The following is a 47795-nucleotide window of genomic DNA, read 5'->3' as shown; positions in this document are numbered from 1 at the left end:
CCCCCCCCCCCCCCCCCCCCCCCCCCCCCCCCCCCCCCCCCCCCCCCCCTTTTTTTTTTCAAGCAGAAGCCGGCATACGCGATACTGATCGGTCTCGTGGGCTCGGAGATGTGTATAAGAGACAGCCTGGCGCCCCAGCCTCCTGGTGCCCCGAAAAGCCCTCAGCGTCCCAACAACCTTCCGTCGACCTCCCTCGGTACCGTGGATCGGTGACCGACACCCCGTATCTCGCCGTCGACCTCGCCCGCCTCGATCGCAACTTGCAGGCGGTCGCCGAGCTCGCGCGGGACGCTCACGTCGATCTGCGGCCACACGCCAAGACGCACAAGACCGTAGAGCTGGCTCGACGCCAGATCGACAGCGGCGCTGTGGGACTCACGGTGGCGACGATCGGTGAAGCAGAGGCGTTCGCCGAAGCGGGTGTCTCCGACCTGTTCCTCGCGTATCCGCTGTGGGTGAGCGCGCACAAGGGTTCTCGACTGCGCACGCTCGCCGATCGGGTTGCACTCCGTCTGACCGTCGACTCCGTCGCGGGGGCCACGCGCCTTGCCGCCGAACTGCCCGGCGCCGAAGTTCTCGTCGAGGTCGACTCCGGACAACACCGGACAGGCGTGGCACCTGAGTCCGTCGGCGAGGTCGCAGTAGCCGCGCAGTCGGCTGGGCTCGACGTGGTCGGGGTCTTCACGTTTCCCGGCCACGGATACGGCCCAGGACATGCACGCAGTGACGCAGCTGCACAGGAGATAACTGCACTCGCAACGGCGGCAGAGCGGTTGCGCGACAAAGGAATCGAGCCACGCGTGCGGAGTGGCGGCTCGACGCCGACGATCGAGTTCGCGGCTTCGGGCGTGCTGACCGAGATCCGACCAGGCGTCTACCCGTTCTACGACGCCCAGCAGGTGGAGCTCGGCGTCTGCGGATTCGACGATGTGTCACTGACCGCCGTCAGCACCGTCGTCCACCGTGACGGACGTCGTGTGGTTCTCGACGCGGGCAGCAAGATCATCGGGGCCGACCGGCCCGCGTGGGCCAGCGGGCACGGTCGGATACTCGACGAGCCGGACGCACGCATCGTCGCGCTCTCCGAACACCACGCGGTCGTCGAGTACCCGGACGAGCAGCTCCCCGAACTCGGCTCGACCGTCCGCGTCGTGCCCAACCACGTCTGCACCGCGGTAAACCTCGTCGACGAGCTGGTCGTCGGCGATGGCGCTGGTGAGGGTGGTGCTGGTGAGGTTCCGACGTGGCGCGTGGTCGCCCGCGGCGCGAACAGCTGACCGCGGACTCCGCGCGCGTGTCCAGCCTCGACCGCGCACTGCCGCGAACGCGCCAGAAGTGACCCCCACGCACCACGCCGGCTCGCGCCTTCGCGCTCACACCACCGCACGCGGATGCCCGCAGGAGCGCCGCTACTCGTACACGCCCTCGACCATCCACTCGCCCGCGCGGTAGTAGAGCAGCAGCGCGCGTGAATCCTCCAGGAGCACTTGGGCTCTGGCGACGATGCCGGTGTCGTCCATGCCCGCGGGCCAGGGGCCGGCCCACCAGCTCAGCGCCCACGTGTCGCGGGTGGCGTCGCGGCCGGGACGTGCCATGCGTACGACGGCGGGCTCGTCGGAGAACGCTCCCCGACCGGTGACGGTCACTGGTTGCCCCGCCGCGTCGGTCAACGACACCGGGGCGCGGGACATGACGGCGGGTGCGGGCTGGGGCACACGGCCCGGCCACGGCGCCCGTGGGTCGCGTTCGGGGATCTTCTCGTCGCCGAGTGGGATCATCGTGATCTGCTCCGACGGCCCGCGACCACCGCTGCGCACCGGCACCTGCACGGCGTCGCCACCGAGCAGACCCTGCACACGCTCCAGCGACCGGCGTGCGCGCTCGGAGACCTCCGACTCGCCCGGCAGCCCAGCACCGGTCAGTGCGTAGCGCAACTCGCCGGCGTCGACCGTTTCCACCGGTTCGAGTCGCAGCATCGCGATCGGCGAGTCTGGTCGGGTGTCGCCGCGACTCCTCCCCCTGCCCGCTCCGGTCAGCCAGCCCTCCAACTGCCACCGGATGCGGTCGGCTGTCGCGTCGGGTGTGAGCGGTTGTGCAGACCGCCAGATCCGTGAATGTCGTTGTCCGCGTTCGGTAACAGCCTCGACCTTGAGCTTGGTACACGCCGCGGGTACGTCGGCGAGTCGACGATGCAGCATGTCGGCGAGGCGTCGGCCCGCGAACGCCGCGGCGTCGATCCGGTCAATCGGCGGCTCGCAGGCATACTCGATCACCAACTCCGGCGCGACAGCACTGCCCGACGGCCGACGATCGGTCAGCGCATTGGCCAACCGGTGGGCGACGGTGGCGTCGGCGGAGAACCTGGTTGCGACATCGCGTGCCGACATCGCGGCGAAATCGCCGATGGTGACGAGCCCGAGTCGACGTAACAGATCAACCAGCTCTGCTCGTTCTGGCACAGACAAACTCGGCTCGACGTTGAGTTCTGCCACACGAAGATCGGCCAGATAGGCGCGGCTTCCGCCCGATTCGACGTGATGGCCCCGACGTGCAGCGATCACGGCGGTGAACAACTCATCAGCAACCCCGACCTGCGATTCGACTCCGCACACCGAGATCTGGTCGACGAGTTGTTCGGCCAACGACTCTTCTCCGCCGTGATGACGCGCGGCGCCGTCGGCAGGCATCACCACCAGCCCCGGCCGCAGCACCTCGACCACGGCGACCACCTCGGCCACCGCAGCCACCACCGGCTCGAAGAATCGTGCGTCACGATCGACGTCCGCGGTGAACACCCGCATCTCCGGACACACCGCCTGCGCCTGTCGTTTTCTCATGCCGCGTCGGACCCCCGCCGCTCGGGCGGTCGCCGATGTCGCGGTCACCCGATTGGCCGACAACACCGCAACCGGTTGTGCCGGAGGCAGATCCTCGTCGGCTGCCGCCGCCATCGCAGGCCAATCGGGGCACCACACGGCCATGACCCGACCCATCAGTTCACCACCGCTGTGAGCATCTGCTCGTCTGCGTTGAGCTGATCATCCGGTCTACCCACCGGATCTTCCGAGCGTGTCAGCCCCACGAGCCCGGGTTGACCGTGCGCACTCAACGAGCTCAGATCGACGTCGGCGCTACGTCGCCTGCGGTCCCGCCCGGTTGCGGTGACCTGCAGCCGCAGTCCCCCGATCCGGCCGTGTCCACGTCGTGCGGCGGAGAGGTCGGTGCCCGACGTACCCGGGACGTGCCGGTAGGTGAGCACGCTCGCCTCCATTCGCACCTGCGCGCCAGGCCAATGACCGTCGACTACCAACAGCGCCGACGACTGCTGCCGCACCCGGCCGCTGACCACCCGGCACCGCGCGGGCGCGACGTCGACTCCACGAAGGCCGAGCACCACCAGATCCATGCCGTCGAGCAACACCGAGGCGATCTCGATCGGATCGACTCCCGGATCCGGCACGATGGCGATACGGGCGAGATCGGCACCCATCTCTGCGACCGACAACACGCTCAACCACGGCAAGCCGACGATTCCCACCTGACCACCACTGCGACTCACCGCGGCGATCATCGCGACCACCAACGACCGCGCTCCGGAACAGTCGATCACACTCCCTCGGGCGATTCCCCCGCGGCGAGCACCATGGTGTTGAGAGTTGCTGTGCGGCAACAGATCTGCGAGCGCATCCGGCAGCGGAAGCCGGTCGGAGATCTCGTCAACAGGATCGACGGACAACCTGTCTGGCATGCCGGACATCACCGCCATTCGCTTGCGGAGTTGCGCCAGCGTGTCGGCCCGCGCCCCATCCGGCAGACCGGCCCCACCGGGCAGATCACCACCATCCGGCAGATCGCAGTCCTGCAGACCACCCTCCTGCAGACCACCATCGAGAGCATCGGCATCCGACTGCGATGCGTTCGGATGAGCCAACGGCAAAACACTCATGAAGACCTCCTGGCCAGCGTTGTGATGCATGGCGAGCCGGGAAGTTGCTGCGCCGTCGGTCGCTCGGATCACCGAGTTTGATCGAACGTTTTTTCGATATTCAGATCGTACGACGCCCCTCTGACACTCCGCAACAGCCCAGGTGGCGAACGGCCGAGCAGCCGCCCACGATCGACGATCAAGACGTCAATACGCAGGCTGACCTGGCCTTTTCGACCACGCAACAACGCCGCCCAAGAACACCTGGGCGGCGTGGCCAGAAGTGCGTGGCTCAAAACCAGGATGGCTTAGAACCGCGTGGCTCAGAACAACGTCAGCGCCTCGGCCATCTCGGGCGGCGCGACCAGGTCGCGCCCGTTCGAATCCGCAGGCTCTGTCCGGCCGTGATCGCGGCCGGACAATCCGTGCCGGGCCACCAACGGCTGCAATCGATCTCGCAGCCATGACGAATACTCGGCGGTGACATACGCACCCCGCCCGTACAACCCGTTGTATTTGCGCACCAACGCGGGATGATTGGCGGCAAGCCAATTCATGAACCACGGTTTGGTCGAACTGCGCAGGTGCATCGGGAACGCGGTGACACCGGCCGCCCCGGCGTCGGCGAGCGCGCCGAGCAACGCATCGAGGTGCGCGGTGGAATCGCTCAGATACGGGATGACCGGCGCGACCATCACGTGTGGCGCAAATCCTGCCTCGGCGATCGCGCGAATGAGCTCCAACCGCGCACGCGACGACGGCGTTCCCGGTTCGATCTGCTTCTGCAGGTCGTCGTCGAAGATGGCCAGCGACACTCCGATACTCACCGGGATCTGGGCCGACGCCTGACGCAACAGCGGTAGATCCCGACGCAGCAGTGTGCCCTTGGTGAGGATCGACAACGGCGTCCCCGATTCGGCGAGCGCGGTGATCACGCCGGGCATCAACCGATACCGACCCTCAGCGCGCTGGTACGGATCGGTGTTGGTGCCCAACGCGACGGTCTCGCGTTGCCACGAGCGTCGTCGGAGTTCTTTGCGCAGCACCGCGGCGACGTTGAGCTTGACCACCACCTGCGAGTCGAAGTCGCGCCCGGCGTCGAGGTCGAGGTACTCGTGTGTCGGCCGCGCGAAGCAGTAGCGGCACGCGTGCGAACATCCACGAAATGTGTTGACCGTGAACCGGAACGGCAACCCCGATCCCTCCGGCATGGCGTTGAGCGCACTCTTGGCGAGCACCTCGTGAAAGGTGATGCCCTCGAACTCCGGAGTCTGCACCGACCGCACGAGTCCGGCACGCGCGAAGCCGGGCAGCGCGCCGTCGTCGACTTCGACCACCTGTTCGGACCACCTCATGGTGATGAGTCGAACATACGTACTAGGCACTGTCAACCCACCAGCCCACGAGCACCATCCCCCGACCACCGAACCGCAACAGGCTCTCCACGGCAACGTCCCCGGGCTCCCCACGCGGCTATCATTTGCGTATGTCACTCGCCGAGAGCTACCGCACACCGGGTCCCCAGTACCTGGTGGCCGGCCGTTATCGGCTGAAATCCCGGATCGGTGGCGGCGGCATGGGCACCGTCTGGCTCGCCCGTGACCAACTGCTCGACCGCGACGTCGCGGTCAAACAGGTCCTCTCCACCGAGGGCCTCTCCGACGATTCCGCCGACAACGCCCGTAAGCGCGCGATGCGCGAGGGCAGAATTGCCGCGAAACTCGGCCACCGCAACGCGATTGCCATGCACGACGTTGCGCTCGACCGCGGTGAACCGTGGCTGGTGATGGAGTACCTTCCGTCACGGAGTATCGCCCAGATCCTTTACTCGGCAGGCACACTCGACGTGACCGAATCGGCCAAGATCGGCGCGCAGGTCGCCGACGCCATGACCGAGGCCCACGCCGCGGGCATCGTGCATCGCGACATCAAGCCGGGCAACATCCTCATCTCCGAATCCGGACGCAACGTGGGTCTGGTCAAACTCACCGACTTCGGCATCTCCCGCGCCAAGGACGACATCACGTTGACGCAGACCGGCGTGATCACCGGCACCCCAGCGTATTTCGCTCCCGAAGTCGCTCGCGGCGCCGAACCATCCGAGGCATCTGATGTGTACTCGCTCGGTGCGACGGTCTACACCATGGTCGAGGGCGAACCCCCATTCGGAGTCGACGACAACTCACTTGTCATGTTGCACAAGGTGGCTCGTGCGCAGATCAACCCGATGAAGCGGGCGGGTGCCCTCGAACCAGTGCTTTTGCACATGCTCGAACCCAGTCCGACGAAGCGGATCACGATGGCACAGGCCCGCGACGAACTCATCGCAGTCGCGTCCGGCGGCCGCGCCTCCGCCGACCAGGTACTCACGAGCTTGATTCCCCGCGCATCCGGCGTGACGACGCTTCCCCCGCAGACGCCGCACGGCGCGGGACCCGGCCAGTCGTCGCAACCGGATTCGGCCCGCCCCGGCGGTTTTCCCTCGGCCCGCCCGGCGTCAGATCGACGAAACCCTGGCACGTCGGTTGCCGCCGGATGGCAGACCCCGGCGTCGCCGCATCGACACCACACTCTGGTCTCGTCGACACCACCGTTCCAAAGCGGGCAATACCCCAGTGGTCAATACCCGAGTGGTCAGTATCAGGGCGAGCATTATCCGATCGACCCCTATGCGAGTCTTCCACCCTCCCAACGGGCTTCGGGCACATCTCCGACGACGCTCGCGCTCGCTGTACTCGGCTTCTTCGTGGTGCTGGCCGTCGTGATCGTCCTCGCGATCGTCTTGATGCGCTGAGTCACACGGGAACTGCGCTCGACCTCAACCGATGTGGCGGGTGGCGGCCCACCGGGTCAACGCATTTCGGTTGGACTGCTGGGTCTTCCGCAGCACGTTCGACGCGTGGGTCTCGACGGTTTTGATCGAGATGAACAGTTCTTCGGCGATCTCGCGGTAGGTGTATCCGCGCGCCAATAAACGCAACACCTCGAGCTCTCGTCGTGTGAGAGAGTCGAGTTCGGGATCGAGGGCGGGCTCGGGCACTGACGATTTCCCCGTGAACGAATCGAGCACGAATCCGGCGAGGCGCGGACTGAATACCGCGTCTCCGTCTGCCACGCGCCGAACCGCGTCGGCGAGTTCCCGACCGTCGATCGTCTTGGTCACGTATCCGCGGGCTCCCGCCCTGATCGTGGCGATCACATCCTCGGCGGCGTCGGACACGCTGAGTGCGAGGAAAACCGGCGCATCGTCGCCCAAAGTCTCTGTGACACCGCGCAATACGGAAACGCCGCCACCGGCGGGCATGTGGACGTCGAGGAGCACGACGTCTGGCCGGAGTCGCGTGATGGCAGTGATCGAATCGGCGACGGTGCCCGCCTCACCGACCACGTGCAGTCCCGGTTCGTTGGCGAGTTCGGCGCGTACACCCGAGCGGAACACCGCGTGGTCGTCGACGAGAAACACACGGCACAGCACGCTCTGTGCATCCGGCCCGGCGGTCGCGTTCTCGTTCATCGTGCCTTCCCGTGGTCGATCGCCTCGTCGGTGTGCGTGGCTTCGTGCGTGACATCCTGCGGGTCGTCGTGGCCGTCGGTATCCGCGTCGGTGTGCGTCGTGGGGCGCGGCATGATCAGTCGGATGTTCGTTCCGCGTCCCGGCGTCGAATCGATACGAGCCTGTCCGCCAGCACGTTCCACCCGAGACTTGATGGAGCGGGCAAGCCCCTGCCTGTCCGGGTCGACGCCGTCACGATCGAATCCGACGCCCCGGTCGCGCACGAACACCTCGACCTCCTCGTCGCCCACCTCCATGTAGACGTCGACGCTACGCTCGCCGGAGTGCTTGGCCGCGTTGACGAGCGCCTCGCGCGTCGCTCCGATCAGAGCGGGCCACCGTCGTATCTCGCTCCCTGGTCCGTGGCGGGCTCCCTCGTCGGGACGCAGGTCGCCGACGGTGATCACCTCGACCTCGATCCCGTACGTGTCCTCCACCTCTGCGCCGACCTCACGGATCGACGCACTCAACGAGGTACCGCGCTGAGCGACGTCGCCGAAGAGCCAGCCGCGCAACTCGCGCTCCTGGCTGCGGGCCAACCGCGCGACCTCCTCGGGTTTGCCCGCCTGCTTCTGGATGAGCGCGAGTGTCTGGAGCACCGAGTCGTGGAGGTGGGATGCGATCTCCTCGCGCTCGGCGTTTCGGATTCGGGCCGCTCGCTCCTCGTTCAGCGCGCGCCACAGTCGCATCCACAGGGGCACGGTCAGCAGCACGACACCGATCAAGGTGGCTGCGACGGCGAGCAACGTGGTGCTCAGGCCGCCGTAATTGCGCCGGCCCGCCACGACGATCACCGCAAGGCCACCGACGACGAGGACTGCGCCGCCCGCCAACCGCGTCCAGGTGAGCGCGGTGCTGTGGGGCGCGGTTTTCGACGTGTCGAACTCGCGCCACACCAGGCCCGCACCGACCATCACGAACACGAACGGCACGAGATAGGCGGCGGGCGTTCCCGACGCCGCGAACCCGACGACGGTCATCGCCACCAGCGCGAGCACCGCGAGACCCAACGCTTGTCGACGCTCCCCCGGCGCGGGCGATTCGGTGTCGTTGCCCTGCGGGCAGAAGAACCACAGCAGTCCGTAGGCCAGCACACCTGCACCGGCCAACGCTGCCAACACCACGAACACCACGCGGACGCGGAACGCGTCGACGCCGAGATGATCGGCAACGCCGCCGGCGACGCCACCGATGACCCGGCCGGCGTCACGTCGCACCAGCCGAGGGATCGGTGGCACATCGGGGGCAGCGGGGGTACTCACACTTCGATACTGCCCCACACACCCCGGTCGCCACATCAGGGTCGTTCCCCGATTTCCGGGGGAACGTCAGGGTATGTCCCCGATGCCCACGTCAAGCAGGGCCGCGAGGATAGGACTCATGGATGCCACACAAGTCCGCGCACAGCTCGAGCAGCTCTGGCACACGCGTCCCGTTCGTCCGGCGAGTCCGCGCACGGTCGCAGGTGTCTGCAGCGGCATCGCGTTCCGCTACCGCGTCGATCCGACGCTGGTGAAGGTCGCTTTCGTCGTCTCGACGCTGTTCGGTGGCGGCGGCCTGCTCCTCTACGTCATCGGATGGATCGCCTTCCCCTCGAGCAGACTCTCGGCCGCCGACCCCGCCAACGATCGCAGTGGGCACAGCCACGGCCGCCACCACAACCCGAAGTTCGTGATCGTCGCGGTCGTCGCGGTCGTCTTGGTGATGTCGTTCGGTCCGCACGGCACGTGGAGTTCGAGTGCCGGTCTCGGCACCGTCCTCATGTTGCTCGGCTGGTGGCTTCTGTTCCGTCGAACACCGACACCGCTGCCCGGAACGAGCGCCGACACGCTCACCGCGGCGCCGTCGGCCACTGCGGATCAGTTCCAGCGCTGGACTCCGCGCGCGCTGCGCACCGGGGCGGCGCCGAGCTTCGAGGGCGCGACGGGAGTGCAGGTCACCGTCCCGAGCCCCACAGCTCTCGACGTTCCGACCACGCCTCGCGGCGACAGCTCCGACGCCGCCACGTCGGTGTTCACCCTCGCCGACCGCCAGCCACCGTCGTGGGACCCGCTCGGCGCCGCACGATTCGCCTGGGATCTACCTGAACCCGCGACCCCGACGCCGCCCGCGGTACCGGAGAACCGACACTCCTCCACCCGAGCATCGCTCATCGTCGTCGGAGCGGCCCTTCTCGTGGCGATGAGCGGGGTGGCCGCACACCAGGCGGGTGTCGAGTGGTTCACCCCGACGCGCATTCTCTCCATGGCCCTCGCGGTCGTCGGCGTTGGTCTGCTCACGCTCGCAGCGTTGAAGCGATCCGCTGGGCGACGGCAGGTCGGACTCGTCCCGCTGGCGGTCGCGTTGGGCGCGGCGGTCATCGTCACCGGCGCAACGACGACATGGGTCGGACAGTCCGACGAGAGTGTCATACCGTCCGGCGGTGTGGGTCAGCGCATGTATAAGCCACTGTCCGAGAACGACATTCGCGACAGGTACTCGGTCACCATGGGCGCGCTCGAACTCGATTTCCGCGACATCACGCTCACTTCCGACCGCACCGTCGACCTTCGTGCCGGCCTCGGCGAGGTGACCGTGCGGGTCCCGAAGGACATGAATGTGCGGGCGAACTGCACGTTGAATGTCGGTGATCCGCAGTGCCCTGAAGGGCTATCCGTCGGCACTGCCGGCGCCGACAAGCCAGTATTGACGATCAATGCGCACGCCAACGTGGGCAGCGTGGAGGTGACCCGATGAACGACTGGCGTCCAGAAACGGCCAACGGAACGACAGAAGGCAACGAGTCAGGCAGCAGCGAGCAGGTGGGCAATGCCGTGGGGCACCGCGCCCCCGGGCTCGCGCTCCTCGGCATCGCCGCAATCGCGGTGGCGATCTGGGGCCTGGCCGACACCCCCGATCTCCCGTCGGCGTCGGTCCTCGGCTGGGGCGTCGTCGGGATAGGGCTGATCGTCGGCCTGGTGCTGCTGGTCAGCGGGGCGCGACGCAGTTAGCGCTCGCCACCTACTCCCGCTCGGCTGCTACTCCCACTCGATGGTGCCCGGCGGCTTGCTCGTGACGTCGAGGACGACGCGGTTCACGTCGGGCACCTCGTTGGTGATGCGTGTGGAGATCGTCTCGAGTACCTCGTACGGCACGCGCGTCCAGTCGGCCGTCATAGCGTCCTCGCTCGACACCGGCCGCAGGACGATCGGATGCCCGTAGGTGCGGCCGTCGCCCTGCACGCCGACGCTGCGCACGTCGGCGAGCAACACCACCGGGCACTGCCAGATCTGGTGATCGAGACCCGCGGCCGTCAGCTCCTCTCGGGCGATCAGGTCGGCCTTGCGCAGCATCGAGAGACGGTCGGCGGTCACGTCGCCGACGATGCGGATGGCGAGACCGGGTCCGGGGAACGGCTGACGACCCACGATCTCCTCAGGCAGACCGAGTTCACGTCCGACCGCCCGCACCTCGTCCTTGAACAACAACCGCAGAGGCTCGACGAGACTGAACTCCAGATCGTCTGGCAACCCGCCGACATTGTGGTGGCTCTTGATGTTCGCGGTGCCGCTACCGCCGCCGGATTCGACCACGTCGGGGTACAGCGTTCCCTGGACCAGGAAGTCGACCTTGTCTCCGTCGGCCGCGCGGTCGCCCAGTACGTCACTGACAGCGCCCTCGAACGACCGAATGAACTCGCGTCCGATGATCTTGCGCTTGGTCTCGGGGTCGCTGACGCCGGACAGTTCGGCGAGGAACTTGTCGGCGGCGTCGACCGTCACCAGTCGCGCACCGGTGGCGGCGACGAAGTCGTGCTCGACCTGCTCACGCTCACCGGCACGTAGCAACCCGTGGTCGACGAAGACACACGTCAGCCGATCGCCGATGGCCCGCTGAACCAGCGCTGCCGCAACCGCCGAATCGACGCCACCCGATAGACCGCAGATCGCGAGGCCATCGCCGATCTGGTCGGAGACCTGGTCGATCAGTGCGTCGGCGATGTTCGCGGGCGTCCAGTCGGCCTCGAGGCCCGCGATCTCGTAGAGGAACCTGGTGAGCACCTGCTGGCCGTGCGGCGTGTGCAGCACCTCGGGGTGGTACTGCACGCCCGCCATCTTCGCCTCGACGGACTCGAACGCCGCGACGGGCGCACCGGGCGTCGACCCTGTGACGACGAAGCCCTCGGGCGCCACCTGCACGGCGTCGTTGTGGCTCATCCACACGGGCTGGTTGCGGTCGAGACCGCGATGCAGCACGCCGTCGTCGGTGGCGGTGAACGTCGTGCGTCCGAACTCGCGCCCACCGGTGTTGGCCACCTCGCCGCCGAGCGCGGCAGCCATCGTCTGGAAGCCGTAGCAGATCCCGAATACGGGGATGCCCAGCTCGAGGATTGCGGGGTCGAGGCTCGGCGCGTCGTCGGCGTACACCGACGCCGGCCCACCGGACAGGATGATCGCGGCAGGATCCTTGGCCTTGAACTCTTCGATCGTGGCGTCGTGGGCGATGACCTCGGAGTAGATACGCGCCTCACGGACACGTCGAGCGATCAATTGCGCGTACTGCGCACCGAAGTCGACGACGAGGACCGGTCGCGGACCCTCGACGAGCGCGCTCTCGGCGGAGGATCGGTCGGCAGACGAGGTGTCGGCGGAAGAGTCTGTCACCACCCCATTCTATGCGTGCGTACCGATGCGACCGCCGCGCAGGCGGCACCCGCCACCGCCGTGCAGGCGGCGACGACGGAGCTCAGGCAGCACCGTGGGATACTCCATGTCGATATGAGCACCTCAGACGAGCGAGAAAAGGCCAGGTCATCTGTCGAGAAGCCAGGTCGGCGATGGCTGTCCCTGTCGATCTCCGACATCACCCAGGCTGCTGTGTTCGCCGCACTGATCGCGGCACTCGGCTTGCCGGGACAGATCAGCGTCGGCAGCGCGGGCGTACCGATCACCTTCCAAACCCTCGGCGTGATGCTGACCGGCGCCATCCTCGGCCCCAAGAAGGGCACGCTGGCGGTGGTCATCTTCATCGCCCTCGCGATCGCGGGACTGCCGATCCTCTCGGGTGGTCGCAATGGCCTGACCGCACTGTCGTCGCCGACGGCCGGGTTCTTCGTCGGCTTTCTGCCCGGCGTGTTCGTGATCGGGTTGCTGACCGCCTTCATGATGCCGCGGTACCGAATCCTGCTGGGCATCGTGGCGAATCTGGTCGGCGGAGTGTTGGTGATCTACATCTGCGGCACCATCGGTTTGATGATCCGCGCCGACCTCACGCTGTGGGCGGCGATCGCGGCCAACGGCTGGTTCATCGCGGGCGATGCCGTCAAGGCGGTGATCGCGGCGCTTGTCGCCAGCCAGGTGCACCGAGGGTGGCCGGGCCTCATCACCCCTCTGCGCGTCCGACGTGGACGCGTCGTCGCACTCACCGCATGACAACTCACCGCATGGACCCCGCGTGATCGAATTCCGCGATGTCTCACACTCATTCGACGGTCGTCGGGTGTTGAGCGACGTCTCGGTCGACCTTCCCGAACGACGCATCGGCATCGTGGGCGCCAACGGCAGCGGAAAATCGACGCTGGCGCGGATGATCAACGCGCTCGTCATCCCCGACACCGGGACCGTCGTCGTCGATGGTCTCGACGCAGCGAAGGAAAAGCGTCGTGTTCGGCGCCGCGTCGGATTCATCTTCTCCGACCCCGACCGACAGATCATCATGCCGACGGTGCGTGAGGACATCGAACTCTCGCTGACCAGAACCGATCTGAACAAAGCCGAACGTCGGGACCGCGCGGTGAGCGTGCTCGATCGATTCGGCCTCGCCGACCACGCCGACCAACCCGCGAGCAGACTGTCCGGCGGGCAGAAACAACTCCTCGCTCTCGCAGCGGTATTCGTCACCGAACCGGCGATCATCGTCGCCGACGAACCGACAACGCTCCTCGACCTGCGCAACAGCCGCATGCTGCGTCGCGTGTTCGCCGACCTCGACGTCCAACTCGTCGTGGTCACCCACGACCTCGACCTTGTCGACGACTTCGAGCGCGTACTCGTCATCGACGACGGGGTCATCACCGTCGACGATGTGCCCGGCGTCGCGCTGCCCGCCTATCGCGAGGCGATGGCATGAATCCGCTCGGCACCTACCGGCCCGGAAACTCGCTGCTGCACAGGGCCTCCCCCGGCGTGAAGCTGCTCGGCCTCGCCGCGGGCATTCTCGCCATCACCCTGTGTGTCAGATCCCTTCCGGCCCTCGGGATCGCCGCGGCCGCGGTCGTCGCGGTCTACGCCCTTGCCGGGATCGGTCCGGCCACGGCGTGGCGCCAGTTCCGCCCGACGCTGTGGATTCTGGTGTTCGTCTTCGTCTTTCAGGTCATCTTCACCGACTGGCGTCGAGCGGTTCTGGTGTGCGGCATCCTCGCGCTCTCGGTACTGCTGGCCGCCGTGGTCAGCCTGACCACCCGCACCACCGACATGCTCGACTCGCTGACGCGCGCCATGTCGCCGCTGAGCAAACTCGGCGTGCGCACCGACCTCATCGCGATCTCGCTCGCCCTCACGATCCGGACGATTCCGCTGATCGTCGAGATCGCTGGCCAGGTCGACGAGGCGCGCCGCGCACGCGGACTACGGCCAGGCGCGCGAATCCTGGTTGCGCCCATCGTGATCGCCGCGCTGCGGACCGCCGACGGGTTCGCCGAGAGCCTCAGCGCTCGCGGATTGGATTGACCTCACAGCAGTGCTCGGGTCCCGAGCCGCGCAGAAAGTTACGCCTCGTGGGTCGCTCGCATGTACCGGTACAGGCGGAGGACCCGAGGGGCGTGGTTTTCTGCGCGCGCCACCCCTGCTGCCGGGCGTGCGGTCAGGGAGCCACAGCCGTCGAGAACACCGGCGTGATCGGCAGCCGCAGCGCACCAGGAGCGTCGGCGGGCACCACAGGGTGTGCGGGTGCGACCGGCGCGAGCCGTCGGTAACCACTTCCCTGCTCGGGACGCTGGTCGTCTTCGCCCTTGTTGGGCCACAACGAGATCGCGCGCTCGGCCTGCGCCGAGATGGTCAATGACGGATTGACACCGAGGTTCGCCGAGACCGCAGCACCGTCGGTGACATGCAGCGTCGGATAACCCCACACACGGTGGTATGCGTCGACGACGCCGTTCGCAGGATCGTCGGAGATGGCACACCCGCCGAGGTAGTGGGCGGTGAGCGGCATGTTCATCACGTCGCCCCAGGTGCCACCGGCGAGCCCTCCCGGCAGGATGTCGGCGATGCGTCGAGTTGCCTCGTTGCCCTTGGGAATCCACGTCGGATTCGGCTCACCGTGGCCCTGCTTGCTCGTGACGTAACGGAACGGTCCGCGCTTACGGACGAACGTGGTCAGTGAGTTGTCGCTGCTCTGCATCACCAGAGCGATCACGGTGCGCTGACTCCACTTGCGCACGAAGAGAAGTCGCACGAGCAGGAAGGGGTTCCGCGCGATCTCCTTCAAGAACTGACCGAACCGGTTGCGCCTACTGCCACCGTCGGTGAGCACCGTCTGCAGATACGCGATCGCGTTGCTGCCCTTGCCGTATCGAACCGGTTCGATGTGCGTGTTGGGCTCCGGATGGAACGACGACGTGATCGCCACCCCGTGCGAATAGTCGTGTTGCGGATCGTATTTCGCAGCCATCGCTCCGAGGATCGATTCGGAGTTGGTACGCGTCAACGCGCCCATCGCGTCGGAGATCTTCGGAAGGGTCGTGCCCTTGGCACGGTGAAGCAGCTTCTGCGTGTTGAACGTCCCGGCCGCGACGATCACCTGATCTGCGGTGAAGGTGCGCTTACCCGCGCCGAACGGACCCCACGACGACGAGCCCCTGGTGTCGACCTCCCACGTCCCGTCGGCACGCTGCGCCAGTCCGTCGACGGTGGTGCGGTCGATGATCGTCGCCCCGTTGCGCTCGGCGAGACCGAGGTAGTTCTTCATCAGGGTGTTCTTCGCGCCCACCCGGCAGCCGGTCATACACGCGCCGCACTCGGTGCAGGCGGTCCGCTCCGGTCCGGCTCCACCGAAATACGGATCGGGCACGGTCTCGCCCGGCACTCCCGCCAGGCCGGTCTTGGCACCGAAGAACACTCCGACCGGCGTCGAGGTGAAGGTGTCGGCCGCGCCCATCTGCTCGGCAACCGTTCGCATCACCCGATCCGATTCTGTGACAGTGGGATTGGTGACGACGCCCAGCATCCGTCGCGCCTGCTCGTAATGCGGCGTGAGCTCGGCCTCCCAGTCGGTGATGTGGTTCCACTGGGGGTCGGTGAAGAACGGTGTCGGAGGCTTGTAAAGGGTGTTGGCGTAGTTGAGCGAGCCACCGCCGACGCCCGCTCCCGCCATGATCATCACGTCCTTGAGGGCGTGGATGCGCTGAATCCCGTACAGCCCGAGCTTCGGCGCCCACAGCCACTTGTGCAGACGCCAACTCGTCTTCGCGAACTCGTGGTCTTCGAACCGACGTCCGGCTTCGATCACCCCGACGCGGTACCCCTTCTCGACGAGGCGCAACGCACTGACGCTGCCGCCGAAACCGGAACCGACGATGAGCACGTCGAAGTCAGGCTCATTCTCGCGCTGGTTGAGCTTGTCGAAACCATGGTGGGCTGCCATAGCCAACCATTCTAACGCCCGTTGTCACATGACGTGACGGCGGTCTCACCTGGTGGGCAGAAGCGCGGTTAGGCGCGAACAGACAACCCGACCTTCTGGAACTCCTTGAGATCGGAATAGCCGGCCTTCGCCATCGAACGACGCAGTGCGCCAACCAGATTCAGTTCTCCGAACGGGTCGTCGGACGGTCCGTTGAGTACCGTCTCGAGGCTCGGTCGTCCCTCGTCGGTCGCGACGCGCAGCAGCGCGCCGCGCGGAGTGTCGGGATGCGCTGCGGCCGACGGCCAATACCATCCTTGACCTGGGGCTTCGGCTGCTGCGGCCAGCGGCGTACCGAGCACCGCGGCGTCGGCACCACAGGCGATCGCCTTGGCGAGGTCGCCCGAGGTGTGGATGTCGCCGTCGGCGATGACGTGCACATAGCGGCCGCCGGTCTCGTCGAGGTACTCCCGACGCGCAGCTGCGGCGTCGGCAATCGCGGTGGCCATCGGAACGCCGATACCGAGCACCTCCGACGTCGTCGTCGCTCCTTCGGCCGAGCCGTAACCGACGATCACGCCGGCAGCGCCGGTCCGCATCAGGTGGAGGGCGGTCCGGTGGTCGTGTACGCCGCCCGCGATCACCGGGATGTCGAGTTCTGCGATGAACGTCTTGAGGTTGAGCGGTTCTTCTTCGCCACGGACGACATGCTCGGCGGAGATGATCGTGCCGTGCACGACCAGGATCTCGACGCCGGCGGCGAGGAGTGCGGGCGTCAGTTCCGGTGCGTGTTGCGGACTCACCCGAACGGCGGTCGTCACACCCGAGTCACGCACAAAGCTCACGGCTTCGCCGAGAAGATCGGTGTCGATCGGGGCGCGATGCAGTTCCTGCAGAAAGCGCACGGGCGCAGACGGATCCGGATCGTTGAGCGCGATGTCGACGAGTTGCGCGATCTTGCCCTCGACGTCGCGGTGGCGCGCCCAGAGTCCCTCACCGTTGATTGCGCCGAGCGAACCGAGCCTTCCCAGCGCCACCGCCATCTGCGGCGAGACGAGGGCGTCGGTGGGATGGCTCAGGATCGGCGAGTTGAACCGGTAGGCGTCGATCTGCCAGGCCGTCGACACTTCCTTCGACGAGCGCGTCCGTCGTGACGGGACGATGCTGATGTCGTCGAGTTCATATGTTCGACGGGCGGTTCTGCCCATGCCGATGTCGGTCAGGTCACGCACCGTTGCGCCTCTCTAGGGGGTTGATGGACTGCTATTCGACTGTGCGTCGTCGTGATCGCAAAAGATCACGACGACGTTCAGCGGGAATAGTAGTTCGGCGCCTCGGCGGTCAGTGTGATGTCGTGCGGATGCGACTCCTTGAGGCCCGCCGCGGTGATCTGCACGAAGCGTGCACCCTGCAGGTGATCGATGGTCGACGACCCGGTGTAACCCATCGACGCACGAAGCCCGCCGACGAGCTGGTGCACCACCTGGCCGAGGGGCCCGCGGTAGGGCACCCGTCCTTCGATGCCCTCGGGCACCAGCTTCTCCTCGGCGAGCACGTCGTCTTGGAAGTAGCGGTCCTTGGAGTACGACTTGGCCTGTCCGCGGCCCTGCATGGCGCCGAGCGATCCCATGCCTCGATAGCTCTTGAACTGCTTGCCGTTGACCAGGATCAGGTCGCCGGGAGCCTCTGCGGTGCCCGCGAGGAGCGAACCGAGCATGACGGTCGACGCGCCTGCCGCGAGTGCCTTGGCGATGTCGCCGGAGTACTGCACACCACCGTCGGCGATGACCGGAACGCCTGCCTTGTTGCACACGGCGACGGCCTCGAGGATGGCGGTGATCTGCGGGGCGCCGACGCCTGCGACGACGCGCGTCGTGCAGATCGAACCGGGCCCGACACCGACCTTGACGGCGTCGGCGCCCGCGTCGACGAGCGCCTGCGCGGCCTCACGGGTTGCGACGTTGCCGCCGACGATCTGCACACGATCGCCGATTTCGGCCTTGAGCTTGGCGACCATCTCGAGCACCAGTCGGTTGTGCGCATGGGCGGTGTCGACGATGATCACGTCGGCGCCCGCGTCGGAGAGCGCCATCGCACGTTCCCACTGCGGATCGCCGGTTCCCACGGCCGCGCCGACGAGCAATCGGCCGTCGGAATCCTTGGTGGCGAGCGGGTGCTGCTCGGTCTTGACGAAGTCCTTGACCGTGATGAGGCCGGTGAGCTTGCCGTTGCCGTCGACGATCGGCAGCTTCTCGACCTTGTTGCGACGCAGGAGTCCGAGCGCGGCCTCGGCGGACACGCCTTCCTGTGCGGTGATGAGCGGCGCCTTGGTCATCACCTCGGAGACCGGGCGGTCCTGGTCGACCTCGAAGCGCATGTCGCGGTTGGTGATGATGCCGACGAGTTCGCCGCGATCGTCGACGACCGGCAGGCCAGAGATGCGATACCGGGCACACATGGCGTCGACCTCGGCGAGCGTGTTGCTCGGCGAGCAGGTCACGGGATCGGTCACCATGCCCGCCTCGGAGCGCTTGACCGTCTCCACCTGGCCGGCCTGGGCCTCGATCGACAAGTTGCGGTGAAGGACACCCATGCCGCCGGCACGCGCCATGGCGATGGCCATGCGCGACTCGGTGACGGTGTCCATCGCCGAACTTACGAGAGGCACGCGAAGCGTGATCTCCTTGGTCACCCGCGTGGATGTGTCGACCTCACTGGGAATCACATCCGACGCCGACGGCAACAACAGGACGTCGTCAAACGTCAGTGCGAGCATTGCGACCTTGCCGGGGTCGTCTCCTCCGGTGCGAACCTGCGTCATTGGTCCATTCTATCTGGTAAAGGGTGGCTGCTGATTTCGCCCGCAGCGAAGGGCGCCCGGCGTCGGCGCAGACAGCAGACAAACTGTGGAGCGTTGCGGCAGCCGTGCGCTGCAATCGGTTACGGTGGAGTCGTGCGTGATCATCTCCCACCGGGCCTTCCACCAGACCCGTTCGCCGACGACCCCAGCGATCCGGCTTCCATGCTGGATTCGATGGAGCCTGGCATCCCCTTGGATGAGAGTGAGCGGCTCGCGGTCGAAGAGGATCTGGCCGACCTCGCCGTCTATGAGGCATTGCTGGCACATCGTGGGATTCGTGGGCTCGTCGTCGTCTGCGACGACTGCCAGGAAGACCATTACCACGACTGGGACATGCTGCGCGCCAACCTACTTCAACTATTGATCGACGGAACCGTGCGGCCGCATGAGCCCGCTGTCGATCCGCGTCCCGACGCCTACGTCACCTGGGACTACTGCCGCGGCTATGCCGACGCGCACCATCACATCGACGACGACCGCTGAGTCACCGAGCACAGGGTCTCGGGCGTCGCACACAGCTGACATCACGAAACAAGCCACGAGCGCCGCAATCGCGGAGCTCGTGGCTTGTTCGATTGTCTCGCCCGACTGACCTGTCCTACACCGAAGGTCTTAATCCGTCTGACTGACGCAGATCAGCTCGACGGTGGCCAGCTGCTCGACGGACCGTCGTTTGCCGCCGTAGTGGTGGTCGTGGTCGTCGTCGGCGGCTTGGTTGTGGTCGTAGGGGTCTGGCTGGTCTCAGGCGGAGTCGTCTGAGGCGACGTCGTCTCGGGCTTTGTCTGACTCGTGAGCGGGTCGGTCGGCTGTTGCGGCTCCGACGTTCGCGCCTGGGAGGTATCGACGTTTCCGCCGTTCGGCGACGTTGCCGAGGTACCGCTGCGCACGGTTGTCCCGGTGTCGGCTCGCAGGCGTCCGATCCACTCGTCCATGTGTGAGCGAGTGTCTGAGTCGCGAACCGGCCCCATCGAATTCTCTGCCTGCGAGATCAACGATTCGGCGGCAGGCGTGTTGCCTGCGGCGAGTTCGGCTTCGGCCTTCTCGAGGTTCGAACGCACGTCGTATGCGGCTTGCGTTTCCGATGCAGCCTGCGCGAACACGACCTTCTTGACGTTCCACAGCGGGTCGCCCGGTTCGGAACCCTGCGACATCACGGTGAGCCCTGCTGCCGCGACGACGGCAACTGCTGCGGCCCCGGCGACGATACGCAGGGTGCGCACGACGGTACGGGTCCGAGCCCTCGGACGTTCCGCAGCGATCGCGTTCTCGACGTCGGCGACAGTCGGGCCGAGCGGCAGCGGATCGGCTAGCGACTCGTGGCGCCACGCGGAGAGCAGACCCGCGAGTTCGTACTCGACGTCATCGCGCGTCGGCGTCGGAACGTCGTGCGACAGTGCGTCGATGAACGCGTCGTCGAATTGGACCGCGGAGATGTCCACGGGCGTGTCGTCGGGAGCCGACCACTCCCCTGTGGGATTTCTGTACTCACCAGTTCCGGTGTCATGCATGCCCCCCGACTGCCGCCGACCCGGCACGGAGCGACCACGATGCGACTCATGCTCGTCGTTCATCATGTCCTCCCGCCTTTCTCAGCTGTTCCTTCAACTTGGCCAAAGCTCGGTGTTGCGCGACGCGGACCGCGCCGGGGGTGCTTCCCACGGCTTCTGCGGTCTCCTCAGCGGACAGTCCGACGACCAGACGCAGGATGAGTACTTCGCGTTGCTTCTCCGGAATCAACGCGAGGAGTGCTTTCATCTCACGGCTGGCGTCGGCGTCGAGTGCGCTCTGCTCTGGTCCTCCAGTGACCTGGACGACCTCGGGGAGCTGCTCGACGGGGTCAGCCTTCACACGACCGGCGACGCGCATGGCGTCAGCTACCTTGTGCGAGGCAATGCCGTACACAAAGGCCATGAACGGTCGCCCCTGGTCTTGATACCGGGGCAGCGCGGTCATGACAGCCATAAGGGCCTCCTGCGCCACGTCGTCAGCGGAGAACAAATGGCGTTCTCCGACACCGATTCGCCCTCGGCAGTAGCGCACGATCGGTTCCTGCACACTTTCGAGGACTGACGTGAGTGCGACCCGGTCGCCCGACGCGGCTGCGCGGACGGCTTCGTCTAACTCAACACCTGTCAGTTTCATCGTCAGTTGAGATTCCCGTGTTACACGTTTGTGTTGCCTGATCAATCGGGTCGTGATGGATCTACGTGCGGCCGGCGAACGGCATCCCCCGATCCACAAGCATGTCATGCGACGCGTTGATGCTTGCAATCGTTGTATCCGACGTGTCGCCGAGGCCTTGCAGCAAAGACAACGACGCCCAGGTCAGAGGTAAAAATCCACCTGCCTGCGCACGCCGAAGACATACCCTCGCAACGGCAAGCGCGTCGGATGTATCGATCGCGGACGCCGCGGCGATGAGATCTGTCTTGATGTGATGACGCTCATGATTCGCCGAGACCGGGGCCATCATTTTTTGGGCCTCACCGATAAGTCGACGCGCCCGGTCTGCGTCGCCGGTGTAGATGGCCAGCTCAGCACCGACCCATCGCTCCCGCACGCGCGGGCGGACCTCGGTGACGAAAGTCGTCCACGGGTCGGAGCCCGCTTCCTCGACCTCGCGGCCGTCGTGCAGCTCTCGCGCCCGGATGAGCAGCCGAGTCGAGACCGAGAATCGGAACAGACCGAGATTGTCGGCCGCGAGTCCTACGACGGCGTCGTGCGCGGCAACGCGAACCCACGCATCTGTGGAGCCGAAGGGATCATCGAGTGCAGCCAGCGCTGCGGCGTCGAACCCGACGGCGAGGTCGTGTCGACCCGACTGTCGGTGTAGTGAGGCCGTGGTACTGAACGCCAAGGAGATCACCTCTCTGGCGTCGACCGCTCTGGCGTGCGCACGAAGCCGGTCGAGCATGGTCAGCGCTGCGGCCCCGTCGCCGAGCCCTCCTCGTTCGACGGCCGCCCACCATTGCTGTCGCAGCGAATTCAACACAATCTCGTGGTCCACATCACTTCCATTGTCTCCGTTTTCCTGAATTTAACCTGTTGTCACAATTCTTTAATTCGACGCCAACGTCACGTACGCATGATGAGAACATTTCCTTCGTGTTACTCGGCGTTCTCGGCACCGCACGCGCCTACGATCGCACTTTCGCTCGAAGAGAGCGAAATCAATCCGCATCCATGCAGGTCACGGCACATCATCGGGCACCGACGAGGGTCTCCGCAGGTGGCAGGGTCGGCCTGTGCTAGCCCGGGCCAGCCACACAACATTTCGTTAACAACGATGGAATTTTTTGAACGATCTTGTCCTCAAGAGGCACTATTGACGCTGTTTCCGTCGTCCGCCTAGTGTTTGCGATGCACAGCCGATAGCGGCGATGCGCCAGTGTGGTTCCGCCGGTCTCGCGGCCGACGGAGCAGTGCAGCGGTACCTCGAGAATCAAAGGAGTTCGTGCCATGCCTCAGCCAAATCACCTCCCCGGACCTAATGCCGATATCTGGGATTGGCAAATGCAAGGCCTATGTCGCGGCGTCGACTCCTCTATGTTCTTTCATCCCGATGGCGAGCGCGGCCGCGCACGAGCTCAGCGAGAGCGTCGCGCAAAAGAAATGTGTCACCAGTGCCCGGTGATCGCGCATTGCCGTGAGCACGCTCTCGCAGTCGCTGAGCCGTACGGGATCTGGGGCGGACTCTCGGAGTCCGAACGCAGCATGCTGATGAAGCGCGGCGTCGGACGTCGCATCGCGAGCTGACCGAGCACTCACACACAGCAGACGACAAGACCACAAAGAAGCCCGGGCCGACCATCTGGTCGGCCCGGGCTCCTTTTTGCCTCTTGCAGTTGTGTCACATGCGGTCAGAGATCAGACCGCGAGCACCGCTCGGTCAGTGTGCGTGCCCGTGACCGTGATCTGCGGCCGCACCGGCGGGCTCGTCGGCAACCGCGGCCTCGGTGGTCAACACCATCCGCGACGCCGACGCCGCGTTCACGACGGCCGACCTCGTCACCTTGACCGGGTCGATGATGCCGTCTGCCAGCAGGTCACCATACGAGAGCGTCGCGGCATTGAAGCCGTGACCGGTCTCCTGGCGTGCGACCTTGTCGACAACCACGGCACCGTCGACGCCCGCGTTGCTGGCGATCCAGTACAGCGGCGAACGCACGGCGTCGCGAACGACCCGGACGCCGAGCGCCTCGTCCTGGCCGAGTCCCTCGGCGAGAGAATCGAGCACCTTCGACGCCTGCACGAGCGCAGACCCACCACCGGGGATGATGCCCTCCTCGACTGCGGCCTTGGCTGCGGCGACCGCATCCTCGACGCGGTGCTTGCGCTCCTTGAGTGCTGTCTCGGTCGGCGCGCCGACGCGAATCACGGCGATGCCGCCGGAGAGCTTCGCCAACCGCTCGGCGAGCTTCTCGCGGTCCCAGTCGGAGTCGCTGTTGTCGATCTCGCGTCGGATCTGGTCGGCACGTGCGGCGACGGCCTCCTTCGAACCGCCACCCTCTACGAGGGTGGTGGTGTCCTTGGTGACGACAGCGCGACGCACCGTGCCGAGCTGATCGAGCTCGGTCGTCGACAGCGAGAGTCCGATGTCGGTCGAGATCACGGTGCCACCGGTGACGACAGCGAGGTCGTCGAGGAACGCCTTGCGACGATCACCGAAGAACGGCGCCTTGACCGCGACGGCCTTGATGGTCTTGCGGATCGAGTTGACCACCAGCGTCGAGAGCGGCTCGCCCTCGACGTCTTCGGCAATGATCAGCAGCGATTTGCCAGACTGCGCGACCTTCTCCAGCAACGGGAGGAAATCGGGCAGCGAGCTGATCTTCTCGCGGTAGAGGAGCACGTACGCGTCCTCGAGGACCGCTTCCTGGCTGTCGGGATCGGTCATGAAGTAGGGCGAGAGGTAGCCCTTGTCGAACTGCACGCCCTCGGTGACGACCAGTTCGGTGTGCAGTCCCGATCCCTCTTCGACGGTGACGACGCCGTCGGTGCCGACCGTCGCCATCGCCTTGCCGACCATCTCGCCGACCTCGGGGTCACGCGAGCTGACGGTGGCGACCTGAGCGATCGCCTTCTCGCCCTCGACGGGCGTTGCGACGCGGACCAGTTCGTCGTTGATCGCGTCGGCGGCCTTCGAGATACCCGCACCGAGCGAGACGGGGCTCGCGCCCGCTGCGACGTTGCGCAGACCTTCGCTGACGATCGCCTGCGCGAGAACGGTTGCGGTGGTCGTGCCGTCGCCTGCGACGTCGTTCGTCTTGGTGGCGACCGACTTCACCAACTGAGCGCCCATGTTCTCGAACGGGTCCTCGAGTTCGATGTCGCGTGCGATCGTCACGCCGTCATTGGTGACCGACGGTCCGCCGAACGCCTTGGACAGCACCACATGTCGCCCACGCGGGCCGAGTGTCACCTTGACCGTGTCAGCGAGCTGATCGATACCGCGCTCGAGTGAGCGACGGGCCTTCTCGTCGAATTCGATCTGTTTGGCCATGACTTCCTTCTTGAGTGCCTTCTACTGGGGAAATGAATGGGGGCACAACGTAGTCCGCCCCGGGGTCTGCGTACAGACCCCGGGGCGGAACGACCACACGTTGGTCCGTGGGGTCTTACTTGCCGATCACCGCGAGCACGTCGCGGGACGAGAGGATCAGGTACTCCTCGCCGGCATACTTGATTTCGGTGCCGCCGTACTTGCTGTAGATGACGGTGTCGCCTTCTTTGACGTCGACAGGGACGCGGTTGCCCTGCTCGGTGACACGCCCTTCGCCGACGGCGATGACGGTGCCCTCCTGGGGCTTCTCCTTGGCGGTATCCGGGATGACCAGACCGGATGCGGTGGTCGTCTCGGCCTCCACAGCCTGCACCAGGATCTTGTCCTCAAGCGGCTTGATGTTCACGCTCGCCACGATGTGAGTCCTCAACTTTCTCATCTGAGAAACGATGTATGTGTTTGCGGGCCCTGCACGAAACCTCGTCGTCGCGGGTGGCCGAGGTTCACTTTCAGTGCCTACTGGCACTCTATACGTGAGAGTGCCAGCACTCAAGGGGCACGGGTGCAAACGTCTCCCCTACGCGGCTCAGACACCGACCGGGAGGCGTCGCGACCACCACGATGCCACGAGCGCTCCGAGCAATCCGACGACCGCGAGCGCACTGACCACCCAGATCGCCATCGACATGCCGCCCAGCAACTGACCGGGCTGATGCGTGACGCCCGAACTGGCCAGAATGGCGGTGATGATCGCCAGCATCACTGCGCCGCCGACCTGGACGCTGGTGTTGACCAGACCGGACGCCAAACCCTGCTCGTGGTCGGCGACGCCAGCGGTGCCCTGTGAGTTGATCGACGGGAACGTCAGCGCAAACCCGACGCCCAACAGAATGATGGTCGGCAGCAGGAACTCGGCGTACGACATACCCGGCTGGACACGGGAGAACCACAGGTAACCGCCGAGGAACGACGCGAAACCGGCCACGAGCAGAAGTGGCGTCGGAACTCTGTCGAGGACACGATCCATCCGTGTCGCGCTCGCGACGACGATCACGCCTGCCGGCAGAAAGGCGAGCGCCATTCCCAGCGGCGACCAACCCAACGAGTCCTGCAGATACAGTGTCACGACGAACTGGAACGCGACGTAGCCGCCGAACATCAGCGCACCGGAGAGGTTCGCGTGGACCAGCAATGCCGACCTCAGGATTCCCGGACGCACCAGCGGGTGTCGGTGACGAAGTTCGACAGCGACGAACGCGACGCCCAGGATTGCCGACGCGGCGAAACTCGCGATCGTGACGGGTGCGGTCCACCCGACCTCGGGAGCACGCACGACCGCGAAGACGAGCAGCAGCAGTGCACCGGTGCTGGTCAGTGCGCCCAACGCGTCGACCTGTCGCCAGTGCATGGGTGCGCGTGGCGCTGTCGGGATCACCCGCAGGCCTGCGAACAGCAACGCAAGCGCGACGGGCCCCGGGAACAGAAGCGTTGCGCGCCAGGACAGTTCGGTCAGCAGACCACCGAAGACCAGGCCGAGCGAGAAGCCACTCGCTCCGCACACGGTGTAGATACTGAATGCCTTGTTGCGTGCGGGCCCCTCGGCGAACGTCGTCGTGATGATCGACAAGCCGGCGGGCACGGTGAACGCCGCAGCAATCCCCTTGATGAAACGCAGAGCGATGATGACCGCATTGATGTCGACGACGGCGCTTGCGACAGACGCGACGCCGAACACGCCCAGTGCCACCAGGAACACCCTGCGGCGACCGAACAGATCGCTTGCACGCCCGCCCAGCAACAGCAGACCGCCGTAGCCCAGGACGTATCCGCTCACGATCCACTGCAACTGCGACTGACCCATGTGGAGGTCCTCGCCGATCGACGGCAGTGCGACGCCGACCATCGAGATGTCGAGGCCGTCGAGGAAGAGCGCTCCCGCCAGAACCACCAGCAGCAGCCACACCTTCCCGGTCCACCCCGTCGCTGAGGTGATGTGAAGGTCCGATGACGGTTCGGGAGCCGCCTGATTGATGTCGTGTGCCCGATCGTCGACGCTCGACGACTCGGACCGATGCGCGATGACCACGTCTCGTGTGTTGTGTGCCATGCGAGGAACTATATGCATGTGCATTCAATGCGTCTACATTAATTGTCATCACATCTTTTGCTGAGGCATATATTGCAGTTGCAGGGTAGGATGCGGTGCATGACCAAGGCGGTGACTTCTGAGGACCAGTTGGCTGCCGCGTGGAGAGATCTGTCGATCCGCTACAACAAGGTTCTGTGCAGTCTCGACCGTGAGCTGCAGGCCAAGCACGGACTCTCATCGAGCGAGTTCGAGGTACTCGAGCTGCTCGCGGAGGCCGACGACCATCAAGCCCGGATGAGCGAGCTGGCAAGCCGAGTGCATCTGAGCCAGAGCGCACTCTCCCGCGTGGTCGGCCGACTGGAGAAGGACGGGCTGGTTGTCCGCACGATGTGTTCCTCAGACCGACGTTCGGTTTTCGCCACCCTGACCGCCTCGGGCGAGCAGCGGTATGCGCAGGCACGCCCGACGCAGCGCGAGACTCTCGCGTCGCTCACGGATGGGTGCCCGCAACTGTTGCGCGAGGACTGATCAGCGTTCTTGCGACACCTGCACACTCAGCCCCGGATCGGTGGCCACGGTCAGCGGTGACGGTTGCGCGCCGCCCGCAATGACGTGCGCGCCCAGCGTGGCGATCATGACGCCGTTGTCGGTACACAGGCGCGGCTTCGGCACGCGCAGCGTGATTCCGGCTGCGGCACAACGTTCTTGCGCCAGCGACCGAATCCGGGAGTTGGCCGTCGCACCGCCGCCGAGCACCAGGGTGTCGACGCCGAGGTCTGTGCACGCGCGAACCGCCTTGAGTGTCAACACATCTGCCACGGCTTCCTGAAACGACGCCGCGATATCGGCGACCGGGACGTCGACGCCATCGCGGCGGCACTTCTCGACGTAGCGTGCCACCGCCGTCTTCACCCCCGAGAACGAGAAGTCGTAGCGGGCGTCACGCGGCCCCGTCATGCCTCTCGGGAACTCGATCGCGTGCGGGTCGCCTTGTGCCGCAGCCTTATCCAGTGCGGGACCGCCCGGGAAGCCGAGGTTGAGCAGGCGCGCCACCTTGTCGAAGGCTTCCCCGGCAGCATCGTCGACCGTGGTGCCGAGTTCGACGATGGGGTCGGCGAGATCGGTGACGTGCAGGAGATGGGTGTGGCCACCCGAGACGAGGAGCGCGACACATTCGGGCATCGGCCCGTGTTCGAGTGTGTCGACGGCGACGTGCCCGCCGAGATGATTCATCGCATACAGCGGTACATCCCACGCCAGCGAATACGCCTTGGCGGCAGCAACTCCGACGAGCAGCGCGCCTGCGAGGCCCGGCCCGATGGTGACGGCGATGGCATCCGGCTTGTCGATCCCCGCAGCTTCACGCGCCCGCTGCATGGCGGGCACGATCGCTTCGAGGTGTGCGCGCGAGGCGATCTCCGGCACCACTCCCCCGAAGCGTGCGTGCTCGTCGACACTCGAGGCCACCTCGTCGGCAAGCAGCGTGACCTCGCCGGGTCCGTCACCCTCACCCGGCGTCCACTCGACGATCCCGACTCCGGTTTCGTCGCACGAACTCTCCACGCCCATCACGATCATGTGGGATCACCTCCACGCCCCGACACCGAGGGCCGCGCCATCGTGTAGGCGTCGGCGCCGGAGGGCTGATAGTAGTTGCGGCGCACACCACGTCGGACGAAGCCGTTGCGTTCGTACAGCGCGATCGCGGTGTCGTTGTCGATCCTGACCTCGAGGTAGACCGGGGCGTCCGCGGCATCGGCGACGTCGAGCATCACGTCGAGCAATGCGCGTCCGTAGCCGAGACCACGATGACTCGGCGCGACGGCGATGGTGTGGATCTCGCACTCGAAGTTGCCCTCGCCGCCCAGCGTCGAAATGCCCGCGTATCCGACGACTTCGCCACCTGGCGTCTCGCGCGCCGCGAAGTATCGGTTGTAGGGCGCGTTGAGCTCGGCACGGAATGCGGTTGCGGGCCACGGTGAATCACCGACGAACATCTCACGCTCGAGCATCGCGCACCGTGGAATGTCCGAATAGTCGAGCCGGTCGATCAGCAACTCGTGAGTGGTCATTTCGGAGTCACCGCCTTGGCGCGCTGGTCTTTTCGTTCGACGGCATCCGGGCGGCGGAGATAGAGCGGGACGAGCGGTCCCGGCGCTGCGCCTGCCACGACGTCGCTCGCACTTGCCAGGAGCAGACCGCGCACCGTCGGCGTGGTCACCAGCGACGGCTCGCCCTGCCACCCACACAGTTCGAGATGACTCGGCGAGCCCGCCGCGACGTCGACCGGCTGCGCCGCAAGCGATTCGGCTACCACCGCGGGTGCCGACACGTCGGGACCACTGACCCGCGCAGCGTCGCGGTAACGCGCCCAGTACACCTCGCGGCGTCGCGCGTCGGTGACCACAGCCATCGACGATCCGGCCGGAAAGTGTTGCGCGGCGTCGGCGGCGATCGCGTCGAGCGAGCACACCCCGTACACCGGAAGACCGAGCGCGTCGCCGAATCCGGCGCCGGTCGCCATGCCGACCCGTAGACCCGTGAAAGGTCCTGGGCCACAACCGACCACGACAGCGTCGAGCCCGTCTCGGCGCACACCGGCCTCGTCGAGTGCCTCCGACATCAGCGTTGTCAGCACTTCCGCGTGCCGCCGGTGGTCGGCCGTCGCACGGTCGGCCAACACACGCACACCACTACCGTCGACCGTCCCGACGCCGGTCACCACCACATCGGTCGCGGTGTCGATGACGAGCACCGTCATCTCATCCATCTATCCAACTCCATTGTGCGTGACGGACATCGGTATCGGGATCGCGCTGCAAGCGCACCAGCAGGTGCCGGTCTACGAGACGCTCCGCGACGCCTTCGCCCCATTCGACGACGACGACCGCGTCCGTGAGATCGGTGTCGAGGTCGAGCGCGTCGAGTTCGTCGAGTCCACCGAGGCGGTACGCGTCGACGTGCACCATCCCAGGACGGTCGGGTGAACCGGGTTTGTGTTCACGAGCGATGATGAAGGTCGGCGACGACACCCTGCCAACCACATCGAGACCGGAGGCGATACCGCGTGCGAGTGCCGTCTTACCCGCCCCGAGCGGCCCGTCGAGGATGACGACGTCACCGGCCGAGAGGCCTTGTGCGAGTTCGGCTCCCAATGCCTCGGTGTCGACGACATCGGGCAGCTCACGAGTCTGGACATCATCGGCGTCGCTCATCGTCGCCTGCCCAACAACGGGATTCGACGACGCCGCGGCTGCGGGCGCGCTGCCCGCGACCGCTCCACGAGGTCGGCAATGGCGTCGGTCACGCGGTCGGGCTGCTCCATCAAGACCATGTGGCCTGCGCCGTCGACGATGTCGAGTCGGGAGTCGTCGCCGAGGTCGCCGAACATGTGCAGCGAGTTGGGCAGCGGTGTCATCTGGTCGGCGGTTCCACAGACGACAGCCGTTGGCACGGCGGCGATGACCGGCAGGCCCATCGATTCGTCGTGGTGTTCCAACGCATTCAGGAAACTCACGACAGTGGAGATCGGCGTGTTCTGAATCATCTTCTCCACGGCCCGACCGAGTGCGGGGCTGTGGAAGTCGGGCCCGAAGCTTGCCGACACGAGGACCGGCTCGAGGACCAGCCTGGTGAGGTCGCGCCCGGCTTGGATCACGCGCGGGGTGTGTCGAACAGTCGCGCGGAACGCGTCGACGAGGGGGTTGCGCAGTCCGCGCGCGAGACCTGCCTCGGTCAGTCCACGTGCGGCGGTGGCGACGAGCGCGACGCCTGCCACGGGCCCGTCAGGACCGAAGAGCTCCGCGTGGCGTCGCGCGAGCGCCATGATCGACATGCCACCCATCGAATGTCCGCACAGCACAACAGGTCCCGACGGTGCGACGGTCCGCATCACGGCCGCGACGTCGTCGGAGAGTTGTGCGATCGTGCAGGTGTCAGGGGGCGCGGCGTCGGACTTCCCATGTCCGCGATGATCGAAGAACACCAGTCGGATTCGCCGTTGCGCCCAGTGTTCGGCGAGGTCGAATCTCTGAAAGTGCCACGACGCCATACGAAGGCTGAAGCCGTGCACGAACAGCACTGTCAGCTCCGGTTTCTCGCCGGGCGCGATGCCCCCGAGGTCGACGGTGCGCACTGCGAGCGCCAGCCCGTCGTCGGTGGTGACAGTCGACGGCTCGTCGGAGTAGATGGCGGTGAAATCGATTCCCGCATAGGGATCGTCGAGTGCGTCGACACGACGCCGAGCCAGCGCACGTCCGGCACCCGCGACGGCCAACCCGCCCAGCGCTCCGAGACCTCCGAGACCCGCCACGAGGCCAACCCGTTCGTACGGCTTCACTGGTGCCCCACGTTGCCGGCCACGGCTCCCCCACCGACGTACTGCCGATGCGCGCGAGCGCCGATGCCGGTGATGATCTCGTAATCGATGGTGCCGATCTGATCGGCCCAGTCACGCGCGATGGGAGCGCCACGTGTTCCGGCGCCGAATAATTCGACGACGTCGCCCTCGGCGACCCCGCCTCCGTCTGGTCCGAGATCAATGACGAACTGGTCCATACACACTCGACCGACCTGCGGAAATCCCCGACCGTTGACCTGCACCCGCATCTGATTGGATAGCAACCTCGGCACACCGTCGGCATAGCCTGCGGGGACGACAGCAATCACGGTGTCGCGATCCGACGTCCAGTGATGGTTGTACGAAACACCCTGCCCCGCAGCAAGTTTCTTGACGAGAGCAACCTCGGCCCGCAACGTCATCGCCGGCACCAACCCGAAGTCGCCGCGCTGCGGAATCGGAGTGCATCCGTAGAGCGCGATGCCTGGCCGAACGAGGTCACGTGCCAGGTCCGGACGTGTCAGTGCGGCAGGCGAATTGGCGATGTGCATCACCTCCGCGGGACTTCCGAGCCGCACGAGATCGGCGGCAGCGGCGTCGAGGCGTTCGGCCTGCTGCGAGTTCAGCGGATGCTTGGGTTCGTCGCCGCGTACGAGATGACACATGATCGCTCGAACCCGTACGGCCCCGTCGGCCTTCGCTTTGGCGAGGTCGTCGGCGAAGTCGGCCCATTCGTCTGCGGCGACGCCGCTGCGGTTGAGACCGGTGTCGACCTTGGCGGTCACGGTGGCGGTTCGTCCCAGACGTCGCGCGGCGTCGGCAACCAGGGCGAGTTGACGCCGCGACGACAGCGCGATATCGATGTCAGCGCCGATCGCGGCGTCGAACGGTGCATGGTTGGTGTGCAGCCACGCCGTGATGTGCGCGTCGATACCTGCCTCGCGCAGCGCGAGCGCCTCTGCGATGTGGGCGACCCCGAGTTCTGTGGCGCCCGCCGCCAGCGCGGCACGCGCAACAGGCTCGGCGCCGTGACCGTAGCCATTCGCTTTGACCACGGCGATCACGTCCGTACCGGCCGCCGCGCGGACGACACCCACGTTGTGGGCGATCGCGTCGAGGTCGATGAACGCCGTCAGCGCTGCGGGAAGGCCGGTCTCGGCAGCCACCGGCGCATCGGGCGTCGAATCATGTGAGGTCATCGCGACCATTGTCCCAGATCCGACGGAGTGGTCGGCGGCACACTCGAGCGATTCCCACCACGCAGGTGAGTAGTCTCCCGCATCCGCACGCGGCGACCAGCGAGTGAACTGGACCGTGGCGCTCACGCCAATCCCCCAACTCCCTGCTCACCGGAGGTTCCCGATGACATTCGTGCCCTACAACCCCAGTTCGTACCCGATGCCGAATGTCGGAGCCGCTCAGCCGAGCAAGGCTGCGCTCGCCTGGTCATTCGTGCTCAACGCGGTGTCGATCGGCGTCTTACCGCTGGCCGAACTCGCGGGGCTATTCGGATTTGTCCTCACCATCAGCGGCGCCGAAGCCGGCAACGCCATAGGGTATGTCGGAGTCGCTCTGCTGGCGGTCGCAGCGGGCCTCATCGTCGCTTCGGGCATCATGACGCTCGCGGCACTCGCGCTCACCGTCATCTCGCAGACACGCCATCTCGGCGCGCCCTGGGTGATCGTCACGGCATGGGTGGTCACAGGCCTGAATCTGATCGGGCATGCAGTCCTTGCCTTCTACCTGAATTTCTAGCAAGGGCCGTCTTCAGCAAGCTCCCTGACCAGCCAGGGCTACGGACTCCTTCAGACAAGCAGTGTGCGCAGAGCTGGCCGGAGCGCAGCCAGCAGATTCGACGCACCGATCGGCGCTCCACCGCTGGCCAACGCCGCTGCCCGGGCGTGCACCCTCGCTGCAGCCGCACCCGCCCAGATCGGTGGCAGGCCCGCCGCCAGCAGCGCACCAGCGATGCCCGACAACACGTCTCCCGCTCCTGCTGTCGCCGCCCACGACGATTCCGCGTCGTTGCCGAACACCGTGCCGTCGGGCTCGGCGACCAGCGTGATGCGCCCCTTCAGCAGTACCGTCACACCCCAGCGCTGAGCGAGCCCCGCCACCGCCCCGAGGCGGTCAGCACCCACCTCCTCGCCGGTGAGGCGAGCGAATTCACCCGCATGCGGCGTCAGCAACGTCGGCGCCTCGCGTCCTCGTACCAGGTCTGGATGCTCGGACAGGACGGTCAATCCGTCCGCATCGACGAGGACCGGCAGCTCGGTGGCGAGGATCTTTCCCAGGAGATCCACGGCAGCGTCGTCTGTTCCTGCTCCCGGTCCGACGATCCACGCCTGCACACGACCGGCGTCGGCGAACTCCGGCACCGCGACGACCTCCGGAAAGTGCTCGACCACCTCGGAGTGCGCCGACCCGACATACCGAGTCATCCCCGACGTCGCGGTCACCGCGGCTCCCGTGCACAGGATGCCCGCGCCCGGATACCGATGCGATCCCGCGATCACTCCGACGACACCCTGCGTGTACTTGTCGTCGTGCGGTCCGGGGACCGGCCAGGCGTCGGCGATCTCGGTATCGGTGAGTGAGTACAGCCTTGGCCGCGTCGGGGGCGTCGACACCAGCGGTGCACCCTCCGGGTCCTCGGCGAGACCGATGTCGACGAGTTCTACGCGTCCGCATTGCGGTGCGGCGAGCAGGTGCGCGTGTCGTCGTACGCCGAACGTGACCGTGACGTCGGCGCGGACGGCGGGCTGGTTGATCTGCCCGGTGTCGGCGTCGACACCGGATGGAAGGTCGACGGCCACGATCGGAGTCAGCGGATCGACGGACGCGAAAACCGTTGCAGCTGCTGGCCGTAGCGGCCCATGACCGCCTATCCCCACGACGCCGTCGATGACGACGTCGAGCGAACTCGGGAGCGTTTCGACGACCCGACCACGTGCACGTCGAAGTGCCGCCAACCCACCGGCATGTGCCTTGTCGGGGGCGAGCAGCGTCGCGCTGACCGCGGCGCCGCGTCTGGCGAGTTCAGCGCCGGCGTAGAGGGCGTCGCCGCCGTTGTCGCCTGCCCCGACCACGATCCCGACGGCCCGTCCCACCACACCGTTCGTGCGTTCGGCCAGAAGCGCGGCCACCGCCTGAGCCACGCCGTGCGAGGCGCGGCGCATCAGTGTGCCGTTGGTCAGCAGTTCCCCTGTCGCGCGTTCCGCGGCGCGGACGGCGTCGGCGGTGAGGTAGCTGACCGGCATCAGGACCTACTCGACGGTGACCGACTTGGCGAGGTTGCGCGGCTTGTCGACGTCGTAGCCGCGAGCCTGCGCGACGCTCGCCGCGAAGACCTGCAACGGGATGGTCGAGACCAGCGGCTGCAGCAGCGTCGGCGTCTTCGGGATCGGGATGAAGTGATCGGCGACGGCACGCGCGGAGTCGTCGTCGGCTTCGGCGATCACGATCGTCCGCGCACCCCGCGCCTGGATCTCGCGGATGTTGCTGGCCATCTTGGAGTGCAGCACCGCGCGACCGTCGGCCTGAGGCATCACGACGATGACCGGCAGTCCGTCTTCGATGAGTGCGATCGGGCCGTGCTTGAGCTCGCCGGCAGCGAATCCCTCCGCGTGCATGTAGGCGAGTTCCTTGAGCTTGAGCGCGCCCTCGAGCGCCACCGGATAGCCGACGTGGCGACCGATGAACAGCACCGTGCCGCGATCGGCGAGCGAACGGGCGAGATCGCGGACGGGCTCCATGGTGTCGAGCACCTCGCGAACCGCATCGACCATCGCTTCCATCGCACCGAACTCACGCGCGACCTCGTCGGCGTACTTTGTGCCCCTGGCCTGCGCCAACGCGAGTCCCACGAGATACGCGGCGGCGATCTGCGCGAGGAAGCACTTGGTCGACGCGACGCCGATCTCCGGTCCGGCGTGCGTGTAGAGCACGGCGTCGGACTCGCGCGGGATCTGCGCACCGTTGGTGTTACAGATCGCCAAGACCCTGGCCTTTTGATCCTTGGCGTGCCGCACCGCCTCGAGCGTGTCGGCCGTTTCGCCCGACTGGGAGATGGCGACGACGAGCGTCTGGCGGTCGAGGACCGGATCGCGGTACCGGAACTCGCTGGCCAACTCGACCTCGACGGGCAGCCGGGTCCAGTGCTCGATCGCGTACTTGGCGAGCATGCCCGCGTGATACGCGGTTCCGCACGCCACGACGAAGACCTTGTCGACGTCGCGCAGGTCGTCGTCGGACAGGCGCTGCTCGTCGAGCACGATCCGACCGTTCTCCAGATGCCCGAGCAGGGTGTCGGCGAGCGCGCGGGGCTGCTCGGCGATCTCCTTGAGCATGAAGTAGTCGTAGCCACCCTTCTCAGCGGCCGCGAGATCCCAGTCGATGTGGAACGGCTTGCCGGGGCGAGGGTTCTGGTCGAAGTCGGTGATCGTGTAGCTCTCGGCCGTGATCACCACGACCTCGTCCTGGCCGAGTTCGACGGCGTCGCGCGTGTGCTCGATGAATGCGGTGACGTCGGACGCGACGAACATCTCGTCTTTGCCGACACCGACGACCAGCGGCGTCGACCGACGTGCCGCGACGATCGTGTCGGGGTGATCGGAATGCGTGAAGACCAGCGTGAACGCACCGTCGAGTCGACGCAGAGCGGCGAATGCGCTCGCGACGAAGTCGCCTGCGGTCGGGCCGGAGTTGTACTCGCGCTCGACGAGGTGCACCGCGGTCTCGGTGTCGGTGTCGGAGGTGAACTCGATGCCCGCGGCCTCGAGTTCGTCTCGCAGCGGAGCGTAGTTCTCGATGATCCCGTTGTGTACGACGGCGATCTTGCCGTCGGTGCTCACATGCGGGTGCGCGTTGCGATCGGTCGGCTGACCGTGCGTCGCCCACCGCGTGTGCCCCATTCCGGTCGTGCCCGTCAGGGCTTCGCGACCGACCGCGGCGATCTGTTTGTCCAGGTTCTCGAGACGGCCTGCCTTCTTCTCGACGGTCGTGTGACCGTGCCCGTCGAGAATGGCGACACCCGCCGAGTCATATCCGCGGTACTCCATTCGACGCAGCGCCTCGACAACGATGTCGAGGGCGTCTCGCCTGCCCACGTATCCGACAATTCCACACATAGATGTTCAGCGTACCGGGGTTTTTGCGAGCAATTGACGAGCCCCGCCGCCCGACTTGGCACCCAGCAATCGCGATACCGAATCAAGGCGCTCCTGCGGCGCTTCGTCGACGTCGACGACCGTGGTCTTGCCAATCTGCGCCTCGGCGTCGGCGAAGCCCGCGTACTGGGGGTCGCCGGTGAGGGTGTACAGCAGAAATCCCGTGGTCATCGCACGTACGGTCGAATGGGACTTGCGGTCGACCGCAGCGAATCCGAGTAGCGACTTGACCGAGGGCCGCTCAACGATGCCCGCCCGAGTCGCCTTGGGGATGGTGCGCAATGACACATCGCCCGCATAATCACGAGCCAGCGCGAGTCCGTTGGCGTCGACGTTGTCGAGATCTCCGGCCCCGGTCAGCAGCAGACACGGAGCAGTTGCGGTCTTCGCGGCCTGCGGCAGCGCTTGCGTGGTCGGAGCCGGAAACAGTGCGACGACGCCGCGCACGTCCCGTGCTTCCTGCCCGAGTAGTTGCTGATCACCCGCGGCGATGGCGGCCGCGGACGCACCGAAACCGTGCCCGACGAACCCGATGCGGTCTCGGTCGACGGTGATCTCTCCGGTGCCGAGCGAGTAATTGCTGACGATCGACGCCGCCGCGCGCATCTGTGCCGCCAGCGCGATGTCGGAGGCCATCACACGCTTCTGATCGTCGGGGGCTGCGACGACGATCCCCCACGACGCCAAGTGATAGAGCAGCGAGCGGTAGCGGTCGGCACCGGTGAGCCACCCGTGACCGAATGCGATAGCCGGATACCGACCGGCGTCGGCCGGCGTGAAGACCAGACCGGGCATTCCGACGATGCCGAGGTCGCCGCGCAACACCTTGTGCGGACCTCGTCGAGCAAGCTGCTTGGACAACTTGTCGGGAGACTTCGTGGAGACGCGCTTTTTCCGGGCCACGTTGCTCAGCCTATGTGGTCACACCGCCCGAAAGCGCCTCAGGGGGAGAATGCGGACTCGCGTCGGCCAGATCTGCGGGCAGCAGCAGCCGAGGCACCGCATCGGCCTCGTCGGCGTCGTCGACGAGTTGGTCGCGCATCCTGGCCGTCTGTGTTCCTGACCGCCGTCGATGCTCGGCCAGAGTCCTCGCCAACTCGGCCTGCGTTGCGGTGAACTCACGCGACGCGCCGACGATCGATTCGGTAGCGCCGCGAGCGATGGCGTCGATCTGATCCGCGAGGCTCATTGGTCTCCTGCCAGTGCCAGGTCTGCGCCCGAGTCGACGTCGTCGGGCGACGTCGAGGGCGGTTGCGAAGCGGGCGCCGTGTCGGTCGGGGCCGGGCGGGTCGGGCTGTCGGGGTGGGCACTGTCGCTGTCGGGGTGACCACCGTCGGGTTGCGGCAGGGTGAGCGGAACATCGACGTTCTCGTGCTCGACGGTGCGATCGGACGGCTGGACCTCCCGCTCAGCGCCACCGCCACTCCCACCTTCGTCATGATCGCGTTGCGCCGGCGGGTTGTCTGAGAAATCTACCGACATCCGTTGTGGTGCAGGGTGATTCACGTCGGATCGGCCGTGTCCGCGATCAGGATACGTCTCGACATCCAGCCCCTCGGTCGCCCGGTTGAGCGTGTGGAGGATCTCGTCGAGCGTGCGGACCGTCGTGTCGGCGGTGTCGAGAAACAGGCGCACGCGCGAGGCGATGTCTGCCGCCACGAGCGAGAGCGGCACCGTCCCGGTGAGGACCGCTGCGGGTAACTCGGCGATCGGGACGCCCGCGATAATGGGACAGGAGCAACGCGCGACCGTGACGTACCAGGTCCGCAATAGTCGATCGATTCCCGACGCCGCACTGCTCGTCGACTCCGACACGGTGCGCAGCACACCGAGATCCGACTCTGCGCGACGCTGATGTGCGACGAGCAGCGCGGTCGTGGCGTCGCCCGATGCGCCCGACCACCCGTCGTCGAGTCTGATCTGCTGCTCGGGCAGCCAGTGCAGTTGATCGGCCACCGCGCGATGTGCTGCCGCGAGCCGATGCGCATCGTCGGCGAGTGCGGTGACGTCGAATTGTCCGATGCGCGCCAACGGTTCTCGCAGCTCGTCGTCGGCGGGAACGTCGACCCCGAGTGACCGACCGGCACCCATCAGCGAGATCAGGTCGTCGACGCTCGCGATCGCCTGCTCGCGTAGGACCGGCAGACTGTCCAGCACCTCCCCCATCGCGTGCGTCACTCGCCTGCTCCAGCCGGGTTCACGGTCGCCGAATCGCCGTCAGCGGTTCGTCGGATGACATGCGTGAGATCGGCATCGGCGTCGTCGAGGCTGGTGATGCCGCGTTCGAGTGTGTCCGCGAGATCGGCCGCAGCGACGGATTGGGCCCGAAGTCGTTGTGCGAGATGGTCTCCCATCGCGATGTAGCGTTCTGCGAGGGTCGCGTACGCCTCGCCGGAACACCACGTGCCGAAGGCGGCCGACTCCATGTCGGATGCGGCGGCGCCGACGACCAGCGACGCACGCCGATAGAACGAGACCACCCCGTGCACCTGATCGAAGTCGACGCGGAGACGCTCTCCCGCCGCCTGCGAACTCACTTCCGACACAGTCCCACCCCGTCTGCCGCCTGCGCTGTCGAGATAGCGCCGGGCACCTCGTCGGGCTGCCCGATATGCGGCTATCTACGTGTGGCGTTGAAGTCTAGACGGTGAGAATGCGCCGCGGGTTCCATGTTCGCCGAGATTTCTCGGCGCAGCCGAAGACTGCTCGGCAGCAGTCGCAATCGACGAGCTCGCGAAACGCTACGACAAAGCGATTCCGTGCCGCTCCACGGCGTCGACCAGGGCTGTCGGGCGTTGCTGCGGCGGCACGTCGTGCACGAGCTCGAAGGCGCTGCCGATGCGCGTCGCCCCACCGTCGGCTTCGGAGCTGTCCCCGATCATCAGGGCGTCGTAGCCCGCGACACCGAGCTCGTCGAGGGCGGCCTCGAAGATCCTCGGATTGGGCTTGATCGCGCCGACCTCGTAGGACAGTGCGTACGCGTCGACGAGGTCGCGCAGACCGACGCGCTCGAGTACTTTGCGCACGTCGAAGGCGATGTTGCTGACGATGCCGACCGGAACACCCGCCGCCTTCAGGCCCCGCAGTACCGTCGCGGTGTCGTCGAACGGCTCCCATGACGCGGGGTCGAGCACGCGTTCATAGAGCGACTCCGCCTGGCCGGGAACCGACAGTCCCGATGCCCGCAGAATCGCCAGATATGCACGACGATGCTCGGCCGGATCGAGATCTCTTCTCTCCCAAGAGATCCGATCGTCGTCTTCGACGGCGGCGGGAAGTCCGACGGGCTGTGTCATCCGTCGGATGAGTTCCATCTGGTGGTCGAGGTGCAGCGGTTGACCGTTCTCGTCGTGGAGGTCGGCAAACCATTCGGGCTGGTCGGTGAAGCGGAACAGCGTCCCGGAGAAGTCGAAAAGGACTGCTTTGGGAGCGCCGCTCATCGTGTCACCGACGTCCCGATGCCAACCGCGCCGACGCGCCTGCCTCGGCGACGACCGACGCAATCCGCTCGGCGATGCCGTGTGCGAGCTCGGGAGTCGGTGCCTCGACCATGACGCGGACGAGTTGCTCGGTTCCCGAGGGGCGCAACAGAACTCGTCCTGTCGATCCCAACTCCTGCTCGGCCGCCTCGACGGCGTCGCGCACCGAGTCGGCGATCGCGACCGCGTGCTTGTCGGTGACTCGAACGTTGATGAGTTCCTGCGGCAGCACGGTGACGATCGACGCGAGTTCGGCCAGACGCTTGCCCGACCTGACGATCTGCTCCATCAGCAGCAACCCCGTGAGGATGCCGTCGCCGGTCGTTCCCGCCTGCGGGTAGACGATGTGACCGGACTGCTCACCACCGAGCGAATAGCCTCCGCGTCGCAGTTCCTCGAGCACGTATCGATCGCCAACAGCGGTGGTACGCACCTCGATTCCCGCTTCGCGCATGGCGATGTGCAGACCGAGGTTGCTCATGACGGTCGCGACCAGCACGTCGTCGACGAGTCGGCCGCGGGCACGCAGTGCGGTGGCCAGAATGGCCATGATCGCGTCGCCGTCGACCAGTTGTCCGGTCGAGTCGACTGCGAGGCAGCGGTCGGCGTCGCCGTCGAACGCGATGCCGAGGTCGGCGCCGTGCTCCAGCACTGCCGCCTGCAACTTCTCCATGTGCGTCGAGCCGCAGTCGGCGTTGATGTTGATGCCGTCGGGTTCGGCGTGGATGGTGGTGACAGTGGCACCAGCGCTGGCGAACACTTGCGGACCCACTTGTGCCGCAGCACCATTCGCGCAATCGACGACGACGTTGAGTCCGTCGAGTCGCGCGTCGATGGCCGCGGCGAGATGCGCTGCGTAGCGGGCACCGGCGTCGGGTGCCTCGCGCAGACGGCCAACGCCCGCACCGGTGGGATGGGGAACGTCGCCGGAGGTCATCACGGCTTCGATCTGGTCCTCGACGTCGTCGTCGAGCTTGTGCCCGCCCGCGCCGAAGAATTTGATGCCGTTGTCGGGCATCGGATTGTGCGACGCCGAGATCATCACACCGAAGGTCGCGTCGTAGTCGCCGGTCAGGAAGGCGACGGCGGGCGTCGGCAGCACACCCACGCGGATGGCGTCGGCGCCGACCGAGGCGAGTCCGGCACAGACGGCGGCTTCGAGCATCTCGCTCGACGCGCGCGGATCACGACCGACGACCACCTGGGGCCGGAAGCCCGTGGTGCTGTCGCCGGCTGATGCGGTGTCGCCGGTTGTGGAAAGGTCTCCGAGAACGACCGCGGCGGCCGAGGCCAGGCGCAACGCCAACTCTGCGGTGAGTTGGTCGTTGGCCAGGCCTCGGACGCCGTCGGTACCGAACAGGCGTGCCAAGTCAGCGCTTGGAGTACTGCGACGCCTTGCGGGCCTTCTTCAGGCCGTACTTCTTGCGCTCGACCGCACGCGGGTCGCGAGTGAGGAAGCCGGCCTTCTTCAGTGCCGGACGATCCTCAGGGGTGACCTCGATGAGGGCACGGGCGATCGCGAGACGCAGCGCGCCGGCCTGGCCCGAGGGGCCGCCGCCGACGAGCTTGGCGTAGATGTCGAACGACTCGGTGCGCTCGACGGTCACCAGCGGAGCCTTGATGAGCTGCTGGTGAACCTTGTTGGGGAAGTAGTCCTCGAGGCTGCGGCCGTTGAGGGTGAAGCCACCCGAACCGGGCAGCATGCGGACGCGGACCACGGCCTCCTTGCGGCGACCGACGGTCTGGATCGGACGGTCGATGACCACGGGACCACGATCGATGGTGACCTCGGCGGCAGCGGGTGCCTCGGTGTCGTAATCGTCTGCGGCCTGCTCGAGCTCGACAGCGGCCTCGACGGCAGCTTCGACAGCGCCCTCTGCGGCAGCGGTGTTCTCACCGGCAGCGGCCTGCGCCTCGGCGGCGTTCTCGACTGCGTTTTCCACAGCCTCGTCGCTGATGTTCTCGTTGCTCACTGAGCCACCTGCTTGATTTCGAAGGGAACGGGGCGCTGGGCCGCGTGGGGATGGTTCGGGCCTGCGTACACCTTGAGCTTCGAGGCCATTGCGCGGCCGAGCTTGGTGTGGGGCAGCATTCCCTTGATCGCCTTCTCGACGACCCGCTCGGGGTGCGAGTCGAGCAGCTCTGCGGTGGTCTGCACCTTGAGGCCACCCGGATGTCCGGAGTGCCGGTAGTTCAGCTTGCGGTCAGCCTTGTTGCTGGTCAGCGCAACCTTCTCGGCGTTGATGATGATGACGAAGTCGCCGCCATCCATGTGGGGTGCGTAGGTCGGCTTGTGCTTGCCGCGGAGCAGGTTCGCGCTCTGCACGGCCAGCCGGCCGAGCACCACGTCGTTGGCGTCGATGACATGCCACGTACGCGTGATGTCACCGGCCTTCGGGGTGTAAGTAGGCACAGGTGGTCCTCAACTCTTATGTCGATGGTGCTGGTCAGGAGCGCAGACGGAGACGATTCCCGGCGACCAGTGGGGACCCGGGGCTCTGCTACCTTGCTCCGCGCGGGAGCGAAGGTGTCACGCACCAGCGATTCAGAGTACGCGACGCCGCAGGTCAGGGTCAAAACGCGGCTGGTGGCCTCACGGGACGATCCGCGCCGTCGACACAGCCCGTGCACAGTGGGCGTCGACCGATTCTCCCGCAGAACCGGCCTGGCACCCGATACTCACCTGAAGGTCGTCGTCGACCAGCACGTACCAGCGGATCGCCGACCCCGACGCGGGTGCCTCGCGGTAGGCGATCACCTCGCGATCTCCGAACCTTGTCGACGCCGAGAACTCGCTCACCACGTCGTCGCCGCGCTGACTGATCCGGTTGCGCAGACTGTTCGCCACCGAGTCGAGCGTCGACGCCGACCGGACGTCGCTCTGCACGAGGAGTATCCGACCACCGGACCCCGGATCGGTGAAGACACTGCGGGTCTGGCCCTCGCCACGATCGGTCGGATCGCCGGGCATCGGCGGTGCACTGTGATGCCAGGCGGCGGGCACCGAGAGCGTCGTGCGGCCGACCACGGCGTCGCGGTATGCCGGGCCCTGTGGCGCGTCGTGTCCCCATCCGACGACGCCGAGCACCACCAGACCGACGACGAGCGCGGCACAGCATGCGATCGGCAGTCGGTACCGCCGCGCGAACGACTGGCGTGCACGTGTGTCGTCCGGTTGAGCACCCACCGCCTCGGGTAGCGGGGCGATAACCGTCGTCCGTGCTCCGTGCCGACGGACAAGTCCCCGATCGACCGGAACGACGCGTCCGGCGACGGTGTGCGCGCAGATCTCCTCGATCGCGGCGCGTACCTGATTACGGTCGGCACCGTCGACGAATACCGCCTCGATCGAGTCGTCGATGAGCTCGACGATCTTTTCCCCCGCCTGCGCATCGCCGTCGACAGTAATGACGCCGCTGCGCTCGATCGCCCATCCCGCGGAGGTGCGAACCATCCGCGCAACATCCCAGGTCGGTGGCACCGTGTCGGCCGGATAGCTCGGCCGGTGTGTCGTCTCGACGACCACGCAGTTGCCCATCACGGTGTCGCTATGACTGCGGGCCACGAGAACAGCGCGCGGTATCAGGCTCACGGGCGGGTGCATACCTGCCGCCGCCCGGGAGAGAACTCCGCACCGCACCGACCCCCAGGTGCTGGGGTGGCCGATCAGGATGGGTCTGCCGCTCACGCTGCGAGCGATGTTCCACAACACCTCACGCCACAGCTCTGCGACATCACGCGACGCACCTTCCACGGTCACCACGGCCGGGTCGATGTGGTCGAGCAGGAAGGTGACATCGAGGAGCTCCGGCCCGGTCATGGTGTCGACGACCGCCTCGCCGTACGCAAGGTCGACGACGACCGGCGGGACTGTCGGTGCGGCCGGTGCGAGCAGTTCCCGCGGGATCGTGACGCTCACTGATCCGCCTCGAGGGACACCTGGATCATCTCCTGCGGCCTGACCCGCGACACGAGTTCTCCGCGGCCGGGCACGAGCTGCTGCATTCTGGATCGACCGACGATGTAGCCCTCGTCGCGGTCGCCGCTCATCAGCAGCACGTCGCTCGACAGGTCCTTCAGGCGGGCGATCACCGGATCGAACATCGCCCGACCGACGCCACCAGACCGACGTGCGAGCACGATGTGCAGTCCGATATCGCGGGCGTGCGACGCCATCTCGACCAGCGGTTCGATCGGATGCCGCGCGCCGGTGGCCACCATGTCGTAGTCGTCGATGATGACGTAGATGTCGGGGCCCGACCACCAGCTACGTTCCTTCAGCTGCTGCACCGTGAGGTCTTCCGGTGGCAGCCGGTCACGGAAGTAGCCCGCGAGCTGGGTCATCATCGATCCCGCGTTCTCGGTCGAGCTCGCATAGCCCGCGAGATGATCGCCCTCGATGATGCCCAGCATGGTCCGGCGGAAGTCGACGAGGACGATCTTGACCTCGTCCGGCGTCGAATTGCGCACGAGCCCGTTCACGATCGTCCTGAGCACGTTGGTCTTGCCGTGTTCGACGTCGGAGAACACCATGAAGTGCGGCTGAACGCCGAAGTCGAGGATGACGGGGGCGAGCTCGAGTTCGCCGACGCCGATCGCTACCTGGTTGGGCGCCAACGTGATCGACGACGCCGCCAACAACTCGTCGACGCGCTCACGCGTGATCTCGGTGCCGAGTTTGCGAACCGGCATTGCTTGCCGGTCGGCCCCGTAGATGGTCTGCAGCTTCTCGGCGGCGTGAGCGACGCCTGCGCGTAGCGATTGCGCCGAGGAGACCCCGTCGAGCCTCGGCAGCGCGATGAGCATGTGTAGCTCCTGTGCCGTGAGCCCGCGTCCTGGTCGATTCTGCGGCACCGATGCCGCCGCGCGCCTGCCCATCGTCGAATCACTGGGGTCGCCGAGCCGCAGTTCGATCCGACTGCCCATCAGGTCGCGCATCGCCGGCTTGACCTCTGCCCATCTCGACGCCGCGATGACGACGTGGACTCCATACGAGAGTCCCTGTGAGACAAGCGTGCTGATCTGTTCGTCGAGGAAGTCGAATTCGCCGCGGAGCACCGCGATGCCGTCGAAGACGAGGAACACATCGCCGTGCCGGTCGTCGCCGAGAGGGTCGTCGTCGGCGAGGACGCCGGTGGCGAACCACTGCGACCGACGCGCGCGGAAATCCTGCATCGACTCGATTCCCAAGCGCGCGAACAACAATTCGCGACGGCGCAGGATCGCCGACACCTCGGCGACCGTGCGACGCACCGCGTCGAGGTCGCCGCGCGAAGCCACCGACCCGACGTGCGGGACACCGGTCAGACCCGCGAGGCTGCCTCCACCGAAATCGAGGCAGTAGAACTGAACCTGCTCGGGCGTGTGCGTTGCCGCCATCGACATGACCAGAGTCCGCAGCGTCGTCGACTTGCCCGACTGCGGACCACCGACAACCGCGACATTGCCTGCGCCGCCGGACAGGTCGAGCAGGAGCAGGTCGCGACGCTGGTCATACGGGCGGTCGACGATGCCGACGGCAGCGACGAGATTGCCTGGTGCGGTAGCCCGGTTCACGTCCCAACCGGTAAGCGCATCGACTGTCGGCGACTCGTCGAGCGGTGGCAACCAGACACCGTGCGCTGCAGGCCCGTGTCCGGCAATCCTCCCGACAAGTGTCTGCAGCAACGTCGGAACCCCGACTCCGACGACGTCGGCACCGACGTTGCCGTTGTCACCGGAATCGCCCGACGCGCTTCCGTCGACCGCGTTCATGCCTGCAGTGCTCGCGTCGACGGCCGGCGGCTCCTCGTCGAGCAAGGCCAGCGCGGCGTCGAGTACCGAACCTTCCTGCGCCACTGAGTAATGTGCCCCGCCGTAGTCCGCACCGTCGAGTGGCACCGGCAACGCCGAGAACAATTTCATCGTGGCGCGCGGACGGTCGGGGTCCTCGTCGATCTCGTCGAGGTAGGCAGACGGCGAGTGATAGGCACCTGACACGTACGAGGTGTTGAACCTGATCGGTTCGGCGCTGTCACATTTGAGGTACGCAGAGCCAGGGACGCTCGGCAGATGGTAGGCGTCGGGAACGCCGAGCACCGACCTCGACTCGTTGGCCGAGAAGGTCTTCAGCCCGATGCGATACGACAGGTGACTGTCGAGACCGCGCAGCTTGCCCTCCTCCAACCGCTGCGAGGCCAGCAGCAGATGGATGTGCAGAGAACGCCCGAGTCTGCCGATCGCTACGAACAGCTCGGCGAAATCAGGCTTCTGGGAGAGCAATTCGGAGAACTCGTCGACGATGATGAACAGCGCTGGCATCGGCTCGAGACGCACACCCGACGCGCGCGCACGCTCGTACTCGGCGACGTTGGCGAAGTTTCCCGAGGCACGAAGCACCTCCTGGCGACGAGTCATCTCACCGGAGAGCGCATCCTTCATCCGATCGACCATCGCCAGCTCTTGTTCGAGGTTGGTGATGATCGCCGCGACGTGTGGCGCCGATTCGAGCCCCAGGAACGTCGCCCCGCCTTTGAAGTCGACGAGCACCAGGTTGAGTTCGGCGGGCGAATGGGTCGCCAACATCGACACGACAAGCGTGCGCAGAAACTCCGACTTCCCCGAACCCGTTGCGCCGATGCACAATCCGTGCGGCCCGGTTCCGCCGTGTGCGCTCTCTTTGATGTCGAGTTCGACAGGGGTTCCATTCGGCTGGAAACCGATGGGAACACGCAGACGATCCTTGCCCGTCCGTCCGCGCCATTCGACAGCGGGATCGAATCGGGCAACATCGTCGATGCCGAGGAGAGCGGGCAGTCCCGGGTCTCCCGCCGTAGCTTCGGAGTCCAGGTTGGCCAGGCTCGCCGCGGTTGCCACATGATAGCGAGCCAGTCTGCGTGCCATGGCCTCCGCTTCGGCGATCGTCAACCCATCCATGTCGGCGAACTCCTCGATGCCGACAGCGCTTCGCGCACAAACCTTTCCGCCGCGAATCGTCAGCTCGAGTCCGCGTCGCGCCGCGAGGCCGTCGGGCGGAGCGGACAGATCGAGAACGGTCACCTGCTCGGTACCGGCATCGTTGATCAGCCTCTCGTCACCGGCGACGTGGCCGTCGTCGATGATCACGACGAGATGCGCTCGACCGGCGACGGGCGGCGCGGACCTACTGAATCGACCGCGGTCGAGTAGTTCCGCGGCAAGCGACGTCTCCAGATCAGCCAGCGACTCGAAAATCATGCGCATCGGCCCCAGTCCGTCACGAAGACTCGGATGTCCCACGTGAGGAAGCCATTTCGTCCAGTCCCACGCCTCGCCGACGGGGTCGGAGGTGACGATCGCAATCCGCAGATGGTCGGGCCCGTGGAACACGCACAGCTCTGCGACGAGGGCGCGCACCACGTCGCGTGTCTCCCCGCGCACGCCGCCGATGTTCACTGCCGGAAACCCGCGCAGGGAGATCGACGTCGGCAATCGGTGAACGACGGAATGCGTTCGGACGAAACGGCGTAACGCCACCATCGAGACGGGCTCGAGGTCTTCGGGTGGCCCGGTCTCTGGCGGCATCAGGCGTGTCGCGAGCCCGTGCGCGCCCACACCGATCCGGACATGTGCGAAGTCGGCATCGGATGGCCGTCGTTCCCACATCCGGCGCGTACCGATGAGCGTCGGGAGTGCGCGCGGGTCGGGATGGCTCCAGGTCAGCGCTGCGCGTTGCGCGTCGACGGTGTCGCGGACCTGTTCCCGCAGTTGTCCGAGGTACCTGAAGTAGTCCTTGCGCTCCTCGTTGAGCTCCGCGGCGCGCTTACCCCCTCCCCGACCACCCGCGGCGAACATGCCGAACATCGACATGAGCATCATCAGCGGAAACATCATGAACAGCGGGTTGCTGAGAATGTTGCGACCGCCGGTCGCGAACATCAACGCCAGCATTCCGATGACCGCGACGACCATGACGACCGGAAGCAGCTTCATCAACAGGTTCCCGGGGACCACACGGGGAACGTCGGGCGGGGGCGCGATCGTCAACTCACCGCCGGGGGTACGCGGCATGGCGATCCGCGCACGCCGCACGAACCCCTCGGTCGTCGAAGCCAACTCATCTCCCCCACAGAACCCGGACACACGCTGCGCCTCATGGCTTCTAGCCCTGTTGAGACTTGGCTGGTCGTCGATGTCGTAGTTCGCTATGTTAACTCCCAACCGCGGGGAGAACGGACAAACATGACATCTGTGGACACGTCGAGGACGGGCGGGGGCAGCCCGGTCGGGGGCTGTCTCTTATACACATCTCCGAGCCCAC

The 47795-nt window shown here is 66.4% G+C and carries 44 protein-coding genes; 11 read left to right on the top strand and 33 right to left on the bottom strand.

The annotated features are described in order from the left end of the window. Positions 1-209: 209 nt before the first annotated feature. Positions 210-1277: an alanine racemase gene (locus A5788_RS09005; protein ID WP_064870660.1), complete on the top strand. Its 1068-nt coding sequence runs from the start codon at positions 210-212 to the stop codon at positions 1275-1277. A gap of 132 nt (positions 1278-1409) precedes the next feature. Here the strand turns inward: A5788_RS09005 and A5788_RS09000 are convergent, their stop codons facing one another. From A5788_RS09000 to A5788_RS08990, 3 genes are all read right to left on the bottom strand, one after another. Next, the gene (locus tag A5788_RS09000; protein ID WP_064870661.1) at positions 1410-2993 is read right to left on the bottom strand and encodes a DNA polymerase Y family protein; all 1584 of its coding nucleotides are present in this window, start codon (positions 2991-2993) and stop codon (positions 1410-1412) included. After that, positions 2993-3946, bottom strand: a complete 954-nt coding sequence (locus A5788_RS08995) for a hypothetical protein (RefSeq protein WP_064870669.1) — start codon at positions 3944-3946, stop codon at positions 2993-2995. The genes A5788_RS09000 and A5788_RS08995 overlap by 1 nt, the downstream gene beginning before the upstream one ends. A 302-nt stretch (positions 3947-4248) precedes the next feature. Then, a complete protein-coding gene (locus A5788_RS08990; protein ID WP_064870662.1) occupies positions 4249-5280 on the bottom strand; it encodes an Rv2578c family radical SAM protein in 1032 nt (343 codons plus the stop codon). Between the two features lie 131 nt (positions 5281-5411). Between A5788_RS08990 and A5788_RS08985 the strand changes: the two genes are divergently transcribed. Beyond that, entirely contained in the window at positions 5412-6719 is a 1308-nt protein-coding gene (locus A5788_RS08985; RefSeq protein WP_064870663.1) for a serine/threonine-protein kinase, read from the top strand. 24 nt (positions 6720-6743) lie between these two features. Here the strand turns inward: A5788_RS08985 and A5788_RS08980 are convergent, their stop codons facing one another. Both A5788_RS08980 and A5788_RS08975 read right to left on the bottom strand, forming a co-directional pair. Then, on the bottom strand, positions 6744-7439 hold the full coding sequence (locus A5788_RS08980; RefSeq protein ID WP_064870664.1) for a response regulator: 696 nt from the start codon (positions 7437-7439) through the stop codon (positions 6744-6746). Continuing rightward, on the bottom strand, positions 7436-8776 hold the full coding sequence (locus tag A5788_RS08975) for an ATP-binding protein (RefSeq protein WP_082938128.1): 1341 nt from the start codon (positions 8774-8776) through the stop codon (positions 7436-7438). Before A5788_RS08975 ends, A5788_RS08980 begins: the two co-directional genes overlap by 4 nt. An 82-nt stretch (positions 8777-8858) precedes the next feature. On the opposite strand from A5788_RS08975, the gene A5788_RS08970 reads away from it, so the two are divergent. Together A5788_RS08970 and A5788_RS08965 are read left to right on the top strand one after the other, a co-directional pair. Next, entirely contained in the window at positions 8859-10214 is a 1356-nt protein-coding gene (locus A5788_RS08970) for a PspC domain-containing protein (protein WP_064870666.1), read from the top strand. Continuing rightward, complete coding sequence (locus A5788_RS08965) at positions 10211-10468, top strand: hypothetical protein (RefSeq protein ID WP_231894345.1); 258 nt, start codon at positions 10211-10213, stop codon at positions 10466-10468. The genes A5788_RS08970 and A5788_RS08965 overlap by 4 nt, the downstream gene beginning before the upstream one ends. Before the next feature lie 27 nt (positions 10469-10495). Here A5788_RS08965 and guaA read toward each other — a convergent pair whose 3' ends face one another. Then, positions 10496-12121, bottom strand: a complete 1626-nt coding sequence (gene guaA / locus A5788_RS08960; protein WP_064870670.1) for a glutamine-hydrolyzing GMP synthase — start codon at positions 12119-12121, stop codon at positions 10496-10498. 114 nt (positions 12122-12235) lie between these two features. Here guaA and A5788_RS08955 point away from each other — a divergent pair, with 114 nt between their 5' ends. The 3 genes from A5788_RS08955 to A5788_RS08945 are packed head-to-tail and all read left to right on the top strand — an operon-like array spanning position 12236 to position 14185. Then, the gene (locus A5788_RS08955; protein ID WP_064870671.1) at positions 12236-12889 is read left to right on the top strand and encodes a biotin transporter BioY; all 654 of its coding nucleotides are present in this window, start codon (positions 12236-12238) and stop codon (positions 12887-12889) included. A gap of 22 nt (positions 12890-12911) precedes the next feature. Further along, positions 12912-13586: an energy-coupling factor ABC transporter ATP-binding protein gene (locus A5788_RS08950; protein ID WP_064870667.1), complete on the top strand. Its 675-nt coding sequence runs from the start codon at positions 12912-12914 to the stop codon at positions 13584-13586. Next, positions 13583-14185 (top strand): energy-coupling factor transporter transmembrane component T family protein, encoded by a 603-nt coding sequence (locus tag A5788_RS08945; RefSeq protein ID WP_064870668.1) that lies wholly within the window; start codon positions 13583-13585, stop codon positions 14183-14185. The genes A5788_RS08950 and A5788_RS08945 overlap by 4 nt, the downstream gene beginning before the upstream one ends. Positions 14186-14318: 133 nt before the next feature. Here the strand turns inward: A5788_RS08945 and A5788_RS08940 are convergent, their stop codons facing one another. From A5788_RS08940 to guaB, 3 genes are all read right to left on the bottom strand, one after another. Next, positions 14319-16100: an FAD-dependent oxidoreductase gene (locus A5788_RS08940; RefSeq protein ID WP_064907296.1), complete on the bottom strand. Its 1782-nt coding sequence runs from the start codon at positions 16098-16100 to the stop codon at positions 14319-14321. Between the two features lie 68 nt (positions 16101-16168). After that, the gene (locus A5788_RS08935) at positions 16169-17311 is read right to left on the bottom strand and encodes a GuaB3 family IMP dehydrogenase-related protein (RefSeq protein WP_064868495.1); all 1143 of its coding nucleotides are present in this window, start codon (positions 17309-17311) and stop codon (positions 16169-16171) included. 77 nt (positions 17312-17388) lie between these two features. Beyond that, on the bottom strand, positions 17389-18900 hold the full coding sequence (gene guaB / locus A5788_RS08930) for an IMP dehydrogenase (protein ID WP_064868492.1): 1512 nt from the start codon (positions 18898-18900) through the stop codon (positions 17389-17391). A 132-nt stretch (positions 18901-19032) separates the two neighbouring features. Between guaB and A5788_RS08925 the strand changes: the two genes are divergently transcribed. After that, a complete protein-coding gene (locus A5788_RS08925) occupies positions 19033-19422 on the top strand; it encodes a DUF5319 domain-containing protein (protein WP_049699806.1) in 390 nt (129 codons plus the stop codon). A 152-nt stretch (positions 19423-19574) separates the two neighbouring features. Here A5788_RS08925 and A5788_RS08920 read toward each other — a convergent pair whose 3' ends face one another. The 3 genes from A5788_RS08920 to A5788_RS08910 all read right to left on the bottom strand — a co-directional run bounded on the left by A5788_RS08920 (position 19575) and on the right by A5788_RS08910 (position 21946). Continuing rightward, positions 19575-20510 carry an anti-sigma-D factor RsdA gene (locus A5788_RS08920; RefSeq protein WP_082937837.1) on the bottom strand — a complete coding sequence of 312 codons (936 nt, stop codon included), beginning with the start codon at positions 20508-20510 and terminating at the stop codon, positions 19575-19577. Continuing rightward, positions 20494-21081 (bottom strand): sigma-70 family RNA polymerase sigma factor, encoded by a 588-nt coding sequence (locus A5788_RS08915; protein ID WP_005207924.1) that lies wholly within the window; start codon positions 21079-21081, stop codon positions 20494-20496. Before A5788_RS08915 ends, A5788_RS08920 begins: the two co-directional genes overlap by 17 nt. A 61-nt stretch (positions 21082-21142) precedes the next feature. After that, positions 21143-21946 (bottom strand): hypothetical protein, encoded by an 804-nt coding sequence (locus A5788_RS08910; protein ID WP_082937836.1) that lies wholly within the window; start codon positions 21944-21946, stop codon positions 21143-21145. Positions 21947-22398: 452 nt separating this feature from the next. Here A5788_RS08910 and A5788_RS08905 point away from each other — a divergent pair, with 452 nt between their 5' ends. Beyond that, positions 22399-22695 carry a WhiB family transcriptional regulator gene (locus tag A5788_RS08905; RefSeq protein WP_005174148.1) on the top strand — a complete coding sequence of 99 codons (297 nt, stop codon included), beginning with the start codon at positions 22399-22401 and terminating at the stop codon, positions 22693-22695. A gap of 133 nt (positions 22696-22828) precedes the next feature. On the opposite strand, the gene groL is transcribed toward A5788_RS08905, so the two are convergent. From groL to A5788_RS08890, 3 genes are all read right to left on the bottom strand, one after another. Beyond that, on the bottom strand, positions 22829-24442 hold the full coding sequence (gene groL / locus A5788_RS08900) for a chaperonin GroEL (protein WP_049699608.1): 1614 nt from the start codon (positions 24440-24442) through the stop codon (positions 22829-22831). Between the two features lie 115 nt (positions 24443-24557). Then, positions 24558-24857, bottom strand: coding sequence for a co-chaperone GroES (gene groES / locus A5788_RS08895; protein WP_005174150.1), 300 nt, complete (start codon positions 24855-24857; stop codon positions 24558-24560). 171 nt (positions 24858-25028) lie between these two features. Next, positions 25029-26549, bottom strand: coding sequence for an MFS transporter (locus A5788_RS08890; RefSeq protein ID WP_231894082.1), 1521 nt, complete (start codon positions 26547-26549; stop codon positions 25029-25031). A gap of 99 nt (positions 26550-26648) precedes the next feature. Here A5788_RS08890 and A5788_RS08885 point away from each other — a divergent pair, with 99 nt between their 5' ends. Further along, a complete protein-coding gene (locus A5788_RS08885) occupies positions 26649-27059 on the top strand; it encodes a MarR family winged helix-turn-helix transcriptional regulator (protein ID WP_064868486.1) in 411 nt (136 codons plus the stop codon). Here A5788_RS08885 and tsaD read toward each other — a convergent pair whose 3' ends face one another. From tsaD to alr, 6 genes are read right to left on the bottom strand one after another with little or no spacing between them, the layout of a single operon-like run. Further along, complete coding sequence (tsaD, locus tag A5788_RS08880) at positions 27060-28109, bottom strand: tRNA (adenosine(37)-N6)-threonylcarbamoyltransferase complex transferase subunit TsaD (RefSeq protein ID WP_064868483.1); 1050 nt, start codon at positions 28107-28109, stop codon at positions 27060-27062. Then, the gene (gene rimI, locus A5788_RS08875; protein WP_064868480.1) at positions 28106-28603 is read right to left on the bottom strand and encodes a ribosomal protein S18-alanine N-acetyltransferase; all 498 of its coding nucleotides are present in this window, start codon (positions 28601-28603) and stop codon (positions 28106-28108) included. Before rimI ends, tsaD begins: the two co-directional genes overlap by 4 nt. Next, complete coding sequence (gene tsaB, locus A5788_RS08870) at positions 28600-29301, bottom strand: tRNA (adenosine(37)-N6)-threonylcarbamoyltransferase complex dimerization subunit type 1 TsaB (RefSeq protein WP_064868477.1); 702 nt, start codon at positions 29299-29301, stop codon at positions 28600-28602. The genes rimI and tsaB overlap by 4 nt, the downstream gene beginning before the upstream one ends. Then, positions 29294-29746, bottom strand: a complete 453-nt coding sequence (gene tsaE / locus A5788_RS08865) for a tRNA (adenosine(37)-N6)-threonylcarbamoyltransferase complex ATPase subunit type 1 TsaE (protein WP_064868473.1) — start codon at positions 29744-29746, stop codon at positions 29294-29296. The genes tsaB and tsaE overlap by 8 nt, the downstream gene beginning before the upstream one ends. Next, positions 29743-30870 carry an alpha/beta fold hydrolase gene (locus tag A5788_RS08860; protein WP_064868470.1) on the bottom strand — a complete coding sequence of 376 codons (1128 nt, stop codon included), beginning with the start codon at positions 30868-30870 and terminating at the stop codon, positions 29743-29745. Before A5788_RS08860 ends, tsaE begins: the two co-directional genes overlap by 4 nt. Then, the gene (alr, locus tag A5788_RS08855; protein ID WP_064868504.1) at positions 30867-32069 is read right to left on the bottom strand and encodes an alanine racemase; all 1203 of its coding nucleotides are present in this window, start codon (positions 32067-32069) and stop codon (positions 30867-30869) included. Before alr ends, A5788_RS08860 begins: the two co-directional genes overlap by 4 nt. A 163-nt stretch (positions 32070-32232) precedes the next feature. Here alr and A5788_RS08850 point away from each other — a divergent pair, with 163 nt between their 5' ends. After that, positions 32233-32625, top strand: a complete 393-nt coding sequence (locus A5788_RS08850; RefSeq protein ID WP_064907295.1) for a hypothetical protein — start codon at positions 32233-32235, stop codon at positions 32623-32625. A 50-nt stretch (positions 32626-32675) separates the two neighbouring features. Here the strand turns inward: A5788_RS08850 and A5788_RS08845 are convergent, their stop codons facing one another. The 12 genes from A5788_RS08845 to eccCa all read right to left on the bottom strand — a co-directional run bounded on the left by A5788_RS08845 (position 32676) and on the right by eccCa (position 47590). Beyond that, complete coding sequence (locus tag A5788_RS08845) at positions 32676-34130, bottom strand: bifunctional ADP-dependent NAD(P)H-hydrate dehydratase/NAD(P)H-hydrate epimerase (RefSeq protein WP_064868464.1); 1455 nt, start codon at positions 34128-34130, stop codon at positions 32676-32678. Positions 34131-34136: 6 nt separating this feature from the next. Beyond that, entirely contained in the window at positions 34137-35999 is a 1863-nt protein-coding gene (glmS, locus tag A5788_RS08840) for a glutamine--fructose-6-phosphate transaminase (isomerizing) (protein ID WP_064868461.1), read from the bottom strand. 6 nt (positions 36000-36005) lie between these two features. After that, the gene (locus tag A5788_RS08835) at positions 36006-36941 is read right to left on the bottom strand and encodes a dienelactone hydrolase family protein (RefSeq protein ID WP_064907294.1); all 936 of its coding nucleotides are present in this window, start codon (positions 36939-36941) and stop codon (positions 36006-36008) included. 10 nt (positions 36942-36951) lie between these two features. Next, positions 36952-37227 carry a hypothetical protein gene (locus A5788_RS08830; RefSeq protein WP_049699619.1) on the bottom strand — a complete coding sequence of 92 codons (276 nt, stop codon included), beginning with the start codon at positions 37225-37227 and terminating at the stop codon, positions 36952-36954. Then, on the bottom strand, positions 37224-38216 hold the full coding sequence (locus tag A5788_RS08825; RefSeq protein ID WP_156525471.1) for a hypothetical protein: 993 nt from the start codon (positions 38214-38216) through the stop codon (positions 37224-37226). Before A5788_RS08825 ends, A5788_RS08830 begins: the two co-directional genes overlap by 4 nt. Beyond that, positions 38213-38575 (bottom strand): hypothetical protein, encoded by a 363-nt coding sequence (locus tag A5788_RS08820; RefSeq protein ID WP_231894172.1) that lies wholly within the window; start codon positions 38573-38575, stop codon positions 38213-38215. The genes A5788_RS08825 and A5788_RS08820 overlap by 4 nt, the downstream gene beginning before the upstream one ends. 204 nt (positions 38576-38779) lie before the next feature. Then, on the bottom strand, positions 38780-39478 hold the full coding sequence (locus A5788_RS08815; protein ID WP_064869643.1) for an HAD family hydrolase: 699 nt from the start codon (positions 39476-39478) through the stop codon (positions 38780-38782). 4 nt (positions 39479-39482) lie between these two features. Next, on the bottom strand, positions 39483-40886 hold the full coding sequence (glmM, locus tag A5788_RS08810) for a phosphoglucosamine mutase (RefSeq protein WP_064869645.1): 1404 nt from the start codon (positions 40884-40886) through the stop codon (positions 39483-39485). Position 40887: 1 nt separating this feature from the next. Continuing rightward, positions 40888-41490 carry a 30S ribosomal protein S9 gene (rpsI, locus tag A5788_RS08805; protein WP_053117479.1) on the bottom strand — a complete coding sequence of 201 codons (603 nt, stop codon included), beginning with the start codon at positions 41488-41490 and terminating at the stop codon, positions 40888-40890. After that, positions 41487-41930 carry a 50S ribosomal protein L13 gene (gene rplM, locus A5788_RS08800; RefSeq protein ID WP_049699623.1) on the bottom strand — a complete coding sequence of 148 codons (444 nt, stop codon included), beginning with the start codon at positions 41928-41930 and terminating at the stop codon, positions 41487-41489. The genes rpsI and rplM overlap by 4 nt, the downstream gene beginning before the upstream one ends. 180 nt (positions 41931-42110) lie before the next feature. Further along, positions 42111-43436 carry a type VII secretion-associated protein gene (locus A5788_RS08795; RefSeq protein WP_064869647.1) on the bottom strand — a complete coding sequence of 442 codons (1326 nt, stop codon included), beginning with the start codon at positions 43434-43436 and terminating at the stop codon, positions 42111-42113. Beyond that, on the bottom strand, positions 43433-47590 hold the full coding sequence (gene eccCa, locus A5788_RS08790; protein WP_064869649.1) for a type VII secretion protein EccCa: 4158 nt from the start codon (positions 47588-47590) through the stop codon (positions 43433-43435). The genes A5788_RS08795 and eccCa overlap by 4 nt, the downstream gene beginning before the upstream one ends. Between the last annotated feature and the right edge of the window lie 205 nt (positions 47591-47795).

This window comes from Gordonia sp. 852002-50816_SCH5313054-c (genome assembly GCF_001665925.1).
In the GTDB taxonomy this organism is placed as follows: domain Bacteria; phylum Actinomycetota; class Actinomycetes; order Mycobacteriales; family Mycobacteriaceae; genus Gordonia; species Gordonia jacobaea.
The sequence above is the reverse complement of the archived record's forward strand: the minus strand, read 5'-3'. Positions and strand labels throughout refer to the sequence as shown.

Coding starts and splice junctions, on each gene's coding strand:
- A5788_RS09000 (WP_064870661.1), bottom strand. CDS start 2,993: ATGGGTCGGGTCATGGCCGTGTGGTGCCCCGATTGGCCTGCGATGGCG.
- A5788_RS08995 (WP_064870669.1), bottom strand. CDS start 3,946: ATGAGTGTTTTGCCGTTGGCTCATCCGAACGCATCGCAGTCGGATGCC.
- A5788_RS08990 (WP_064870662.1), bottom strand. CDS start 5,280: ATGAGGTGGTCCGAACAGGTGGTCGAAGTCGACGACGGCGCGCTGCCC.
- A5788_RS08985 (WP_064870663.1), top strand. CDS start 5,412: ATGTCACTCGCCGAGAGCTACCGCACACCGGGTCCCCAGTACCTGGTG.
- A5788_RS08980 (WP_064870664.1), bottom strand. CDS start 7,439: ATGAACGAGAACGCGACCGCCGGGCCGGATGCACAGAGCGTGCTGTGC.
- A5788_RS08975 (WP_082938128.1), bottom strand. CDS start 8,776: ATGTGGCGACCGGGGTGTGTGGGGCAGTATCGAAGTGTGAGTACCCCC.
- A5788_RS08970 (WP_064870666.1), top strand. CDS start 8,859: ATGGATGCCACACAAGTCCGCGCACAGCTCGAGCAGCTCTGGCACACG.
- A5788_RS08965 (WP_231894345.1), top strand. CDS start 10,211: ATGAACGACTGGCGTCCAGAAACGGCCAACGGAACGACAGAAGGCAAC.
- A5788_RS08955 (WP_064870671.1), top strand. CDS start 12,236: ATGAGCACCTCAGACGAGCGAGAAAAGGCCAGGTCATCTGTCGAGAAG.
- A5788_RS08945 (WP_064870668.1), top strand. CDS start 13,583: ATGAATCCGCTCGGCACCTACCGGCCCGGAAACTCGCTGCTGCACAGG.
- A5788_RS08940 (WP_064907296.1), bottom strand. CDS start 16,100: ATGGCAGCCCACCATGGTTTCGACAAGCTCAACCAGCGCGAGAATGAG.
- guaB (WP_064868492.1), bottom strand. CDS start 18,900: ATGACGCAGGTTCGCACCGGAGGAGACGACCCCGGCAAGGTCGCAATG.
- A5788_RS08920 (WP_082937837.1), bottom strand. CDS start 20,510: ATGAACGACGAGCATGAGTCGCATCGTGGTCGCTCCGTGCCGGGTCGG.
- A5788_RS08915 (WP_005207924.1), bottom strand. CDS start 21,081: ATGAAACTGACAGGTGTTGAGTTAGACGAAGCCGTCCGCGCAGCCGCG.
- A5788_RS08905 (WP_005174148.1), top strand. CDS start 22,399: ATGCCTCAGCCAAATCACCTCCCCGGACCTAATGCCGATATCTGGGAT.
- groL (WP_049699608.1), bottom strand. CDS start 24,442: ATGGCCAAACAGATCGAATTCGACGAGAAGGCCCGTCGCTCACTCGAG.
- A5788_RS08890 (WP_231894082.1), bottom strand. CDS start 26,549: ATGGCACACAACACACGAGACGTGGTCATCGCGCATCGGTCCGAGTCG.
- A5788_RS08885 (WP_064868486.1), top strand. CDS start 26,649: ATGACCAAGGCGGTGACTTCTGAGGACCAGTTGGCTGCCGCGTGGAGA.
- tsaD (WP_064868483.1), bottom strand. CDS start 28,109: ATGATCGTGATGGGCGTGGAGAGTTCGTGCGACGAAACCGGAGTCGGG.
- rimI (WP_064868480.1), bottom strand. CDS start 28,603: ATGACCACTCACGAGTTGCTGATCGACCGGCTCGACTATTCGGACATT.
- tsaB (WP_064868477.1), bottom strand. CDS start 29,301: ATGGATGAGATGACGGTGCTCGTCATCGACACCGCGACCGATGTGGTG.
- tsaE (WP_064868473.1), bottom strand. CDS start 29,746: ATGAGCGACGCCGATGATGTCCAGACTCGTGAGCTGCCCGATGTCGTC.
- alr (WP_064868504.1), bottom strand. CDS start 32,069: ATGACCTCACATGATTCGACGCCCGATGCGCCGGTGGCTGCCGAGACC.
- A5788_RS08850 (WP_064907295.1), top strand. CDS start 32,233: ATGACATTCGTGCCCTACAACCCCAGTTCGTACCCGATGCCGAATGTC.
- A5788_RS08845 (WP_064868464.1), bottom strand. CDS start 34,130: ATGCCGGTCAGCTACCTCACCGCCGACGCCGTCCGCGCCGCGGAACGC.
- glmS (WP_064868461.1), bottom strand. CDS start 35,999: ATGTGTGGAATTGTCGGATACGTGGGCAGGCGAGACGCCCTCGACATC.
- A5788_RS08830 (WP_049699619.1), bottom strand. CDS start 37,227: ATGAGCCTCGCGGATCAGATCGACGCCATCGCTCGCGGCGCTACCGAA.
- A5788_RS08815 (WP_064869643.1), bottom strand. CDS start 39,478: ATGAGCGGCGCTCCCAAAGCAGTCCTTTTCGACTTCTCCGGGACGCTG.